The sequence below is a fragment of the Solibacillus sp. FSL H8-0538 genome (genome assembly GCF_038003525.1).
Taxonomy (GTDB): domain Bacteria; phylum Bacillota; class Bacilli; order Bacillales_A; family Planococcaceae; genus JBBOPI01.
In genome coordinates, this window is sequence record NZ_JBBOPI010000001.1 from 3,133,358 (window position 1) to 3,180,000 (window position 46,643).

Genomic DNA, 46,643 nt, shown 5'->3' on the forward strand with positions numbered 1-46,643 from the left:
TAAATACTCCGTAACCGTTTTTCCTAATTGAACCGCCAAAGCATCTCTACGTTTTGGGATAAGTCCTGGTGTAAATGGCAATTGCCACTTGCCTATATATACCGGATTGTACGGACGAAACAACATTTTTACGGCTAAATGATTCGTTGATGCCCCGAGAAATGCACCTACGAAAGCCATGAATATAATTGATGTAAGTAAATTCATACGTATCCTCTCATTCTTATTAAATTATTCCACCATTATAACAGATGGGGTTTCTTGTAAGTAACTTTTGACACCCATTGCAGAAATAGTGACCTATCAAGTACGATATCAGGGGGAGGGAAGTTTCATGATTCAACATTTTAGTTTTAAACCAATATTTGAAAACATCCAAATACCAGGTTGGACGATCTCATTTTTTTATAAACAACAGCGCTATAATGCCGAGTACAAAAAAGATGGCAGCATTGTATTTATCGGTGCCACTCCTGCAACAGACGATTTAACTGCTGTAGAAAAACTGGTTCATGAGTTAATGCTATTCCACGTTTATGAGTAATAAATTAAAGAAGACACTACTTTTTGGCGAATCGGTGTCTTCTTTTATTTTCAGATTAATAAAATAATTTAATAGAGGGTCATTTCCAAAATATATACTTTACTTTAAAAGAAAGTATACTACTTTATAAGCACATGGAACGGAAAGCTTCCGCCTGGAGTGGAATGTGCTGTCAAGTACAGATTTTGGTGTAGAGCCTTAATAGAATTAGCTATTTTATAAAAATGAAATACATAATTTGTTTTTTTTTACGAAATATTTTATTATTATGTTATCTAATAATTTTTTCTAGGAGGTGTACTCTTTACTTATCTCGCTCATTTGCGCCGTAAGTAAAGAAAGTATTTGGACGTAGATATAGGAGAGTTAACCATTAAGCTGGCAGCATTTGCTGTCTTGATTGCCGCTACGGCATTTTTCGTTGCAACTGAGTTTGCAATAGTAAAAGTAAGAACAACTCGTATTGATCAATTAGTTGCTGAAGGTAATAATAAAGCAATTAAAGCAAAAAAAGTATTATCAAATCTGGATGAATATTTATCAGCCTGCCAATTAGGTATTACAATTACTGCCCTTGGTCTTGGTTGGTTGGGTGAGCCGACATTTGCGCTTATTCTTCATCCACTATTTGAACTTATGGGCTTAACTGGTCAAGTAACATCGATTCTTTCATTCATTGTTGCATTCTCACTCGTGACGTTTTTACACGTTGTCGTAGGGGAATTAGCACCGAAAACTCTAGCTATTCAAAAAGCAGAGGAAGTAACTTTAGCCTTATCTGGACCACTGTTATTATTCCATACCATAATGTACCCGTTCATTCGAACTTTAAACGGCTCTGCACGTGCATTATCTGGTCTATTCGGTTTGAAAATGGTTTCTGAATCTGAAGTAGCTCACTCTGAAGAAGAGCTTCGCATGATTTTATCGGACAGCTTTAAAGGTGGAGAAATTAACCACTCAGAATACGAATACGTAAATAGTATTTTCGAATTCTCTGACCGTATTGCGAAGGAGATTATGGTACCTCGAACTGAAATTACTAGCATCGAAAAAGATCAAACAATTCGCGAAGTATTTGAGTTAATGGGTGTTGAACAATATACTCGTTACCCAATTACTGATGGTGATAAAGACCACGTCATTGGCCTTGTTAATATGAAACATTTATTAACAGCATTCATTAAAGATTCAGCAAATGGTGATAAACCCGTTGTGGATTATATGCAGCCAATCATTCGTGTTATAGAAACTATTCCAATTAGCGACCTGTTACTGAAAATCCAACATGAGCGCATTCATATGGCAATCTTAATGGATGAGTACGGCGGTACATCTGGTTTAGTTACAATCGAGGACATTATCGAGGAAATCGTTGGTGATATCCAAGACGAGTTCGACGAAGATGAAATCCCAGAAGTGCAAGAAATCGCAGAAGACCATTATATTCTTGATGCAAAAATGTTATTACAAGAAGTCAATGATATCTTAGGTATTCAAATTGAAGATGAAGATATTGATACAATCGGTGGCTGGTTCATGACACAGCACTTTGATGCTATTGAAGGCGATTCGATTGAAGAACAGGGCTATAAGTTCATGATTAAAGAGCTTGATGGTCACCATATTCTATATTTGGAAGTATCGAAACTTGAAGAAGCAGCAACACAAATAGAAGAACAATAATTTTGGACAACCAAAACGACTCTCCGGCTGCGGAGGGTCGTTTTATCATGTCCAGAACTTTTGCTAGGGGGAAACACTTTGGAGCTTTATACAAATTTACGCGCAGGTGAAAAAGGGGCCTGGCTTTCAATTGGCACCTATATCTTTTTGAGTGCCATGAAGTTAACAGTTGGCTATATTGGTATGTCCTCCGCTTTAAAGGCAGATGGTTTAAATAATACGACGGACATTATTGCGTCTGTTGCCGTTCTAGTCGGACTTAAAATTTCTCAAAAGCCACCAGACTCCAATCATCCATATGGCCATTTACGTGCAGAAACTGTCGCTTCACTAGTTGCCTCATTCATTATGATGGTCGTTGGTTTACAAGTAATATCGGCAACTGTTCAAAGCCTATTTCATCCGACACACGAAACCCCGTCACTGCTTACTGCATTAGTTGCATTATTTAGTGCCGTAATTATGTACGGCGTGTACCGTTATAATTTAGCGCTTGCTAATAAAATTAAAAGCACAGCCGTGAAAGCAGCGGCGTATGATAACCGTTCAGATGCGCTCGTTAGTATTGGCGCCGCTATCGGGATCTTTGGGGCCATTTTCGGCATGCCGATTATTGATAAAATTACAGCACTTATCGTAGGAATCATTATTATTAATACAGCTATCGGGATTTTCTGGGAAGCAGTGCAAACATTAACGGATGCATTTGATATCGATGAAGCTGAAACATTATGGAAGCTTATTCAAAATGTTGAGGAAGTGATTGATTTAATTGACTTAAAAGGGCGCTCTCATGGTAATATGAGCTTTATTGATGTGACCGTTACAGTGAATCCAAATTTAAACGTACGTGAAAGCCATGACATTACGGAGAAAATTGAAGCTACAGTGAAGCACTTTAATCCGTACTGTATGGTGCTTGTTCACATAGAGCCACATGAACATAATTACGCGGTGGAAGATGATTATCATTTTTAGAACAAAAGCGCTAAAGCGCCTGCTCAGCCCCGACAGCTGCTTGCGAGCCCGAAGCGAAAGTAAACGCTCCTCCACTTTCGCCCGAGGGATCGAAGCGACCTCGAGGGGCTGGCGCTTTAGCCTAGACGTTGCATTTACTTTCTTTGAATGTTATCCACATGGCGAAATTTTATAATTTCCTTAACAAATACAAAACGGACTATCGCAACCAGTTTATACTGGTTACGATAGTCCGTTTCTTTATTTCCCGCTACCTTCTGTCAAACCATGCTTTACTGCATATAGTGCAGCTTGTGTACGGTCCTGTACTTGTAACTTCGTAAAAATGTTCGAAATATGCGTTTTCACTGTTTTTTCAGTGACGAATAGAGAGGAAGCAATTTCTCGGTTACTTTTCCCTTTTGTAAGCTCTGCTAACACATCCTGCTCTCGCGGAGTTAATGCATTTTGAATATGCGGTTTATTTTCTTCCTCGCGCAAACCTTCTTCTAACTGCGTTGTTGCTTCTGGATGGATCGTATTTTCACCCCGCATAATTTGACGAATCGATTCCACTAAATCATCCGGCTCGATGTCTTTTAGCTGATAACCAGACGCCCCTGCTTCAATCGCTGGTAAGACATGATCCTTATCTGAAAAGCTTGTGAGCATTAAAATAAAAACTTCCGGCCACTGTTCTTTAATGCGTTTCGTTGCCTGGATGCCGTCCAGTTCTGGCATCACTAAATCCATTAGTACAATATCCGGCTTCAAGCTACGTACTAAATCAATCGCTTCAAGCCCATTTTTCGCCTCTCCAACAACTTCTATATCTTTTTGCGTTTTCAAAAAAAATAATAACCCGCGCCTTACAACATGATGATCATCAGCAATTAGTACTCGAATCATTGATATTCCCCCTAATACGGTAAACGAATTAATAATTCCGTTCCTTTTCCAATTTCACTAACCCAATCAACTGAGCCACCAATTGCATGTGCCCTGTCCTTAATGGATTGAATGCCCATTGATGGGATTGTGTTATGTGCATCGACAACAAAGCCGCGCCCCTCATCCTTCACAACGAGTAGCACATCTGTCGCCGTTACATTAATATAAAGTGCTGCATCCGTTACACCGGCATGCCGACGAATATTATTCAGCGCTTCTTGTGTAATTCGAAATAATGTCTCCTCGACGCGAGATGGGAACTGAATGACACCTGCGACATTAACGGTTAATTTTAGACCAAGCATTTCCGCATACACTTTAATAGCTTCAATGAGTCCGCTTTCTAAACCTTTTGGACGTAGCTGCCATATCAGCGCGCGCATTTCTGTTAACGCCTCCTGTGTCAGCTGCTGAATTTCCTTGAACGTTTCTTTTGTTTCCTGTTGATCACTCATTTCAATGCCAGCTCGAGCTGTTAATGTTACGGAAAAAAGTAGCTGGTTTACCGAGTCATGAAGATCTCGTGCTAAGCGATTGCGTTCCTGAACGAGTGCGATTTCCTGCTGCTCATTCGTTAAATAAATCCGCTTAATTGCTGAGCCCATCTGGAATGCGACAGATTCTAATAAATTTAGCTCCTCATCTGTAAAACGAATCGTATTTTTCGAGGCAACGTTTAGTAAACCAAAACGTTCCTGGCCAGATTGCAATGGGACAGTTGCATGATGTGTAATGTCTTCGTGGTCGCCTACATTTGCTTCAATTGCACTCTCAATACGCTGACACTCTATTATATTCGACGCTTTTTTCAGCTCTTCATTGCGGTAGCGCGAAATACACCAGCACCCACCTCTCTTTAAGTGTTCACAGCTATTATAGGCGAGCGCTTCCGGTAAATTTTGCTGAACAACAAGTTCTGATTTTCCCTTCTTATCAATAAAGAAAATCCACCCTGTTTCAAACTTAGTACCACTTAAAAACTTGGACAGTGCGCCGTTCAACATAGGAATCATTTCTGTCTCTTCGTTTAGTAATTCCGCAATTTCTTTTAAGATTGCAATATTGGAATGGTCTTTTGCTGCCATCATTACACCCCGTTTACTTGCTTTTTCCCATCATATCATTGATCAGCCATGTAACGCATCGCCATATTGCTCATACTTTTGAAGGAGTTGTCCTAAATATAGTACATCATGCAAAAGGTGTTTATTTTTATGCAAATCTATGCAAATAACATGCAAAAAATTGCAATAATTTTGTGTATAATTATGGAGAATATATGTAATTACTGGGGGGATATATATATGTTACAATCCGATTCACTAAATGCACAAACACTTGCTTATAAAACAATTCGCGAACAAATTTTAGCAGGCGAGTTAGTTGGGGGGGAGAAGCTTACTGAAGAGCGTTTAGCTGAACAAATCGGTGTTAGTCGCACTCCAATTCGAGAGGCTATTCGCCGGCTTGAGCAGGAAGGTTTAATTCAAAATAAACGTGTTTTGAAGCCCACAAAGGCCGATTTGATTCACCTTTATGAAATGCAAACGTTAATTGAATGTTATGCAGTTCGGTATGCTTCACATAATATTCTTGATGAGCAAATAGCCCTGTTGAAAAATCGCCTAGCAACAGCTCGTAAAGGGACCCTTGAGGAAATGGTCAACGTCAGCATGGATTTCCACGAAACAATTGTAGCTGCAAGTAAAAACCCTTTAATGATTGCTGAAATAGATAAAATAAGATCCATTATTTACATGTTCAGTAGTGCAATGAAGGTAGGTAAGCGCCCGCTATTAATTGACGAGCTGGAGCAGATTATAAAAGCAATAGCTGTAGGCAATGTCGAGTTAGCAAGTAAACTATTACGTAAGCATTTAGAAGCAAATCTTAATTTCACGCTGAATTTAAAGAGCGATTATTAACACCAGTCAAAACGACAAGAAGATGTGACCTTTTGTCAGTCACATCTTCTTGTTATTTCAAATAATCTACACGGTACACATCATGGCGGCGATCCTTTAAATGCTTTACCGTACCGTCTTGGCGCTTACGACGTAGTATTTCTAAATCTACATCGCCAATCAGCACCATTTCTACATTCGCATTCGTCTCTCCTACAATGCCATCCCGAGCAAATTCAAAGTCACTTGGCGCAAAAATTCCAGACTGGGCATATTGAATATCCATATTTTCCGTTTCTGGTAAATTACCAACCGTACCAGAGATTACCGTATAAATTTGATTTTCAATTGCGCGCGCTTGTGCACAGTAGCGTACACGCAAGTAACCATGACGATCTTCCGTACAAAACGGCGTAAAAATAATATTAGCCCCCATATCCGTAGCAATGCGTGCCAGTTCCGGAAACTCCATATCATAACAAATTTGAATCGCAATTTTGCCGCAGTCTGTTTCAAATACTTCCACCTTGCTACCGCTACTTATCCCCCACCACTTCCGTTCATTTGGCGTAATATGCACCTTATACTGCTTTTCAATTGTCCCATCTCTTCTGAACAAATAGGCAATATTATAAATTTCTTCGTCTTCCTCTTCAACGAAATGAGAGCCACCAATAATGTTAACATTATAACGGACCGCCAAATTCGTAAATAATTCAATATATTGTGGCGTAAAAGTTGTCAGCTTCCTCACCGCTTGCGAAGGGGACTTTTCATGTAAAAATGACATGAGCTGCGTTGTAAAAATTTCTGGAAACACCACAAAATCTGAAGCCGCATCAGAGCCAACATCAACAAAATACTCGCATTGCTTAGCAAAGTCCTCAAAGCAGGAAATTTTTCGCATCATATATTGCACGACACAAATGCGTACCGGATAGCTCGTTTTAAAATGACGTTTTGATAATGGTGTATAATCAACATTATTCCATTCCATCAGTGTTGCATATTTACCTGAAGCTACATCGTCCGATAAATAATTCGGATTAATGCGCATTAAAATAAAGTCATTCATTATTTGAAATGTTAACACAGGGTCATAAATTTTATGTCGGCTTACCGCATCGACATATTCACGCGGTGCCATTTCATCTGCATGAATATGATAATTCGGAATACGTCCACCGATAATAATTGACTTTAAATTTAAGGTACGCGCTAAATCTTTACGCGCCTCGTACAGTCTTTGTCCCACCTTCATGCGGCGATAATTTGGGTGTACCATTACTTCAATACCATATAAATTGTAACCGTCTGGATTATGATTCGTAATAAAGCCGTTATCCGTAATATCATTCCACGTATGACGATCATCATATTCATCAAAATTAATACGCAAACTCGAGCAGGAGCCAATAACAACACCTTCAAACTCCGCCACCATCTGCCCTTCTGGAAAAATCGATAAATGACTATACAGATGAGCTCGCTCCCACGGAACCATCCCTGGAAACGATATACGCTGAATTTCTAAAATCGCTTCAATATCTTCAATGGCCATATTACGGATCATCATTCTTTTCTCAAACTGTGATATATCTAGAGATTCTGTCATAACATTTTCCCCTTCCAATTCCCTTAAAATAGTTACCCATTACTATACCCAATAAACGAAATAATTTACTTCTATTTCTATTAGAACTATAATTAAGAATGTAAAAATTTATTTAGTAGGAGTACTTCAATGACAAAAAAACTTGAGAATAGCTTACTAATGATGTGGGTCGTTGCGCTTGTTGCGACACTTGGATCATTATACTTTTCAGAAGTGCGTGGGTACGAGCCATGTGAGTTGTGTTGGTATCAACGTATTCTAATGTACCCGCTCGTAATTATTACAACAGTTGCATACATTCAAAAAAATGCGCGTATCGCTGTACTAACCGCAGTATTTGCCTGCATCGGCGGTAGTATTTCTCTTTATCATTATGGTATTCAAAAGCTCGACTTTTTATCCGAATCAGCCCCAGCATGTGGACGTGTTCCATGTACAGGAATGTATATTAACTGGGCGGGCTTTATTACGATTCCATTTTTAGCGCTTACTGCATTTATCTTGATTGCTGCTATTAGCTTTTACATGTTAAAGGTATTAAAGGAGGAAAAATAAGTTGAAGAAGCTTGCTATATTTGGAGGCATTATCGTTGTTTTATTTGCTGTTATTATCGTTTTGACAAATATGTCAAATGAAGATAAATTAGCTGATAATCCTTACGGCACAAAAGATTTAAAGCAATCTACAATTGATTTATTAACAGATGAAAATTATCAAAACATTATTTTACCTGAGCCTTTACAAGAAAAAATTGATTCAGGCGAGCCGGTATTAGCCTATTTATTCAGTCCGGAATGCTCTCATTGTAAAAACTTGACACCAAAATTAATGCCAATTGCTGAAAAACTTGATTTACAAATCGATCAATTGAACGTACTTGAGTTTGATCAGGCTTGGACAACTTATAGTTTGGAAGCAACACCCACATTAATTTATTTTGATAAGGGCGAAGAAGTAAATCGTTTAGTTGGCGATGCACCAGAGGAAACAATTCATCAATTTTTCAATGAAGTTGTATTAAAAAAATAAGTAATAGGGAATCGTGTTCTAATACGAGCACGATTTTTTTTTGGAGGAAAATAGATGTTTCAATATGAAATTGTACAAGATGGCTTAACGGTCGAGGATTTACTACGCAACAAATGGCGTTTAGGAAAGAAAATTGTGCACGAGCTGCGCATGGCAAAGGCAGTCACAGTAAACGGCGAGCCTGTATTATGGAAAGACCCTTTGGCAAAGGGGACAAAGCTACAATTTTCATTCGAAGTACCGGCTTCAAGCTACAAGCCAACTAATGCTTGCACAGTTGAGATTAAATACGAAGACGAGCATTGCTTAATCGTTTCTAAACCAAAAGGCATGTCCACGCATCCAAATGACGAATGGGACAGCAATACGTGCATGAATCATGTGATGGCCTATATTCAAGCAAACGGTGGGCATTACGCGGAGCATGTACACCGTTTAGATCAAGGAACTAAAGGCTTACTCCTTGTAGCGAAGCACCCGATTGCAAAATCAATTTTTGACCGTATGATCGAAGAAAAAACGATTATTCGTACTTATGCAGCTGAAGTTCAAGGAAATCTACGTACGGACAGCGGTACAGTGAACGCAGCTATTGGGAAAGACCGTCACCACTCTACACGCCGCGTTGTGTCACCCACTGGACAACACGCCGTAACTCATTATGAAGTTGTTAACCGCTATAAAGGAACTTGTGTCGTGCATTTAGTGCTTGAAACAGGCCGTACACACCAAATCCGTGTACACATGGCATATTTAGGTCACCCAATTGTTGGCGATACGATGTATGATGCGCGTGAAACAGCTAGCGGCGATTACGAGCTACACGCAATTCAATTAGAATTTAACCACCCGTTTTTAAATGAAACGACTGTTGTAAAAGATATTTAAGAAAGTGCTGTCTCGCTCCAATGTAAGATAAGGTCTTTTATTACGTATTTTTTCAAAATAATTACTAAAATAGCCCCGTTAAGCAAATACTGCTAACGGGGCTTGTTCGTTTTATTCGTTAAAACCTTTATCCGGATCTGTGCCTGTACGGTGGAAGGTGTTTAGAGCAGTAATGGCTGCTACTTCATCTACCGCTAAGCCAAAGTTAAATACAGCTAAATTTTCTGCAATACGTTCTGGTGTGACAGATTTCGGAATCGCAATATTTCCAATTTCTAGCTACCAGCGTAACACCTACTGCTTCATCATACGAAATACGCCGTAACCGATGCGTGGCATTTCTACACCATTTGCAAGTGTAATTGTTTTAGAAATTGTCATATTGTCAAACTCCCTTTTAACTGTTTAACCACTAGTATACTAACTATTCCAAAAAAATTCGATATCCGAATTAAAAATCAAAGTGGAAGTTGTCGGGATTTGCACCGATACGTTCGTTGCGATTTAATTCATTTATTTGCTGCATCTCTAAACCACTTAATTCGAAGTCAAAAATAGTGATATTTTCTTCGATACGCTTCGGTGTGACAGATTTTGGTATGATAATAATATCATTTTGTAAATGCCAACGAAGTGCAATTTGTGCTGGTGATTTACCATGTACGTGTCCAATTGCCGATAAGGTTGGATCTGCCAGTACATTACCTCTTCCTAGTGGTGACCATGCTGTAACCGCAATATTATGCTCGGTACAGAAGGCACGTAAAGACTCTTGAGATAAGTACGGATGCAGTTCTACTTGGTTTACCATTGGTGCTGTATTTGCTTTAGATAAAATAGATTGAAGATGGTGTTCATGATGATTTGATACACCTGTTACGCGAATTAGCTTTTCATCATATAAACGTTCAATCGCACGGTATGTATCTTCAAATTTTTCTACTACCGGCCAGTGTGTTAAATATAAATCGATATAATCCATGTTTAGTTTCTTTAAAGACGTCTCGAAAGCCCGCAATGTATTGTCATAACCTTGATCACTATTCCAAACTTTAGTTGTCACAAAAATATCTTCACGTGCTACGCCAGAGTGACGAATCGCTTCGCCAACTTCAACTTCATTATCATATAGAGATGCAGTATCAATCGCACGGTAGCCTACCTCAATCGCCTTTGTAATCGCGAAGATAGCTTCCTCGCGCTCCGTCATTTTGTAAACACCTAGCCCTACAAGTGGCATTTCTACGCCGTTTGCTAAAGTTCTTGTGAATTGTAAATTCATCGTAGTCACTCCTTGAGTTTGAATATTTTAATTATACGCGTAATTTAAACTTCTTTATATATCAAAAAAAACGCCTGATATAGTTGCAAAAGGGATTTGAAACGAATATTATATAAAACGTTCTTAAAAACGTTCGTGTTTTAGAAAGAGGGAATTTTTATGTTTCGTTTGAAAGAAAACAATACAACAGTAAAAACTGAAATGCTAGCTGGGCTGACAACATTTTTAACAATGGCTTATATTATTGTTGTGAACCCGATAATTTTATCAGACGCTGGTGTACCTATAGATCAAGTATTCATGGCGACAATTATTTCCGCTGTTATTGGGACAGCTTGGATGGCACTGTGCGCAAACTACCCAATCGCCGTTGCACCGGGAATGGGATTGAATGCGTATTTCACGTATACAGTTGTCCTGGCATCAAATGGGCAAATTGATTATGTAACCGCGTTTTCAGCCGTATTTGTTGCTGGGATTATTTTTGTTATTTTAAGTTTAACTCCGTTCCGTGAAAAGCTTATTACTGCTATTCCAGAAAATTTAAAGCTAGCGATTACAGCTGGTATTGGACTTTTCATTGCCTTTATCGGACTTCGTATGTCTGGTTTAGTTGTAGCAAATGATTCAAACCTAGTTGGTCTTGGGGATTTAACCTCAGCTCCAGTATTATTGACGTTATTTGGACTTGCTGTAACGGTTGTACTAATGGCTCGCAATGCAAAGGGCGCACTATTTATAGGTATGATCGCGACGTCAATTATCGGAATTTTGACAGGTCAGTTGCACATCGAAAAAATCATTGCAATGCCACATTTACCTGAAGGCATTTTAGTTTGGAATCCAATCGAAGCATTTAGCAATGTCATTGAATTTGGACTGTACGGTGTTGTGTTCTCGTTCATTTTAGTTACGTTATTTGATACGACAGGAACGATGATCGGTGTTGCCAAACAGGCCGGTTTAATGAAGAACAATAAATTACCGCGTGCACGTCATGCTCTACTCGCTGACTCGGTTGCAACTACAGTTGGTTCGATGTTCGGGACTAGTCCAACAACAGCTTATTTAGAGTCTGGCGCAGGTGTTGCTGCTGGTGGGCGTACAGGTCTTACTTCGTTAACAGTAGCTGGTTTATTTATTGTCGCATCATTTTTCGGTCCGCTTGTCGCATCTCTATCTAATGTTTCAGCGATTACATCTCCTGCACTAATTATTGTAGGGAGTTTAATGATTGGTGCTGTGAAACATATTGAGTGGGATAAATTTGAGGAAGCATTTCCAGCATTTTTAGTTGTGTTAACGATGCCACTTACATCAAGTATTTCAACAGGTATTGCTCTGGGCTTTATTTCTTATCCTTTATTGAAAATCGTTAAAGGACAAGCCCGCGAAATTCATCCGCTAATGTATGTGTTTGGAGTACTCTTTATTATTCAGCTGGTATTCATGCCACATTAATTAGAAATGCGAGTTGAGCGTAACTATGCTCAAACTCGCATTTTTTTGTTCCTGCTTTGCTTCACTTTCCTCGTCAAAAATAAATTTTACAAATTATTGAAAAGTTAGTTCGCAAATGTTTCTTAAATCTCGTATAATTCATTTAACAGAATATTCTTAAACTATCACGATAATTAAAGTTGGCTACATCACTTTGTCACGGGTTCTATTTTCACATTAGAGGAGCTGGTTGTTATGATGGATACACCTTTATTGTTAACAGGTTTTTTGAACCGAGCAGAACGTTATTTCCCCGAAAAGCTCATCATATCTAGAACGAGCGCAACGAAAACGCATCGTATTCCTTATAAAGATTATGTAAAACGTACACGCCGATTAGCAGATGCATTAACAAAGCTTGGAATGACACGTGGGACGAAGGTTGCTTCTTTTGCTTGGAACCACCACCGTCACTTAGAAGCTTATTTTGCGGTTCCTTGTAGTGGTGCTATTCTTCATATGGTTAATATTCGTCTCGCACCGGAGCATATTATTTATGTTATTAATCATGCTGAGGACGAAATTTTACTTATCGACGGAGATTTATTCCCACTCGTTGAAAAAGCTCTTCCATATTTAAAATCGATAAAGCATATTATTGTCATGCATGATGGGTTTGAAGTCCCTGAATCGAGCTTTGCCAATGTCTATTCCTATGAGCAACTACTGGCTGAAGCATCGGAGGATTTTGTATTCCCGGATGATTTAGATGAAAATACGCCTGCTGGAATGTGCTATACAAGTGCGACAACAGGCATGCCAAAAGGTGTTGTCTATACACATCGTAGTTTAGTACTGCATAGCTTAACGCTCGGCCTAAAGGATACACTTGGACTGAGTGAGGCAGATGTGATTATGCCAGTTGTACCAATGTTCCACGTAAATGCATGGGGTATGCCGTTTGCTGCAGTGAACTTTGGAATGACACAAGTAATGCCAGGTCCTATGTTTACCCCTAGTCTGCTACTCGATCTCATTGAACAGGAAAAAGTAACTATAACGGCTGGTGTACCAACAATTTGGCTGGGTGTCCTTGCCGAGCAGGAGTCCAACCCGCGTGAACTTTCATCATTACGTTCAGTTGTATGTGGGGGCTCTGCTTCACCAAAAGGATTAATCCGTGCCTTTGAAGAAAAGCTTGGGATACCATTTATTGTCGGCTATGGGATGACTGAGACTTCACCAATCGTGAGTCTATCAAACTTCACTACTTGGATGGAAGATTGGGATTATGAGGACAAGCTAGAACTTCGTGCAACACAAGGCTTAACCGTACCACTAATTGAAACAGACGTTGTCAATGAAAATGGTTCAGTTCCTTGGGACGGACAAACAATGGGTGAACTCCGTATTCGTGGGCCATGGATTGCAAAAGAATATTATAAAGATGAGCGTACAGCGGAAGCTTTCCAAGATGGTTGGCTTTACACTGGCGATATCGCAGTTCTGACAAAAGAAGGCTACATTAAAATTACAGACCGTACAAAGGATTTAATTAAATCTGGTGGGGAGTGGATTTCCTCTGTAGATTTAGAAAATGGCCTCATGACGCATCCCGCAGTATTTGAAGCTGCGGTTATTGCGATGCCACATCCGAAATGGCAGGAACGTCCACTTGCTTGTGTCGTTTTAAAAGCAGGGGCAACTGCAACGAAGGATGAACTCATTGCCTCATTAGAAGCCGATTTTGCGAAATGGTGGCTACCAGATGATGTTGTATTTTTAAACGAAATTCCTAAAACATCGGTAGGAAAATTTTTAAAGGCCAAATTACGTGAAGAATTAAAGGATTATCAAGTAAGCACGCCTAATTAACTGAAAGACACATCTCCCCCAACATGAGGGAGAAATAATATTCTATCATGTGGTTACGAAAGCTTCTCTTTTTTAACCACATAACAAAAGCCGTAATCGCCAACAAATCGATTACGGCTTTTCTTTATTGCATAGTATTTCTACTTTAGATGACGATCAAAGAATGTGACCATCGCATTGTAAAACTCGATTCGGTTTTCTTCGTTGGCAAATCCATGACCTTCATTTTCTTTTAGCATATATTCCACATCAACACCTCTTGCTCTTAAGGCTTCAACAATCTGATCAGATTCTGTTTTGTTGACACGTGGATCATTTACACCTTGTGCGACAAAAAGAGGTGTCTTAATTTTATCGACATGGAAAACTGGTGATACAGCCGTTAGTAGCTCTTTATCTTTTTCTGGATGTCCGACTCTCTCATAGAACATATTGAGCGAAGATTCCCAGTATGGTGGGATCGTTTCTAATAAAGTAAAGATATTCGAAACGCCAACATAATCAACAGCCGCTGCATATAAATCTGGTGTAAACGTAATACCAGCTAATGTTGCGTAGCCACCAAACGATGCCCCGTAAATACCGATTCGTTCAGGATCCGCAATTCCTTGATCAATTGCCCACTGAACACCATCTGTAATATCATCCTGGATTTTTAATCCCCATTGCTTATTTCCTGCCTCAAGGAATTCCTTACCATAGCCAGTTGAAGATCTGAAATTAACTTGTAGTACGGCATAGCCACGATTAGCAAGTAGCTGAACTTCTGGGTTGAATCCCCACATATCGCGTGCCCATGGTCCCCCATGTGGAACCACAATTAAAGGTAAATTTTTTGATGTTTTATTATTCGGAACAGTTAAGTACCCATTAATTGTAAGGCCATCACGACTTTTGTAAGAAATCGAATTCATATCAGCCAATTTATTTGGATCTAACCAAGAACTTAACTCCGCTAATTCAGTCATTGTATCTGTTTCTGAATCATAATAATAATACTTTCCGAAAACTTTATCGCTCGAAATACTAACTATAAACTTCGTCATTTCTTTATTGTAATCGTTAATGCCAAATTCACTTTCACTTACACCTAGCTTGTCTTTGATTTTATTAAAGATCTTCTCAAATTCTTTATCTAAAAATACATAATGAGCTTTATCAGTTACATATGCCCCAAAGAGTAATCTATCTTTACTAGAGCTGTATAGAGCACCTGATATATCAACATTCGGATTGGATAAAATAACTTCTTCATTAGCTTTTAAATCAAATTTAACAAGTTCCACTTTATCGCGATTTTTATTAGATAACGCATAAATGGATTGGTTATCTTTTGAGAAGGCAATTGGAGATACTGTATCTCCTGCTTCCAACATAATAAATGGCTTAAATGCTTCATCTTCTGAATCTCGGTATAAAATGGTACCCACTACCCCATCAGATTCGATTGCCATTCTAATTTGTCCATTACTATCGGCAAGCCAGCCTTGAATATTCCCAGGATTTTTAGCGACAAGCGTTGTTTCACCCGTCTTCACATTCAACTTATAAACATCAAAAGCTGTTGAATCTTCTTTATTCATCATGATTAAGATTTCATTTTCTACACCTTGTAGATAGTCAATCGGATATGCTACAACGTTAGGATATGGCGTTAAATCTTTCTCCTTCCCCCCTTTAAAAGAAGAAGAATAAATATGGTAATTTTCATCCCCACCATTATCTTTTAAGTATAGTATATTATCATCTTTCCAAAAGAATCCTGCAATATCTCGATCTTTAGAGCTTGTCACTCTCACAGGTTCATTGTCACTATTCATCTCTTTAACAAAAACATTTGAACGGCTTTCCCATGATGAAGCGTATGAAATATAATTCCCATCAGGAGAAAGTTGGTAACCAAAGTTTCCAGGGTTTTTCATAAAATCTTCTACTGAGATTTCTTGAACCCCTTTGTCATTAATGGCTTTATTTTTAACGTCCTTATAATTATTAAAAATTAATTCCAAATCTTTAGGAGTTATTCTTTTATCTTTAGAAATGTCTTTAAAAAGACCAAGATTATTAGCGGATTTCTTGTAATCTGCTAAACTTTTTTCTGCTTTTTCAACTCCGAGAGCTCTAATTAAAACTCGTGCAATTTCTTCTTGGGTAATATTCGCTTTGAGATTTTTCAATTCTCCTTTATTTACCCAATTATCGACTACTTCAGCTCTCATTACTTCTGAGCCATGCTGGTATGTTAGAGCTGTTACTGCATGTTCGAGAAAAGCTTCTACTGTAACTCGTACATTTTGATTAATAGCTGCTAAATCAACCTCTTTGTTCGCTGGCGTAGATGTGTTATTAGCAAAAGTTGAAAGCGGTAGAGATACAAAGAGACCTAGCACTAAAATAGATGATAACAATCTTTTTAACATACTTATACATCTCCTTCCTTTTTTTACAATATTAAGGATAACATACAGAGGTGATAAACGGTTTATATTATCAAAAAAATTCAGTTTTTTAAGGTCTCTCTAAAGGGAAATTAGGAAGCCTCAACAACAAAAAGAAAGAGCCACAAATGAGGAAATCCCTAATTTGTGGCTCTTTTTCATTAATTTTTGTCTTTGTCATCGAATTGCCGCGGATCTGGAATGCGGTCATCCTCTACTAGTTGTTGATCATCTCTCATATTTTCCATTTGCTTTCCGAGGAGTTTTACTTCTTCCATTGAATTGGCCATATTCCCATTTACAATCTTTCTTGATTCATCGTCCATCACAATACCTCCTTTTCAGCTATTATTCCCTTTTTGGATTTTTTAGATCATTTACCTCATAATTTTGTATAGGCAACTGATTTCAGATAAGCTATACTTGGAAGTGAGTTTTATTAAACATGAGGAGGGTACTTCCATGAAATTAATTTTAATTCTTGGTGTTTGTGTCTCTTTCTTAACTGCAATCTTCACTGCTGGTTATGAAGGCAAACCTGTCTCTAAAGAAAGCTAATTTTCGTTAGCTTTTTAGAAAGACGCATCTCGTCCGAAAATATGGAGAGATGATGTCCTTTATGATGTGGTTAAGAAAATTATACTTTCTAACCACTAAACGAAAGACAACCGTGAGATTTCACAGTTGTCTTTTTTTGTTTGACTTTTTACCATTCAGCATTTATATTAGTTACATATAGTAAGTTAATTATTAAAAATAAACATCTGTTAAAGGGGATTATTTAACATGACTACACCTTTTCATAAAAAACCAAATATGTACACTTCACATGTTCAATTAAAAGTTTCCGATTTAACACGTTCCCTTGAATACTACACAACAATTATTGGCTTTGAAGTGCTCAAGCAAACTGAAGATACAGCTTATTTAACATTTGATGGTAAAAATAGTCTTTTATCATTAGTAGAAGTAGCAAATGTACAACCATTACGTGGTGGTTACACTGGTCTTTACCACTTTGCATTACTTCTTCCCTCTCGCAAGGATTTAGGCAACATCGTTCAGCATTTCGTTGAATTAAATGTACGTGTCGGCGCATCAGATCATGATGTCAGTGAAGCACTTTATTTAAATGATCCGGATGGTAACGGCATTGAAATTTACGTTGACCGTGACGCATCAGAATGGACTTGGAATAGCGAAGGTTATGTACACATGACTACAGAGCATTTAAACTTTCAACCAATCCTAGCTGAAGCAGATGGTAAATGGGGCGGATTACCAATAGGCACGGTAATGGGACATATCCATTTATCAATTTCTGATATTGCCGCTACAGAAAAATTTTATACTGCGGTATTAGATTATGAAGTTGTCACTCGCTACGGCGCACAAGCTTTATTCATCTCTACAGGTAAATACCATCACCACCTTGGCTTAAACACTTGGCATAGTGGTGGCGGTGTACCAGCTCCTGCCAATACAGTAGGGTTAAAATCGTATACAGTCGTTTTAGAGGATGCTGCATATGCTGAAAAAGTGAAAGCTAACTTACAAACAGCTGGCTATACAGTTGAACACTTTGAAGAAGCACCCGCTTATGGTGGTACTCAATTATTCTCAGTTGTTGACCCAAATGGCATCCGCATTGTCTTTACAGCAGAGGGCGAATAGTCTAGTTGAAGAAAGGTATTCAAAATTAATTTTTTGAATACCTTTTTATATTTGTGTGAAACTTTTTGGAAATATTAACGTATACATTATTATCAAATAGTTGGAGGGATTAGGATGTCTCTATTTAACAAAATTTTAGCAAGTGTCGGTATTGGCGCAGCTACAGTGGATACAAAATTACAAAAGTCTACATACACTGCTGGCGATACAGTAAGTGGTATCGTAGAAATTATTGGTGGCAACACAGAACAGCAAATTGATGCCATTTACTTAACACTTTATACGAATTATATTAAGGAAGTAAATGACACAAAGGTAACTGAGCAAGCGGCTATTTCAAAAATTCAAGTGAATGAAACACTTACCATCAAAGCAAATGAAAAACGTGAAATTCCATTTTCCTTTACATTACCATTTGATGTCCCAGTTACAGCCGGTCAATCACGTGTTTGGATTCATACAGGGCTCGATATTAAAAATGCGATTGATCCAAACGATAAGGATTTTATCGACATTCAGCCAACACCGCTAGCTAATAGTGTGTTAAGTGCCGTACAAAACCTTGGTTTCCGTTTACGTAAAGTGGATTGCGAAATAGCGCCTGCTTATTTACGTCGCCAAACACCGATTGTACAAGAATTTGAATTTTCACCAACAAACCAAACGTTTCGCCGTCGTTTAGACGAGCTTGAACTTATCTTTGTCTCGCAAACAGCTAATTCAGCTGAAATTTTAATGCAAATAGACCGTCGTGCTCGTGGTCTTGGTAGTTTTCTATCAGAAGCACTTGATATGGATGAAAGTCACGTGCGTTTATCCCTTCATGCTAACGATAATATTCCATCAAAAATTGCAGAAGCAATTGAGCGTTATATGTAATAGATAAATCGCCCAAATGAAAGAGGCATCTCCCACAAATATTGCGGAGATGCCTTTTCATTATTTTAATCCAGGGTAATTCTGTTGTCTCAACACTTCATAAATTACGATTGCTGCGGTATTCGATAAATTCAATGAACGGATATGGTCACTTTGCGGAATGCGTAAACACATATCTTTTCGTTCATATGCAAAATCCTTAGGTAAGCCCGTTGTTTCACGGCCGAACACGAAATAAATATCACGTGTTGTGTCACTAAAATCATGTGTTGTGTAAGGCTCATCGCTATACGTTTCGATTAAATACACATCCCCACCTTCAGCATAGGCGATGAAATCTTCTAATGAATCGTGATACACCACATTCACATGCTCCCAGTAATCAAGACCCGCACGCTTTAGCATTTTATCGTCCGTTGAAAAGCCAAGTGGACGAATTAAATGAAGTGATGTATTTGTTCCTGCGCAAGTACGTGCAATATTTCCCGTATTCGCAGGGATTTCTGGTTGGTATAAAACAATATGATTTGGCAAAACAATGACCCTTCTCTCTTAAATAGTTAACAGCGCAAGCCCTTTATCAATTTCAGCAAGCACTTCCGTGTCCTGCTCGCGCGCCTTTGCATCAAGCAGTACTTCCTCAACACCCACACCGCCAATTTTCCCAAGTGCCCACGCAGCCGTCCCACGAATTACCGGACGTTCATCACGCTGCAAAAGCTCAATTAATTCTGGCACAGCTGTGACTTCCTTAAAATGTGCAAGTGCTAAAATGGCATTTCGCTGTATCGGTTTCTTGCCGCGCCATGATCCGGAAACATGGCCAAATTTCGCTTTGAATTCTTTATTTGAAATTTTGAGTAATGGCTGTAATAGCGGCTTCGCCAACTCTGGATCAGGCTTGAATTCATCATGAATCCAATTTAGCTTCCCTTTATTTTTCGGACACACGGTTTGGCACGTATCACAGCCGTACAAGCGGTTGCCAATTTTCCCACGAAACTCTTCCGGCAAAAAGCCCTTTGTTTGTGTTAGAAAGGCAATGCAACGCTGTGAATTCAGTTGACCCGGTCCAACAATGGCACCCGTCGGACAAACATCAATACAAAGTGTACAATCCCCACATTCATCCTCCATCGGGGTATCCGGTGCAAATGGGATGTTCGTCATTAGCTCGCCTAAATACACATACGATCCGAACTCGGGCGTAATAATCGAGCAGTTTTTGCCGCTCCAGCCAATACCTGCACGTTCAGCAACAGCACGGTCGACAAGCTCTCCCGTATCAACCATTGACTTCATGTTCACACCCGGTACGCGCTCCGTTAGCCAAGCTTCCAGTAACTGCAGACGTTCACGAACGGCGGTATGATAATCCACACCCCAGGACGCACGGCAAAAAATACCGCGACGCTCGCCCTTCTTTCCTTGTGGCGCATCCTGCATGCGCGACGGATAGGCAATTGCAATCGCTACTATGCTTTCCGCATCTTTAAGTAAGCGAAGCGGCTCTGTTCGCAGCTCAACATCAGACTCCTCAAAGCCAGACTGGAAACCGAGCTCCTGCTGGCGGCGCAAACGATTTTTCAGCTCATGAAACGGGGCAGCTATTGTGAAGCCAATTTTATCTACGCCTATGGACTTTGCATATTCAATTAAATCGGCCTGTAGCTGTTGGACATTCATGTCACTCTCTCCTTACAAATGGTACAATACTAAGAAAAGTGCTGGAGCGCTCCAAACCTGAGTCATCGAAACGACCTCGGAGGTGTGGCGTTTAAGCCTAGACATTTCTTAAGTGATTATACTTTTCCAAAATAAAAACAGTAGGTGATCTATATGAACATTTCATTAAATGCTTCACTTTCTATGGTAAACGACCAACTTAAAATCGGCATTATCCATTATACCAAAATTGTTGTCTCACAATCTCCTCAAATGATTAAAGGCCGTACACAGCTATATCAGGAAAACTTATTCCTGGAAATGCAGGAGCAACCTGTAACTGAACGCCTAGGCATTCAAGAGTGGCGTAAAGTATGGAAAGCATTCGGCGCTGATCCAAATCGTTATCGTCATTCTGCAGAAAGTTTAATGCGCCGCATCGCCAAGCAGAACTATTTAACACCGTTTCATTCAGCTGTTGATTTAAATAATTTCTTTTCACTGCAATATGAAATTCCAATTGGCATTTATGATATGGCTAAGCTGAAGGGGGATATTAACATTGCGTTAGGTGACAAGATAACTGGGTACGAGGGTTTAAACGGCCGCTATAATTCATTAGAAAATATTCTTTATACAGAAGACGCTGAGGGTCCCTTTGGCAGTCCGTTCGTTGATTCTGCACGTACAGCTGTAACCGAGGAAACAACGGAGGCACTACATATTTTCTATTTACGTCCTTCACTTTCTGAAGGTGAATGCTCGGAACTTTTGGAATCATCCGGTAAAATGTTTACGCAAGTTAGTGGCGGCGATTTTACATTCGCACTTCTTACAACTTCAAATCCGACCATCACTTTAAGTTGAGCATCACTTTAGTAAAAACAATACAAAGAGGGAGAATCGCTTCTCCCTCTTCTCAAAATTATTGTACTCCCGGTAATATACGAAGTACCTTCTCATTGGCATCTAAAATAGCATCAACGCCAAGTGGAATACCGATATTTGGTTCACAGTGACCGATTTTAAAGCCGGCTACAGCCGGTTTATTAAACGGTCTAATATAATCAGCAATTAGACTTACAACATCTTCCTCCGTTTCACCATTACCAAGCTTCGTAAAGCTACCAATGATAAAGCCTGCCGCCTGCTCTAGTTTTCGTGCTAATCGTAGTTGATTGAGCATGCTATCGATACGTTCAATGGATTCACCCACATCCTCCATTAATAACAGCTTGCCACGCACATCAATTTCAAACTTCGTCCCGAGTGTCCCGGTAAAACGGTTTAAATTTCCACCCGTTATCTCGCCGCGCGCAACACCTTCATGAATCGTTTGAAGCGGTGCAATCATTTCACTATACTGAATTTCCATTGGGTTAAAGAGCTGCTGGTACATCTTTTTTGATAGTTCATCTAAAGGCGCATCACCACCCGAAAGCATTGGCCCATGGAACGTAACTAAGTCTGAGAATTCATTGACCGCTGTATGTAAGTATGTCACATCTGAAAAGCCCCAAATAATTTTTGGATTTTCCTCTAATAAGGCATAATCAATTTGATCTGCAATACGTCCAAGCCCGTAGCCACCACGCACACAAAAGATTCCCTTCACCTCTGAATCACGAACCATTTCATGTAAATCGGCTACGCGTTCGGCATCCGTACCTGCTAGATAGCCATCAAACGGTGCAATCGTATTTCCTAATTTATAACGTAAGCCGAGCTCCTGGAAAATTTTAAGTCTGTCGCCGAGCTGTTCCATATTAACTGGGCTACTTAGTGCCACAACACCCACTGTATCCCCTTGTTGTATTCGATTTGGACGGATCTTCATAGCTAATCGCCCTCCTTCTATTAGTGTTGATATTGTATCATACAGCTTTTCTCGAATGTGCATTGCAAAACAAAACTTTATACCCCTATAATTAATTAAACATTCAAATAATAAAGGAGTTAGTCATATGAAATTCCCTCCGCAGCTTCTGCTCATACTCGCCACGATCTTATGGGGTGGAAACTTTGTTATTGGACGTGCTGTTGCTGGCGATATTCCGCCAATAACACTCGCGTTCCTGCGCTGGTGCACAGCATTTATTGTCTTTTTACCAATTGTTTATAGACGCACGAAAAAAGAATGGTCAATGCTTAAAGCTCACTGGCCAATTGTAGTTATTTTAGCGTTAACAGGGGTGGCTTGCTTTAATACTCTCGTTTACATCGGCGTGCACTATACAACATCCATTAATGCGTCACTAATGAATTCATCCACGCCAATTATTATTTACATACTATCGTTCATTTTCTTGAAAGAACATTTAACAAAGTTCCAACTTCTTGGCACAGGACTATCTTTACTAGGGGTATTATTCATTATTTCAGGTGGCTCTATTGAAAGTATTGTTGCCTTTACATTTAATAAGGGGGATTTGGTCGTTTTAATGGCAGTGTTTTGTTGGAGCGTTTATTCCCTTCTTATTAAACAGTTTGCAGGACGTCTACCAGGCTATTCAACATTCCTTGTCACGATAGCAATTGGAGCAATTATGCTAGTACCATTTACCGTTTATGAGCTGTTGAAAACAACAACGACGATTTACTGGTCGTTTTCTACGATTAGCGCCATTTTATATGTTGGCATTATCGCATCAATTGTCGCCTTTCTTAGTTGGAATAGCGGGGTTGTATCACTCGGAGCAAATAAAGCGAGTATTTATCTAAATTTCATTCCTCTATTTGCATCTATTTTTGCTGTCATCTTCCTTGGAGAAGACGTTTTGCCAGCACAAATTATTGGTGGCCTAGCTATTGTAGGCGGCGTATTACTAACGAATAAAAAATAAGAGGCGCGCATTGTGCACACCTCTTATTTTAATGGTTACGAAATTATACCTTTCTTAACCAAATAATAAAGAACATCATCTTGTCCTATTCTTGGGAGAATTGTGTGTTTCTAATGTCCGTAAAAATAACTGTTACATCGGAATGCATATGGAGTGCACTTGCTGGGAAATCCTCTGAAATATCACCACTTCGTAATCGGTCATATGCTTCCTGCTTAGATGCACCTGAGATTAATACTACAATTTTTTTTGCTTGTACTATCGTTTGAATGCCCATTGTAATCGCATGCGTTGGCACATCTTTTGGTTGCTCAAAATAAATTTGATTTGCCTCGCGTGTTGACGATGTAAGTTCCACAATATGTGTTGTCGATGTGAATGATGTACTAGGCTCATTAAAGCCAATATGACCGTTGACACCGATTCCTAATAGTTGTAAGTCAATTCCTCCTGCTTCCTGTATAAGCGCCTCATACGCCTCAGCAGAAGCGTTTAAATCGGTTACATTGCCATTTGGAATATTAATATTATTACTCTGCATATTTACATGTTGAAAAAGCTGTTCATCCATATAGTAATGGTAGCTTCCTTTATTAGTAACTGGAACACCAACATATTCATCTAAATTAAATGTGACTGCCTGTTCAAACGTTATTTTACCGTCATTGTAGTTGCGAACAAGCTCCTCATATAATCCTTCTGGTGTCCCGCCTGTTGCTAATCCTAATACTGAAGCTGGTTTTTCTTGTAGCTGCTGAATAAACAACTCAGCACCTAACCTGCTCATGTCATTATAACTTTTTGCCTCAATCCATTTAAACGAATTCATCTGAAAACCACCTTCACATCAATACTTTCACTACTAATTATTATATAGTATACCTAAATTTAAAGTGGTGGAAGTAATAATAATTTTTCATCCGTAAAAAAATTTCGCCATGTAAATGTGACCACTGAAATAGTAGATTTGTCACGAAAAACGTGATACAAATTTACGTTTCTATCGGATAACTCTCAATGATAACAAGATTTATACTAGATAAAACCGAATTTCTTCACTTTTCAAGTGCCCTCCAGTAAATGACTGTATTCGTAAATTATTATTTGAAATGCTGAATGCTTTATTGTAAGTTTACGGCATTGATGCTTAAATCTTATAGATATTATTAAATTCATAGCTTGTTACTACTTGATGTTATACTAGTTTATTTACTTCAAGTGTAATAGCTGCTAAATGCTGAAAGGTTTAGATGATTGCTATAGATGTAAGTTTTGATAAAAAAAAGAGCTTTAGCTGATTTAGCTAAAGCTCTTTCTATTGAGACACTAATTCTGATACCGGTAACCAGGGTCGAACTGGTACTCCCGAGGGAACGCGATTTTGAGTCGCGCATCGAGACGTAACCATGCCCGTAATGCAACCGTTCTAATATAGCGCACATTATACGTTTTCACACGCAAACGACCGTTTTTCTTTGTACTTAGTGTACGATATAGGTGACGGAAAGTAAAGATGAAACTATGCTAATTTTACGATTACTTCTATTACGATACGTTGCTCATTATTTGATTTTTGAATTGTTGTAGCCGGAATAATTAACGAACAACCCTTGTCTACATGCGGTGTTTCTCCTTGTTTTAGCCGTTTAATTACAATGGGTATAACATCTCGCGGTTTCTTTCCACTCTTTATTTCACTTAATAACCATTCCATTTGAATCTTATCATTCCCTTTGTAAAACGCACCAATCGAGTCTTTCGGAGCGAACTCCGGTACTACATTACGAATATCCCTTGCATAATTACGAATTGTAGCTTCTTCTATATCGTATTTTTTAGATAAATCTCCTGTTCGCATTAGATACCTCCATTGATTTAATTATCAACGTTAATTGAACGTCCCTTATAAGAATATCCGTAATTATTCGTCATTAAACGTCATTCAGATAAACTCACACGCACAACTACCCTACTTTGCGAATGTCAATGCGTTAGAATTGTATCTGACAGTACGCTAACCCTGCGAATTTTAAAATTATTGCGCTAATTTTTACCCTTGAGATACGAAAATAATATTCGCGGTTGCCGATTGTCAGACGGACGGATATTCGGACGGTGGCGTTGGGGTCAGCGAATCGCAGGCGAAAAGAAAACGACCGATGTTAGTCGATCGCCATTGCCTCGTATTCTTTTACGAGTTTATAGAACGTTGTTTTCGTTAAGTTAAGTTTATTGAACGTTTCAACCGCCGTTTGTTCGCCTGTTTTCCATCTTCCATACTCGCCTACAAATGCCGTACGTTCCGTTGGCTCTAGTGTATCAAATGACTTTCGCGGGCGTCCTAGATGTTGGCCGCGCTTTTGTGCTGCGTCTATACCTTCACGTTGTCTCTTACGAATACGTTCGCGTTCATCTTCTGCAATCCACGATAACACTTGCAATACGAGGTCAGCTACGAACGTCCCGACGCTGTCTTTATGCTTCGTTGTATCTAGTAATGGCATATCGAGAACTACTATGTCAGCGTCAATTAGCTTCGTTATATCCTTCCATTCGTCTAGTATCTCGTCCTTATTACGCCCTAGTCGGTCTAATGAATGGACGTACAGAATATCGCCTTTACGGAGTACCCGCTTCATAATCTGATACTGTTCGCGATTGAAGTCCTTACCGCTCGCCTTATCCACGTATAAGTCACGCTCACTCACGCCTGCTTCTGTCAATTTGTCTACCTGGCGAGCCTCATTCTGCTCCTTCGTTGATACACGCGCGTAACCGATTTTACGATATTCCATATTAACGCCCCATTCCGTGTTAGTTGTTACGTTAACTATATCGCAAGCGTTCGTAAAGGTCAAAACAAAACGTTGAACGTTCCTAAATTAAATTAACACCATTAAGAACGCTAAGAACGTTGTTAAATAACACCGTTCGAAATGTTCGCAAACGTGTACGATTACGAACGCTCATTCACGACTCTAAACGGCGTTAAATCGCATGGATATGTCAAATATAGCGTCACATGAACCCTGGAGATATACGAGACCCGTCTCCGCCAGCCCCGCCCACCCGCTGATTTCGTGATTATTCGTGACCATGCGGACATAAAAAAAGACGGACACTCCCGAAGGAATGCCCGTTAGTTTTGCGTTATTTAGTTCCCGCCACGTAGGCGCTCGATCTCTGCTTTAATACGGTCAACATCGTGTGCGTCCGTTTCCTTCGGCGTTGATACAACCTCACGCTTATCGACTAGTTTTCCGATTAGCTTGTAGTACAATTCTAGCGCCTTAATGCTCGCCATGCCGTTATTTGATGTACCGTTTACCAGGCGCATCAATTGAGCGTCGGCAGCTGCGCGAGCGCTATCTAATTTCGTATCACTAACCGCCGCAAGGTACTGAACAAAGTCTGAATTTTGGCGCCAGTGATATAGCGTACTCGTATCAATCCCGACTTGCTCCGCAATTTCCGCATAGGTCGCTTTCTCGCCTTTTGGTGCGTATTCTTTCTCGAGTAAAAGTTCGCCTGCTCGTAATTGACCTGGCGTTAACTTCGCCTTTAAGGCGTCTAGTGTAGGTTTGTTTGTCATCGTTAGTTACCTCCGATAAATTCGTTGTAGTAGGGTTCGTACGGTTTATTGACCGCCCCGATAATGAAAAAAGCGCTAGTATACGGATTGCCTGCCGCTACTTGCCCGATTGCCTGCTTTAAGCTATGCGCGATCATAAAGTTAGTGGTCGCTAAGACTGTCTCATGACACTGGCTGACGGAATCAAACGCCTCAATCCATTCGCGAATCTTTGGTGATTCCTCAATGTGGTACGGCTTACCGGTCTGCGCGAGAATGTCAGCATATGCCAATAAGAAGGCGCGGGCCTCGCTGAAATGGCGCTCATATACTTCTAATGCCTCGTAATCACATGAAGGCGGTGCTGGCTCGTAATCATCACCGAGCAATCCGTCTAGATGACGTAATTCCGCCCTTAGTTGTTTATTCGTTCTAAATTCCACACGCTTTCCCTCCAATATAAAAGGGCAAACGCAAATAGCGCCTGCCTCTCGTTTAATTTAATCGCCATAGAATTTAACAACGTCCAGGATATAGAACATCATCGCTTCTTCCATCTCTATGCAGATAACGCGATCACCTTCGCGCAGCTCGTCTTGATACTCGACTTCAACGTTAACCATTTCAAACTCGTTTTGTACGTCGGACATTTCCACTCGCGTAATATCATGCGTATGTGGTCCCATTCCTGCAGGTGTCATCGTCTCATTGACGTTAGAGCTGGCAAAGCGAATATTCGTCGGAAATTCTCCGCCAAAGTATTCATCTGTGCATTTACGCATTGTCATTACACGTTTATGGCGTGTTAGATTGCGTGGCACATAAAAGAAATCTTTATCGAGTGTACGTCCGTCTTTATCAAGTGTAATTTCAAAATCGGGGAAGCCTTTTTTGACTGTTCCGACTAATAAATCGAGCGGCTTACTATACCCAACACGGCGAATAAGCTCGAGTAACTTTGATCCGCCATCGCCTTCAATTGGCAAACCTCTCATTGGATTAGATATATTGCATACCTCCTGTCGATAATAAAACGTATAATTCGTCTGCTATTTTTTTAATATCCGTTTCCTCACGAACTTTAATAGCACCATTCATATTTAGAACAACACTACGAGGGCCGCCACTACCGCCATTTCCACTAGCTGACGTATTATTTACCGTCGAATAATTATTTGTAACGCCTGTTTGCGCTTGGCCATATGATAATCCGCCAACTACACTGTCATAATTATCGGCATCATGGCGGGTAAGAACTCGCTCTCCTACGTGCAGCTGGTAAAGCCCCTCGGTGCCGATACGCGTAGCGCCGTTATAGTGCGAGCCTTTTACGTCCGGCATTACTTTATTTACGAGGTTAATGGCGCCTGAACCTAGTTTGCTGACAATGTCCGGAATCTTGACGTTTTTAACTGCGCCGATAAAATCGCTCACTTTTTCCGCAGCATATTGAATGTAACCTCCGATTGTTTGGAATACCGCTCCCACCTTATCAAGTACCGGCATTACATATTCGAGCGCTCCCACTAATCCCGACGATATATAATCAACAAACGGCATTAGAATTGTGTCCCACATTAGCTTGATGATTTGCCCGAGTACACCGATTCCTGCACCAAAAAGCGATAGGATAGGTCCTGCAATTGACCACATAACGCTAAGGAGCTTAGTTGTAAACATGAATGACGGTGCGATTACGTTATTAAAAATAATCCCTACTACGTCGCCTAGAATTTGTATAGCGTTCCATAATAGCGAAAGAACCGGTCCTGCAATTGACCACAAAGTCGTTAGGATCGTTGTTATCGTGCTTACCGTACTAGTAAATCCGGCACTTAGCATCGCAAAAGTAGGCTGTAACTCTACGACTTTATTAGCAATGTAGTCCTTCACCGTACTAAACGTAGTTTTAATTTTATCCGCAAGACCTAGCGCTAACCCTACTGCACCCTGGTCGCGGTCCAATATTCCGGTAAATAGTCCGCCCGACATCGCTTGCTTAAACGTAGTGATGAAATCGCCTACTTTACCGATTGTGCTAGTAATCTTTCCTGCTACGGATAGTGCTGCGGCTACTGCGTCCTTGTCACGGTCTAAAATGCCGGTAAACACTCCGCTCGTTAACTTCTCATTTAACGTCTTAAAGAAGTCTTGTAGCGGTTGTGTCGCTTGATTTACTGCATTAAGTCCGCCACCGATTGCGCTAAAGAGTGATTTAGCGACTCCTACGGTTCCTGCGACCGTCCCACGGAATCCATCGCTATTTTCGTATAGATACTTGAAGCCTGCTCCTACCGCTAAAATACCGCCGGCCAGTAACCCGATAGGGCTTACTAAAAATCCGAGGGTTGCGGTGATTAATCCGAATCCTTTTGTTGCTGCAACGATACCTGCAACGGTAGCTGCGAACATGCCGATCGGTTTAAGGATTGATAAAATCGTTTCTCGCATGTTCCATACTTTTTTAGTAAAGTCGATTACCGTTTTTAGTCCAGTACCTACTGCATCGCCGACTGACTTCGCTAATTTACTCGTATCTAACTTACCTAGCGCATCATTTAGATTGAATAAGACGTCACCGAGTACGGTGTTTGGCTCTGCACCCAACTGGCGCATAAATGTTGCTACACGCTCATTTAGCGAGTTCCATTGCCCTAGCGAAGTTTTACCCATCTGATTCACTACATCGTTGGTAATGTTCATCTTAGCGAGCATACTGTCTAACTCGTTAAGCTGTTTATCGAACGATAACCCTTTAATTTGGTGTAAAAATTTCTTTGGAATGTTGAATCGTTCTGCCATCGAAACTATATCAGAACTCGCTAACTCTTTAAGTGCAAAAACTGCTCCATCGACACCGGCCTCGGGTGACAATACGTTCAACTTCTCAATTGTTTTCCAACTCTGCTCCAACGTACCCAAGTCTTTGGTTAATGCCAGTAATCCTTTACTTCCACTAACCATGTCTGCGCTATTTAAAAGTGGGCTGTCTATAGAAATTTTGTCTATAACCCCCATATACGATTTGTATAGCGCATCGTCATCAATCATCGCTTTCAAAGTAACGCTTGCTTGTTCATACTTAGCTGCACCGCCAACGGTCGAAGAAAAGAGTTTCTGCGCGCCTTGTACTCCGAGATATGCTCCGGCCAGTCCCGTTAAAGTACCTCGTAAGCTTTGTAGCGCTGAATTTTGTGTATACGCACTAGCTGCCATGCGCGAGGATGCGGAACTATATCGATTTATCTGCGTAATGTTGTTTATAACTGCGCTACTATTGTTATTTACCGTGCTTGTATTACGATTAACAACGGTTGAGACATTATTTACGGTATTGTTATACGTTCGATATGCGTTATTCACGCGATTAACATTATTCGTAGTTTGACCCATTACATTTCCGTTGTTTCTAAGAGCCGTACCCATGCGCTGTGAAGCGGATGATACTTCTTTCATCGCTCTTTCTAACTTGTTAACTTCCTGCGTAATTTTGCGTATGGTTGCGCTCGCTCTATCTTGAACGCTAAATACTGCTTTTAAATCGTAAGCCATCGGCTCTCACCCTTTCTTATTTCAAATAAAAAAGCGCCTGCAATTAAGCAAGCGCCAAGTTTTGCCCATCGTTTTCCAGGCGACGAACGTTTGGAGGTTTCAACTATCATGCCAACTTAATCAAAATTACCGTTGGTGTCCGCATAATACGGACATATTAAATAGCACCGGCGAGTAGTTAAACCCGCTAGTGCATGCGTTACTTATGCGTTATAAACCTCGGATGGCCGCCGTTGAGATTGCTGGTGCGTGAGATACTTTCGGTTTGTTGCGTTCAAGCTGAATCAACGCTTGTCGCTCGATAAATTTAGCTTTCAACGCTACATACTCCTGCGCCTTTTCTTTTCCTCGCGATTCTGCGTCGTTAAATAACCTAGATAAAGCCCCTGCGTCTGCACGATATCGACTTACGTCGACCGATGAAACGTCGAACTCGCCTGCTTTCTCGATTACTTTCTCGTCACCTTTAAAAATTAGTGTACCGTCCCCACTTATCTGAAAAACCATTGCCATATAAATCGTCTCCATTCGTTTTTAGTTTTTAATTATTGCGGAAAAGAAGGCGCTTATTGCTGCGCCGATTCCGTTGTTTCCTCTTGCCCCGGTGTTTCTAAATATTTCTCGGGATCGTTTAGTTTATCTGCGTCTAATCGTACTGCTCGGAAAATGGAGTCAGTAATTGCTGTACCTGCTAAGAAAATAGGCGTTGTTTCTGCATTTTCAAAATACGCTAACGTCTGATTTGCTACCTCAATCTCAGGCGTTAATGTTTTCTTCTCAATACGTTCTAATAATTTCCCTAGCGACAAACGGTGTTCTGACGTACCATTCGAGGCTAATATGCTACCTGCGATTGCAGGAAATTCATTTTTAATCTGCTGCGCGAAATATGGTTCGTTTCCGTAACGCTGAATGAACGCGTCAACTGCTTTAATAGAAGAACCAACGTTTAATCCGATCAATGCTTTCGCTTTAACGTCGGCTAGTTCTTGGGAGAACAATTTTACGAAAGCCGCATCCTTCGGCGCTTCGAAATCGGTTGTCTTAATTTGCAACGCAATATCGCGCGCTTGCTGTGCATATGCAAGATAGTCTTTTCTCATTTGAGCAGCGTTCGCTAATGCTTGCTTTTTGTATTCAGCCTTCATCGCGTCAATACGTTTCGCTTTTGCACCAGGCGTCCATTCTTCATTACGTCGGATTCTATCTTCTTCCTCGCGAATAATCGCCTTTAATTCTGACGCTAATTTAACAGTTTGGTTTGATTTGATCTCGTACGCACCTGTTGCTAGTTCCTGCATTTTCTCGATTAATTTTGTCATTTTGTTTAATCCCCTTTGTTTTTAATAGTTTTATAATTTGTTCTAACTCCGAAATTTCAAGCGGTAGCGAATCGCATTATTTAACCTCCGTCGTTAATTCGAACGCTTCATCTGCAAAGCCTTGTTTCCATGCTTCGATTTCGCTTGGCGTAGGCTCACGATTTAATAAACGACTAGCAAATTGCTTAACAAATTCATGCCACAAGTCATCTGTAAAACGTTCACTAGACTGATAGAAGTCGTAAACATGTAAACGCCCTTTTGACGTATTACAACCGCGATGACAAGCAACGATATTGTCGTCAATGTTGTGCCCTGCGTTTCCGCCAACATGGTAAACATGGTCCATTACAAGTTCATTAGCGTCGCCATTGATACGATTTCCTTCCTCACCACAATAGACGCAATGTGTGGCTGACATCATGCGTTGAACAATTTCGTCAGTGTAGTATGTTGGCCTATTTGATCGGTAACTGTGCTTACGCTCTCGTTCACGTTGATAGGCCCCGCTCTCGTACCTGTGCTTACAACGGCAAGATTTGCAACGATTTGTATGACCATCTTTATTACGCTTTTGTGCTTCAAATTGACTTAGTGGCTTCTCTATATGACAGTGCCTACATACTTTTTTACTTTCTAGTGTCTGTTTTTCCATATCTCTCAATCTCTCCCTCAATCGTTTTAATAGTTTGCAGTATTTCATCGCGTACCTTTACGCCCGCCGATTGGACTTCTGCCAAAGCATTTAGATACAAAATTAATAGCCTTAGCCGCTCATTCACTCGCTCACCTCCTCAAAAACGCTTTACTTTTGACAAGATTCATGTTATTATTTATTATGGATAAGTTTAGTTAATTTTCTTGATTTGTCCGCAAAAATAAATAAACCTTCGTCAAACTCAATTTTTTGCACTATCTTAGCCCGAGTTAATAAACTCATAGTTCGCGCGCCACTCTCGATATTAGAGATTGTGCTGTAACCTACTCCGACCATCTTAGCGAAATCCTTTTGTGACACACCTAAAGTCCCTCTTAATTCCTTTAACTGTTCACCGGTCATACTGTTATCCTCCTTTTACTATCGTTTACTCACATGTTACCCAAAAATAAATACGGGCTATTGCCCCTTATACTTCTATATGGACATCCAATACAGTAACTATGCACTTTCTCGTTGTTTTTTCGAACGTATTTTCGCATTTTCTACTTCACAATGTGACTGTGTTGATCGTTTCCATTCACACGTTACTTTGTCCTGTACTCTGCCATGCTGCAAGTCGCAAACATAACGTCTATTATCGTGAGCGTAGAATACTTCGCCACATTCAATGCACTCTCGCACCCTTTTAACGTCAAGGCGTCTAATACGGCGCAAAGCATCGTCGTAATCGTATCCATCGTTAGCATACAAGCGTGCATATCCTTTAGCTTTCGACTTCTCCCGAAGTAGCACCCGCTTAAATTTCCGAATATCCATCGGGGACACTCCGTCTGCATCGCTTTCAATTACTCGCTCACCTACGGCTGATTGTTGCTGAACAACGCTAAACTCCGACATATCATACGCTGACATGGTCGTCTGTTTCGGTAGTCTGTATTTACGCAAATGATCGAAATCCTCTGCGGAATCACGGTCACTTTCATCTTGCGAATAAATGCCGACAAGTCGTTTTCTGTCTTTCGCGTTGTCACGTAGTACCTTATCGACTCCATGTACCGGATAATCTTCGTGCTTTTCTTCTGCCGCTTTAATTCTCATGATAAAATCCGCTAATACTTCTGCTATCGTATAGCCTCGACTGAAATCTTTTAATCGCGTCGCTGGATGACGTAAGAACGGCTTATCAACTTTAATTTCTGTAGCATCTGCCCACAACGCATTAAACACCCTTGCCATGTCATTGCGATACTTAGTAGTAACCTTATCGTTTGTATAGTGCTTGTACCACACGTCGTAAATTGCGAGTTGTACTTTCGCTTCCGCACGTGAAATCTGATACATACTAGACATGCGTTTTTCGTCTAGTTCTTGTTTCGTTTCGTTGGTTGTAGCCATTAAATCGTCCCCTTTTGTGGTTTTGGTTTTATCGTTAGGTTTAAAGTGTCCCTTTTTGAACTTAATAACTATATATATTAGGAGTATTGGGAGTAGCGCTAACACCGACTCCAACGTCCCGTAAACTCCTTACGCGTTACTACTCGTCGCAGTTCTCTCTCCGACAATAGCAAGTAGGAAACGTCGACTAATGATTGAGCGTCTGTAACCTCGATTCCTTGCTCGTTTGCACACGGCTTTTCAATTAATATTCGATACCGGTTCGGCTTATAAAACGCGTGACCACTTTCCCGACTTTTAGCCTTATCCAGTTCACCTTTGCGGGCATATTCGATAAATCGGACCTCTACTAGCTTTTTTATCGCCCTATTTACTGTATCTCGCGCATTTGTACCGACCATTCGCATAGCGGTAGACATCGTTAAATAGAACGTTTCTCCGTATCGCTTGGACGTTACTAGCATCGCATAGGCTAGCTGTTTCTGTCGGAATGTTCCGACACTCAATACCGCAAGTATCTCCGATTTATAAATGGTGACGGTCTTATCTGCGTTACCTAGCTTGTAATCGTTGCCGAACGCTAGCTTAACGATACGGCGCGCTTCTTTCTCCCACATTTCCGGCTTGCTACCTTCGCTGAAATAATCGGCTGGCGTTGCGTGTAATACGCCTAAAATTAAATCGATAGCGTCGTCTTGCTCGTAACCTTGCGTATTGCAAAACGCTGCGAGTAATACCGTTGTTTCATGGCGAGTGTTACTTCCGAGCAAACGGCCGGCTTTCAAAATATCCGTTACTTTCGAAAATGCCTGCGATTCCGTGACGACTGTAATATCGACGTTTGTCCGCTCTCTTACCTGGTCGAACTCGGCTAGCTGCTCGGGCGTAATTTCGATTAATGCGTCAAGAATAATCGCGTGATCCATCGGTTCAACTTCATTAAGATAGTCGAACGATTCAATCAGCTCTAGCGTCACGTTATCTACGAACCAACAACGAGAGTCCGTCTTTTGGTGTATGCCCAGCGGAATCTTAACCGCCTGTGTGTACGTTGGACGAAATTCGACGTTATTACTTTCTAAATCCGCAACAGCTAATACCGCATGATAAAACGATTTGGAATCCGTTAGCTTAATCGCTTTATCGAAAAATAAATCAACGTGATAGCCTTTGTTTCCGCTGAATGATACGTGTATATCTTTACGCGATATATGAAACTCGTTTTCTAGCGCATCGATAATTTTATAAGTAGCCCAACGCGCCATATCGCGGTTATCTGCGTAATCAATATCGAATGTAATGAACTTATTGACTGTATTAGCGTTAAAAATTCCGTAAGTGTTTACACCTTCCAGGTGACGAGTAAGCATGTAATCATTCAAGGCCCAAACGGTAGGCGACTTGTCTTTATTGAGCGTGCTATATCCGAGCGCAGTTTGGATAATATATTTTCTGCGAGTTGATACGTAAAGTTCGTTCAATTTTGCGATAGTGTCGTTCGGTTTCTGTCGTTTCAATATTCATCGCCCCTTACTTGATAATTCCGCTAGTTTACGGTCAAATTGTTCGTCACGTTTGAAAATGAATACGATGTTTCCTGCGCGTTTGCTCGATGTGTCTACGTCAATTAGTTGGCAACCCCTATTTAACAATGCTCGGGCTATTCGTAAGGATAAAATACATTTAGTGTCTGTCATTTAATCTACCTCCTAAAGTGTCCCTTTTTGAACTTAATAACTATTTATATTAAGGAGAAGCTATTGGTAGTGAGAGAAAGGCTGTGTGTATAGCTTGCTGCTGATGAGACGGATTTCAGTTTCACGCGCCCACCTTACCTCCTATAAAATCACCGTCAATAATTTTACAATCAATCGTTACAATCCCTTTCCGTGCGTCTATTTCAGCCTGTATAATTCCCATCCGTGCTTGCACACTCTTAAATTGCGTCTCCAACGCATCGACCGTTGTCTGCTCTGCACTCGCTATTGCCGTCTCCATAAAGCCCTGTGTCGCTGTAAATGTGTCGAAATAACGATTAACAGTTTGTAATGATCGCGTTAAATCGTACATAGGAGATTCTTCTTGCGAACGAACTACCTTCTCTAATTTTTCGAGGTGTGCGATTCTTTCATATGTGTGCGCCAGTGACTGCTCCATCTGACGACTGTCTGCAACCATTTCTTCATACTTGCGCTGCATTTCTTCGGGAATGACTTCGATAATTTCCGGCTCCTGTTCCAACGCTTGTTCCAATTGACTAATTGCTATCCGCTCACTCTTTTGAGCTGATTCGACCTGTCCTTCAAGAGCGTATGTCTGTTCTAGTAATTCGGTAACATCGGACTCACTTTTCGCTAGACGCTTCTTTAAGTCATCCAATTCGCGCGAGGTCATTTCGTCTATTGTCTTTGTTTGGCCGCCCGGCAAAGTATGAGACTTCTCAATTACTTCCGCAATATCGCCAACTGTGCTAGAAATCTGCGCAAGTGTCAGCAATTTAGTAAGCGACTGACCCGACAGCGCTGACGCATGTTCACTCAATTCCGTATAAACCTGGATGAAACGTTGTGCTTGGCGTGGCTCAATATCCATCGACTGTAGCCATTCCGTCCATTTGCCCGATTCAATGACGCTTTCCTTTACATGCTTCAAGTGCTTACCTATCTCGAAGATTGCTTCGCCAGCCTTACGCATGTTCTTTCGGATTGCGGCCTCATTCGAACATAAGTCTAATGGTAGCTTTTCGATTTTTTCAGTTGATGTAAGTTGCATATAAAACTCTCCCTTTGCTGATTATTTGCTGTATCTCACGCCGATACTCGACGGAATTACCTTCCTACTATTAATTACTGATTTTCATTCCCAAATTGGGACATTTTCAAAAAACTCTGTCCTACTCTATCTCCCCCGTAAAATCGGAAAAAGCGGACACTCCTTATAGGTACAGTTATCGTCCTATTCATATATACCCGATTTAATTGCGTCATTTTTAATCCCTTTACTGACCAATGCGCCGAAATTTCGGATTTTGAGACAAATTTACGAAAAAACTTTCAGTTACTATACATAACGAACTTGAACCTCAATTTTTGTAACACTATTGCACAGCTATTTCTTAGAGAACTTTTCCCTACTGACTTATATACATAAATTTTCAGTTTCGCACACTTTTGCACAGCCACCTTATGACGAAATTGTGACATTATAGGCAACTGCAAAATAATCGACTACTTCTCCTTCTACTTATCTAATATAGAAAAATTTTATGGTCGGCGCACTTTCACGAAAATAAATTGCGGAAGCATTACGAATTTGGTCGTACGATAGTCGATTACTTGCATATCATCTCCTCCTTACTCTACATTGGGGAGTAAAGTACCCTCCCGAGCAACGAAATTTCGTAATTAATTTAAAATATGTCAATATACCTACGAACTATATCGTAAAATGTACGCGTGTAATTCCGTTTGATTTAGCGCCACAATCCCTTCCATGATAAACACGTCACCTTCGGTAGTAGAACGCCTGTGAGCGCCCTCTAGCAAGGCAAAACGATGTGCAGTACGTTTGTTTCTTCGATAAATAAAAAGCTAGGCGTTGGCGCACCTAGCTTTTAATGACCATTGTTGGCGCAATGATCCTTCGTATTCGTTTGCTAAAGTAAGTTGGCGCTGACTCTAGCGTATGTTTGGCGAATCGACTCGATGGTGCGAGTGAGTTCACTTATAGTTCTCCCAAATATACCGCCCGGTGATTAATTAGAAGCCGTTATTACTTCCTCTAAAGTAAGCGTCATCTTAAAATCTCTTCTCCAGCGGTTGCTTACCTTTTTACGATTGCTTACCGACGTATCAATTTCCCCGACTACATTACGTAGTGGATTTAAAACAGCATCTAATCGCGCCATTTCATCCTTCACTACTCTACGTTTTTTTAGTACGTCATGTAATTGCGCAACATAGCTTAAAGCGTATTCTCCCGATGGATCAATTCCCTCTAAGTCGTGATACATTCTACTAATATACTTATCCAAACGAGACAGTTCCCTAGTCAGTACGCCTCGTTGGTTATTTAATTCCGACAATAATCCGTTAAACTTTGAGTGATATTCACACATATCTTTTCCCCCTAACGTTTTCAGATGTGGTATAAAAATTTCGTATTACGAAGCTAAACGATCAACTTTCGCCAATACCATAAGTAGTTGCTCCGCTGTGTAGTCGATGAGATTCCCTATGATACTTGCTAATTCTGCCGTATAAACTAGATTGATATCCCGGTCATTAATCATTAACGTAGCCTCACATTCATCTTCGCAGACAATCAGCTGCACACCTGGCAGTAATTCCGTCGTTACCATCGTTACTGAATATCCATCGTCATCTAAAATTACATGCTCAATCGTTTGATTCATCTGTAAAACCCCCTAATTAGTTAATTGATACGAATATGAACATACCTATTGCTAAGCAAAGCGCTGTCGCTACGTAATACCAATGTCTAAGTTTCGCATCTTCTCCGTTTGGTCCAAAGAAGAACGCGTCAATCTTTTTTACTGTGTGTACCGTCTGTTGCGTCAGCAAGCGAATATAACCTTTAGTAAGTTCGCGATCAATGTCCTGCTTTCGCATTGGCACAGGTGCTGCTGTTCTACATTTCATGTCGGCTCACCCCTATCACTCATTAATTATTCCTTAAATTCATATTAAATGAATAATATGACTAAGTCAATATAAAACATGAATTTAATTCATAAATTATGATATATTATAAAAAACTACATAAAAAGGATGAACCGATATGAATATTACAAAGAAGATTAAAATGTTATTAGTAGAAAGAGATATGACAGCAACACAATTAGCAGAGAAAATAGATACTACTCAATCTAATTTATCTAAGAAGATGAAGAACGGAAGTTATACAGTGGCTGATTTAGAGAAGATTGCCGAAGTATTAGGCTTAGAATTAATTGTACAATTTAAAGAAAAATAAAAAATAAAGCGTAAGGCATCGTAGCCTACGCTTTTTTCTTTTGCTTTTTCTTTTCTAATGGTACGCCAATTTTACGTGCATGTTCGATTATCTTGCGTGCTTCTTCTGTAGCGCGTTCCTTCTTAGACTTCTCCATTTATACACCTCTTTGCTATATTGCTATAACCGAAGTGTTACCAGTTCTTCAAATTCTATACATAAAGCCCCCACCGCAAGCGTATCTTAAAGCCATAACGTAATGACAGTGTCACAAACATAAATCTACATTGGGGGAGACCGATTGAAGGGTAGGGGACTAAAAAAGCCTCGAATTGATAAAAAACGCGATGTGCAGCCAACTATTTCAATATCGTTAAAAGACGTGATTTATCGAATCAGTTACATCATTGACAGGCCCGTTAAAACGATTTGTGAGGAGACTTGTATTCATGGTTTAATGTCAAAAAAAGTGCTCGACGAATTATCGCAGCACTTCAAAAGGAGCGTTCAATTTCAGAACACGATGTATATTGGACGGCTCGACAATCCATCGGTGCAACGCATGTCCATCATGACCGCTAAAGAAAGGATCGGCATACGTTTTAAAGCGTTTGACTATGAAAATATAAGCACCCTCGCCTTCGCACTTGGCGTAACACCTTCACGCGCAACTGCATTGCTACTCGAAGCCAGTATTAAAGATAACGACTTTATCAACGCATACCTGGAAAAACACCTCGCCTATACACTTGACGACAATCGCATGAAAGAACTCCGTAAAGTTATCCGCTACCTCAATATCAACAATCCATATGACGAAAAAATCTCATGGCTCGCCCTTCTGACGTATATATTCAACGAAGTAAAAGACAGCGCTGTTTCTGTGCATGATACGTTGGTCGATTATCTGAACAAATGGCGGGATTAGGTTAACCGTTTTCCCAATTTGACATGCGTCAGAATTACGCATACTTCCCGTACAAAAACATCTGACATTTTCGTCTGACACGTGTCAGTTAACGGCTTAAACGCGACTAGTTGTTTTCTGACATGCGTCAGTTTCTCCGATGTTTGCTGACAGTTATACCGTCAGTTGCATCGTATTTCACATAAAATCACGTATATTCTTCGATTTTTATGTACTTTACGCTTGACGTAATTTAGGGCTTACCACATCATGAAGCCGAGGGAAAGTAGAGCGGTTTGGCGCTGAAAATGATTGCCTACGTCTATGAATCATAAAATAGAATCATAGACATAGACAACCATTCACATATTTCATGAATCCTCGGTCAAGCGTCGCGTATTCGTATGCCCCTGTTTAAATGTGAACTTTCGTTCGATACGTCTACTATTCACTTCTGCCCCAATAGTTAAGCGAAACTACGATTTGTCGTAGAGTGCTTTGTGTGACGTATCTTGCTATGCCGTAGCATATCAGACCTTCCACCCTGACCGATTATGTGCGTCAACCACATTCACACTCAACGAGAAACAAGGAACTCGCGTATAGAGTGCTAGACGTTTGTTTGCGGCGGGAACGTCATAACCGGTCAAGGTTAGTTTTACAACGTATTACTAGGTTTCCACGTTGCAACTACCGGAAAAATAGGCACACTTAAATAAGCCATACGATTGAATTTTTTTCGCAATAGCTGTACAATAGCAGTATTGGTGTATACACGCTATCGATTTCCGGTAGTTGTATTCAGTTAAGGTCGGATGTTAGCGCATCCGGCTTTTTCTATTTTTAAAGATTATTTAACGGACTAAATTCTCGGTGCTTATCGTGAACTTCCGTTGAAAATAGATTTACGTAGGTTTTGACCATTTCCATCGTCGAGTGTCCGAGTATTTTCTGTAACTCGAATATGCCAGCACCGTTCATTACGCTCATTTTGGCGAACGTATGGCGTAGGGTATGAGGTGAACAACGAACGCCTTTAATGTCCGCTAGATTGCCGTACTTTCCTACGATTTTCTGTAAGGTGCTACGTGTCATTGCCGTTCCATCTAACGTGACAAATAACGCATCAGTCTCCGCTGTCCCTCTTAACCGTAAATACCGTCTAATTTGCTCTTTCATCTTCGCTTGAATCGGTACATAGCGATGATAATGGTTCTTTGTATTCCGTATAAAAATTAATCCCTCCGACAACTTAACGTCCTCAACTAAAATTCCCGTTGCTTCATTGAGCCGGATTCCCGTTTCTAATAGTAGTAATAAAAACGTGTAATCGCGCTGCCCTGTAAACGTACGCTTATCAGTTGCGTTAAGTAGTGCGTGTAATTGCTTAACCGTAAATGTTTCAATATTGTTTTTACGGTCTTTGAGTAACGAAATTTTCGCTATCTCACCGTCAGCTAAATACTTGTTATCAACGAGCCAATTAAAAAATGCTCTTACCGCACGTAGCCGTGAATTTATCGTAGTAGTTTTACGATTGTCCGCCTGCATGTCCACCACGAACGTATCAATATCCTTACGTGTAATATCGTGGATAAGCAGCGAGTGATCGCGCATTTCTAAATACCGTCTAAAACTATTTAATTCTTTGCGGTAGAATATTAACGTAAATTCTCGTAATCCCCTTCGTTCAGCATCTTTTAAGAACGCTTTAAACGCCTCATCAAACGATGTAACCTGCTTAGATACCGAGCGACTCACCGTATCGAGTTCGCGCCCGTTCAACTCGTTATTACGCCTAGACATAGAAAAAGACCGCCTTTCTATTGGTTAATAGAAAAACGGTCCATGCTCGCTAATGCAAACGACTAATTTTACGCACATTATACGCAAAAAAAGACGCTTCACATACGTGTGAAACGCCTTTGTAACGCTGTTTTTAGATACCGGTAACCAGGGTCGAACTGGTACTCCCGAGGGAACGCGATTTTGAGTCGCGCGCGTCTGCCAATTCCGCCATACCGGCATAGATATTACACATAAAATTGGAGCGGAAGACGAGGTTCGAACTCGCGACCCCCACCTTGGCAAGGTGGTGTTCTACCACTGAACTACTTCCGCACTGATCGTAAAAATGGGTATAAAAAAAACCGGCTATACCGATTTAAGTAATGGAGGCGGCAACCGGATTTGAACCGGTGGTAGAGGTGTTGCAGACCTGTGCCTTACCACTTGGCTATGCCGCCTTGAAATTGGAGCGGAAGACGAGGTTCGAACTCGCGACCCCCACCTTGGCAAGGTGGTGTTCTACCACTGAACTACTTCCGCTTAATAAAATAAAATGGCTGGGGAACCTGGATTCGAACCAGGGCATGACGGAATCAAAATCCGTTGCCTTACCGCTTGGCTATACCCCAACATGTTATAAAAATTAACTATTGAAATTTAATGGGGCGACTGATGGGAATCGAACCCACGAATGCCTGAACCACAATCAGGTGCGTTAACCACTTCGCCACAACCGCCATGATGTTAAATATGTTACCTTATAAAAATTTAAATAGAAAAAATGGGGCGACTGATGGGAATCGAACCCACGAATGCCTGAACCACAATCAGGTGCGTTAACCACTTCGCCACAACCGCCACTATTAATATTTAAATTGGCAGGGGCAGTAGGAATCGAACCCACATCAAAGGTTTTGGAGACCTCTATTCTACCGTTAAACTATGCCCCTGTAAAAATGGTGGAGGGGGACGGATTCGAACCGCCGAACCCTAAGGAGCGGATTTACAGTCCGCCGCGTTTAGCCACTTCGCTACCCCTCCAGGAAAATCATTAAAAATGGTGCCGGCGAAAGGAGTCGAACCCTCGACCTACTGATTACAAGTCAGTTGCTCTACCAACTGAGCTACACCGGCATTTTAAAAAATATGGTGGGTCAGGACGGAATCGAACCGCCGACACTTAGAGCTTCAATCTAATGCTCTACCAACTGAGCTACTGACCCATATTTTTTATGTATCTTATTTAAAAGATGGCGGTCCCGACCGGGATCGAACCGGCGATCTCCTGCGTGACAGGCAGGCATGTTAACCGCTACACCACGGGACCATTTTGGTTGCGGGGGCCGGATTTGAACCGACGACCTTCGGGTTATGAGCCCGACGAGCTACCACTGCTCCACCCCGCGACAATACTATTTAATGTTTGTAAATAAATTAGATGGTGGAGGATGACGGGCTCGAACCGCCGACCCCCTGCTTGTAAGGCAGGTGCTCTCCCAGCTGAGCTAATCCTCCATCTGGTTAGTTAAATATAATAAATGGTGACCCGTACGGGATTCGAACCCGTGTTACCGCCGTGAAAGGGCGGTGTCTTAACCGCTTGACCAACGGGCCATTTAAGTAATCTCTTGTTGTTTAAATTTGGCTGGCGGAGAGTAAGGGATTTGAACCCTTGAGGCAGTGTTAACCGCCTACACGATTTCCAATCGTGCTCCTTCGGCCGCTCGGACAACTCTCCAAGATTCGAAAGAATGGCTCCGAAGGTAGGACTCGAACCTACGACCGTCCGGTTAACAGCCGGATGCTCTACCACTGAGCTACTTCGGAATAATTAAATTGTAAGCCTAGCAACGTCCTACTCTCACAGGGGGAAGCCCCCAACTACCATCGGCGCTAAAGAGCTTAACTTCCGTGTTCGGTATGGGAACGGGTGTGACCTCTTTGCCATCATCACTAGACTTTTTTTGAAAGACAATAATTATTATATCACATCTGAAGAATTTTTCAAGTGTTTTTTAATATATTTTTGTAATTTCATCAAGAAATTATTCTTTCAAAACTGGATAAACGGTTCATTGAATGCAATTCATAATGTAATAATGTGGTTAAGTCCTCGATCGATTAGTATTCGTCAGCTCCATGTGTCGCCACACTTCCACCTCGAACCTATCTACCTCATCGTCTTTGAGGGATCTTACTTACTTGCGTAATGGGAAATCTCATCTTGAGGGGGGCTTCATGCTTAGATGCTTTCAGCACTTATCCCGTCCATACATAGCTACCCAGCGATGCCTTTGGCAAGACAACTGGTACACCAGCGGTATGTCCATCCCGGTCCTCTCGTACTAAGGACAGCTCCTCTCAAATTTCCTACGCCCACGACGGATAGGGACCGAACTGTCTCACGACGTTCTGAACCCAGCTCGCGTACCGCTTTAATGGGCGAACAGCCCAACCCTTGGGACCGACTACAGCCCCAGGATGCGATGAGCCGACATCGAGGTGCCAAACCTCCCCGTCGATGTGGACTCTTGGGGGAGATAAGCCTGTTATCCCCGGGGTAGCTTTTATCCGTTGAGCGATGGCCCTTCCATGCGGAACCACCGGATCACTAAGCCCGTCTTTCGACCCTGCTCGACTTGTAGGTCTCGCAGTCAAGCTCCCTTATGCCTTTACACTCTACGAATGATTTCCAACCATTCTGAGGGAACCTTTGGGCGCCTCCGTTACTCTTTAGGAGGCGACCGCCCCAGTCAAACTGTCCGCCTGACACTGTCTCCTACCCCGCTAAGGGGCATGGGTTAGAAGTTCAATACAACCAGGGTAGTATCCCACCGACGCCTCCTCCGAAGCTGGCGCTCCGGGATCTCTGGCTCCTACCTATCCTGTACAAGTTGTACCAAAATTCAATATCAGGCTACAGTAAAGCTCCACGGGGTCTTTCCGTCCTGTCGCGGGTAACCTGCATCTTCACAGGTACTATAATTTCACCGAGTCTCTCGTTGAGACAGTGCCCAGATCGTTACGCCTTTCGTGCGGGTCGGAACTTACCCGACAAGGAATTTCGCTACCTTAGGACCGTTATAGTTACGGCCGCCGTTTACTGGGGCTTCAATTCGCAGCTTCGCTTGCGCTAACCACTCCTCTTAACCTTCCAGCACCGGGCAGGCGTCAGCCCCTATACGTCACCTTACGGTTTTGCAGAGACCTGTGTTTTTGCTAAACAGTCGCCTGGGCCTATTCACTGCGGCTCTCATGCGCTTTAACACGCTCAAGAGCACCCCTTCTCCCGAAGTTACGGGGTCATTTTGCCGAGTTCCTTAACGAGAGTTCTCTCGCACACCTTAGGATTCTCTCCTCGACTACCTGTGTCGGTTTGCGGTACGGGCACCTCTCACCTCGATAGAGGCTTTTCTTGGCAGTGTGAAATCAGGAACTTCGTCCATACGGACTCGCCATCACAGCTCAATGTTAAAGTATGCGGATTTGCCTACATACACACCTTACTGCTTGGACGCGCACAACCAACGGCGCGCTTACCCTATCCTACTGCGTCCCCCCATTTCTCAAACGGTGAGGAGGTGGTACAGGAATATCAACCTGTTGTCCATCGCCTACGCCTATCGGCCTCGGCTTAGGTCCCGACTAACCCTGAGCGGACGAGCCTTCCTCAGGAAACCTTAGTCATACGGTGGACGGGATTCTCACCCGTCTTTCGCTACTCATACCGGCATTCTCACTTCTAAGCGCTCCACCAGTCCTTCCGGTCTGACTTCAGCGCACTTAGAACGCTCTCCTACCACGCATACTCAAAGTATGCATCCACAGCTTCGGTGAATCGTTTAGCCCCGATACATTTTCGGCGCAGCGTCACTCGACCAGTGAGCTATTACGCACTCTTTAAATGATGGCTGCTTCTAAGCCAACATCCTGGTTGTCTAAGCAACGCCACATCCTTTTCCACTTAACGATTACTTTGGGACCTTAGCTGGTGGTCTGGGCTGTTTCCCTTTTGACTACGGATCTTATCACTCGCAGTCTGACTCCCGTGTATAAATATCTGGCATTCGGAGTTTGTCTGAATTCGGTAAAGCGAGATGCCCCCCTAGTCCAAACAGTGCTCTACCTCCAGTATTCTCAATCACGAGGCTAGCCCTAAAGCTATTTCGGAGAGAACCAGCTATCTCCAGGTTCGATTGGAATTTCTCCGCTACCCACACCTCATCCCCGCACTTTTCAACGTGCGTGGGTTCGGGCCTCCAGTAAGTGTTACCTCACCTTCACCCTGGACATGGGTAGATCACCTGGTTTCGGGTCTACGACCACGTACTAATTCGCCCTATTCAGACTCGCTTTCGCTGCGGCTCCGTCTTATCAACTTAACCTCGCACGTAATCGTAACTCGCCGGTTCATTCTACAAAAGGCACGCTATCACCCATTAACGGGCTCTAACTACTTGTAGGCACACGGTTTCAGGATCTATTTCACTCCCCTTCCGGGGTGCTTTTCACCTTTCCCTCACGGTACTGGTTCACTATCGGTCACTAGGTAGTATTTAGCCTTGGGAGATGGTCCTCCCGGATTCCGACGGAATTTCACGTGTTCCGCCGTACTCAGGATACATTCAAGAGGGAATGAACTTTTGACTACAGGGCTATTACCTGCTATGGCAGACCTTTCCAAGTCGCTTCGTCTAGCTCATTCTTTTGTAACTCCGTATAGAATGTCCTACAACCCCAAAGAGCAAGCTCTTTGGTTTGGGCTATTCCCGTTTCGCTCGCCGCTACTCAGGGAATCGAAT

45 protein-coding genes, 17 tRNA genes and 2 rRNA genes (2 of these 64 running past the window's edge) are annotated in these 46,643 nt (G+C 41.2%); 15 read left to right on the plus strand and 49 right to left on the minus strand.

The window, feature by feature from the left end; translation table 11 throughout:
- Positions 1-207, minus strand: the beginning of a protein-coding gene (locus MHH87_RS15005) for a DUF445 domain-containing protein (RefSeq protein WP_340750054.1). Its footprint begins 936 nt before the window's first position; the window shows 207 of its 1,143 coding nt (coding positions 1-207); the start codon lies at positions 205-207; its stop codon lies off the left edge, out of view.
- Between the two features lie 127 nt (positions 208-334).
- Between MHH87_RS15005 and MHH87_RS15010 the strand changes: the two genes are divergently transcribed.
- From MHH87_RS15010 to MHH87_RS15020, 3 genes are all read left to right on the plus strand, one after another.
- On the plus strand, positions 335-544 hold the full coding sequence (locus MHH87_RS15010; protein ID WP_340750055.1) for a YheE family protein: 210 nt from the start codon (positions 335-337) through the stop codon (positions 542-544).
- Positions 545-922: 378 nt separating this feature from the next.
- Positions 923-2,230, plus strand: coding sequence for a hemolysin family protein (locus MHH87_RS15015; RefSeq protein WP_340751019.1), 1,308 nt, complete (start codon positions 923-925; stop codon positions 2,228-2,230).
- A gap of 78 nt (positions 2,231-2,308) precedes the next feature.
- Complete coding sequence (locus MHH87_RS15020; protein ID WP_340750056.1) at positions 2,309-3,208, plus strand: cation diffusion facilitator family transporter; 900 nt, start codon at positions 2,309-2,311, stop codon at positions 3,206-3,208.
- 240 nt (positions 3,209-3,448) lie between these two features.
- Here the strand turns inward: MHH87_RS15020 and MHH87_RS15025 are convergent, their stop codons facing one another.
- Both MHH87_RS15025 and MHH87_RS15030 read right to left on the minus strand, forming a co-directional pair.
- Positions 3,449-4,096 carry a response regulator transcription factor gene (locus MHH87_RS15025; RefSeq protein ID WP_340750057.1) on the minus strand — a complete coding sequence of 216 codons (648 nt, stop codon included), beginning with the start codon at positions 4,094-4,096 and terminating at the stop codon, positions 3,449-3,451.
- Positions 4,097-4,107: 11 nt separating this feature from the next.
- Positions 4,108-5,223, minus strand: coding sequence for a GAF domain-containing sensor histidine kinase (locus tag MHH87_RS15030; protein ID WP_340750058.1), 1,116 nt, complete (start codon positions 5,221-5,223; stop codon positions 4,108-4,110).
- Between the two features lie 219 nt (positions 5,224-5,442).
- Between MHH87_RS15030 and MHH87_RS15035 the strand changes: the two genes are divergently transcribed.
- Complete coding sequence (locus MHH87_RS15035) at positions 5,443-6,063, plus strand: GntR family transcriptional regulator (RefSeq protein WP_340750059.1); 621 nt, start codon at positions 5,443-5,445, stop codon at positions 6,061-6,063.
- A 52-nt stretch (positions 6,064-6,115) separates the two neighbouring features.
- On the opposite strand, the gene MHH87_RS15040 is transcribed toward MHH87_RS15035, so the two are convergent.
- Positions 6,116-7,657: a GNAT family N-acetyltransferase gene (locus tag MHH87_RS15040; protein ID WP_340750060.1), complete on the minus strand. Its 1,542-nt coding sequence runs from the start codon at positions 7,655-7,657 to the stop codon at positions 6,116-6,118.
- Between the two features lie 129 nt (positions 7,658-7,786).
- Between MHH87_RS15040 and MHH87_RS15045 the strand changes: the two genes are divergently transcribed.
- The 3 genes from MHH87_RS15045 to MHH87_RS15055 are packed head-to-tail and all read left to right on the plus strand — an operon-like array spanning position 7,787 to position 9,575.
- Positions 7,787-8,212 (plus strand): disulfide oxidoreductase, encoded by a 426-nt coding sequence (locus MHH87_RS15045; RefSeq protein ID WP_340750061.1) that lies wholly within the window; start codon positions 7,787-7,789, stop codon positions 8,210-8,212.
- Position 8,213: 1 nt separating this feature from the next.
- Positions 8,214-8,687, plus strand: a complete 474-nt coding sequence (locus MHH87_RS15050; protein ID WP_340750062.1) for a thioredoxin family protein — start codon at positions 8,214-8,216, stop codon at positions 8,685-8,687.
- 54 nt (positions 8,688-8,741) lie between these two features.
- Positions 8,742-9,575 (plus strand): RluA family pseudouridine synthase, encoded by an 834-nt coding sequence (locus MHH87_RS15055; RefSeq protein ID WP_340750063.1) that lies wholly within the window; start codon positions 8,742-8,744, stop codon positions 9,573-9,575.
- Positions 9,576-10,026: 451 nt separating this feature from the next.
- On the opposite strand, the gene MHH87_RS15060 is transcribed toward MHH87_RS15055, so the two are convergent.
- Entirely contained in the window at positions 10,027-10,857 is an 831-nt protein-coding gene (locus tag MHH87_RS15060) for an aldo/keto reductase (protein ID WP_340750064.1), read from the minus strand.
- Positions 10,858-11,016: 159 nt separating this feature from the next.
- On the opposite strand from MHH87_RS15060, the gene MHH87_RS15065 reads away from it, so the two are divergent.
- Positions 11,017-12,318, plus strand: a complete 1,302-nt coding sequence (locus MHH87_RS15065; RefSeq protein ID WP_340750065.1) for an NCS2 family permease — start codon at positions 11,017-11,019, stop codon at positions 12,316-12,318.
- Between the two features lie 234 nt (positions 12,319-12,552).
- Positions 12,553-14,172 carry a long-chain fatty acid--CoA ligase gene (locus MHH87_RS15070; protein ID WP_340750066.1) on the plus strand — a complete coding sequence of 540 codons (1,620 nt, stop codon included), beginning with the start codon at positions 12,553-12,555 and terminating at the stop codon, positions 14,170-14,172.
- Between the two features lie 140 nt (positions 14,173-14,312).
- Here MHH87_RS15070 and MHH87_RS15075 read toward each other — a convergent pair whose 3' ends face one another.
- Positions 14,313-16,592: a S9 family peptidase gene (locus tag MHH87_RS15075; protein WP_340750067.1), complete on the minus strand. Its 2,280-nt coding sequence runs from the start codon at positions 16,590-16,592 to the stop codon at positions 14,313-14,315.
- 179 nt (positions 16,593-16,771) lie between these two features.
- Positions 16,772-16,936, minus strand: a complete 165-nt coding sequence (locus MHH87_RS15080; RefSeq protein WP_340750068.1) for a multidrug ABC transporter ATPase — start codon at positions 16,934-16,936, stop codon at positions 16,772-16,774.
- Between the two features lie 460 nt (positions 16,937-17,396).
- On the opposite strand from MHH87_RS15080, the gene MHH87_RS15085 reads away from it, so the two are divergent.
- Positions 17,397-18,284: a VOC family protein gene (locus MHH87_RS15085; RefSeq protein WP_340750069.1), complete on the plus strand. Its 888-nt coding sequence runs from the start codon at positions 17,397-17,399 to the stop codon at positions 18,282-18,284.
- Positions 18,285-18,398: 114 nt separating this feature from the next.
- The gene (locus MHH87_RS15090; RefSeq protein ID WP_340750070.1) at positions 18,399-19,163 is read left to right on the plus strand and encodes a sporulation protein; all 765 of its coding nucleotides are present in this window, start codon (positions 18,399-18,401) and stop codon (positions 19,161-19,163) included.
- A gap of 60 nt (positions 19,164-19,223) precedes the next feature.
- Here the strand turns inward: MHH87_RS15090 and trmL are convergent, their stop codons facing one another.
- Together trmL and queG are read right to left on the minus strand one after the other, a co-directional pair.
- Positions 19,224-19,697, minus strand: a complete 474-nt coding sequence (gene trmL, locus MHH87_RS15095; RefSeq protein WP_340750071.1) for a tRNA (uridine(34)/cytosine(34)/5-carboxymethylaminomethyluridine(34)-2'-O)-methyltransferase TrmL — start codon at positions 19,695-19,697, stop codon at positions 19,224-19,226.
- An 18-nt stretch (positions 19,698-19,715) separates the two neighbouring features.
- Positions 19,716-20,849: a tRNA epoxyqueuosine(34) reductase QueG gene (gene queG / locus MHH87_RS15100; protein ID WP_340750072.1), complete on the minus strand. Its 1,134-nt coding sequence runs from the start codon at positions 20,847-20,849 to the stop codon at positions 19,716-19,718.
- Positions 20,850-21,002: 153 nt separating this feature from the next.
- On the opposite strand from queG, the gene MHH87_RS15105 reads away from it, so the two are divergent.
- Entirely contained in the window at positions 21,003-21,695 is a 693-nt protein-coding gene (locus MHH87_RS15105) for a B3/B4 domain-containing protein (protein ID WP_340750073.1), read from the plus strand.
- 58 nt (positions 21,696-21,753) lie between these two features.
- Here MHH87_RS15105 and MHH87_RS15110 read toward each other — a convergent pair whose 3' ends face one another.
- On the minus strand, positions 21,754-22,665 hold the full coding sequence (locus MHH87_RS15110) for a S66 peptidase family protein (RefSeq protein WP_340750074.1): 912 nt from the start codon (positions 22,663-22,665) through the stop codon (positions 21,754-21,756).
- 127 nt (positions 22,666-22,792) lie between these two features.
- On the opposite strand from MHH87_RS15110, the gene MHH87_RS15115 reads away from it, so the two are divergent.
- Positions 22,793-23,671: a DMT family transporter gene (locus MHH87_RS15115; RefSeq protein WP_340750075.1), complete on the plus strand. Its 879-nt coding sequence runs from the start codon at positions 22,793-22,795 to the stop codon at positions 23,669-23,671.
- An 85-nt stretch (positions 23,672-23,756) separates the two neighbouring features.
- Here MHH87_RS15115 and nagB read toward each other — a convergent pair whose 3' ends face one another.
- The 19 genes from nagB to MHH87_RS15210 all read right to left on the minus strand — a co-directional run bounded on the left by nagB (position 23,757) and on the right by MHH87_RS15210 (position 38,833).
- Positions 23,757-24,500, minus strand: coding sequence for a glucosamine-6-phosphate deaminase (gene nagB / locus MHH87_RS15120; protein ID WP_340750076.1), 744 nt, complete (start codon positions 24,498-24,500; stop codon positions 23,757-23,759).
- Between the two features lie 690 nt (positions 24,501-25,190).
- Positions 25,191-25,529, minus strand: coding sequence for a hypothetical protein (locus tag MHH87_RS15125; RefSeq protein ID WP_340750077.1), 339 nt, complete (start codon positions 25,527-25,529; stop codon positions 25,191-25,193).
- Between the two features lie 304 nt (positions 25,530-25,833).
- Positions 25,834-26,466 carry a recombinase family protein gene (locus MHH87_RS15130; protein ID WP_340750078.1) on the minus strand — a complete coding sequence of 211 codons (633 nt, stop codon included), beginning with the start codon at positions 26,464-26,466 and terminating at the stop codon, positions 25,834-25,836.
- 359 nt (positions 26,467-26,825) lie between these two features.
- A complete protein-coding gene (locus MHH87_RS15135) occupies positions 26,826-27,263 on the minus strand; it encodes a phBC6A51 family helix-turn-helix protein (protein ID WP_340750079.1) in 438 nt (145 codons plus the stop codon).
- A gap of 2 nt (positions 27,264-27,265) precedes the next feature.
- Positions 27,266-27,685, minus strand: a complete 420-nt coding sequence (locus MHH87_RS15140; RefSeq protein ID WP_340750080.1) for a hypothetical protein — start codon at positions 27,683-27,685, stop codon at positions 27,266-27,268.
- A gap of 57 nt (positions 27,686-27,742) precedes the next feature.
- Entirely contained in the window at positions 27,743-28,228 is a 486-nt protein-coding gene (locus MHH87_RS15145) for a DUF2577 family protein (RefSeq protein WP_340750081.1), read from the minus strand.
- Positions 28,229-28,241: 13 nt separating this feature from the next.
- A complete protein-coding gene (locus tag MHH87_RS15150) occupies positions 28,242-30,794 on the minus strand; it encodes a phage tail protein (protein ID WP_340750082.1) in 2,553 nt (850 codons plus the stop codon).
- A gap of 210 nt (positions 30,795-31,004) precedes the next feature.
- Entirely contained in the window at positions 31,005-31,307 is a 303-nt protein-coding gene (locus MHH87_RS15155; RefSeq protein ID WP_340750083.1) for a hypothetical protein, read from the minus strand.
- Between the two features lie 53 nt (positions 31,308-31,360).
- On the minus strand, positions 31,361-32,116 hold the full coding sequence (locus MHH87_RS15160; RefSeq protein WP_340750084.1) for a hypothetical protein: 756 nt from the start codon (positions 32,114-32,116) through the stop codon (positions 31,361-31,363).
- Between the two features lie 76 nt (positions 32,117-32,192).
- Positions 32,193-32,771: an HNH endonuclease gene (locus MHH87_RS15165; protein ID WP_340750085.1), complete on the minus strand. Its 579-nt coding sequence runs from the start codon at positions 32,769-32,771 to the stop codon at positions 32,193-32,195.
- The gene (locus MHH87_RS15170; protein ID WP_340750086.1) at positions 32,746-32,898 is read right to left on the minus strand and encodes a hypothetical protein; all 153 of its coding nucleotides are present in this window, start codon (positions 32,896-32,898) and stop codon (positions 32,746-32,748) included. Before MHH87_RS15170 ends, MHH87_RS15165 begins: the two co-directional genes overlap by 26 nt.
- A 47-nt stretch (positions 32,899-32,945) precedes the next feature.
- The gene (locus MHH87_RS15175; protein WP_340750087.1) at positions 32,946-33,176 is read right to left on the minus strand and encodes a helix-turn-helix transcriptional regulator; all 231 of its coding nucleotides are present in this window, start codon (positions 33,174-33,176) and stop codon (positions 32,946-32,948) included.
- Between the two features lie 99 nt (positions 33,177-33,275).
- On the minus strand, positions 33,276-34,172 hold the full coding sequence (locus MHH87_RS15180; protein WP_340750088.1) for a hypothetical protein: 897 nt from the start codon (positions 34,170-34,172) through the stop codon (positions 33,276-33,278).
- A gap of 98 nt (positions 34,173-34,270) precedes the next feature.
- The gene (locus MHH87_RS15185; protein WP_340750089.1) at positions 34,271-35,689 is read right to left on the minus strand and encodes a TOTE conflict system archaeo-eukaryotic primase domain-containing protein; all 1,419 of its coding nucleotides are present in this window, start codon (positions 35,687-35,689) and stop codon (positions 34,271-34,273) included.
- Positions 35,690-35,692: 3 nt separating this feature from the next.
- Positions 35,693-35,869 (minus strand): hypothetical protein, encoded by a 177-nt coding sequence (locus MHH87_RS15190; RefSeq protein WP_340750090.1) that lies wholly within the window; start codon positions 35,867-35,869, stop codon positions 35,693-35,695.
- A gap of 121 nt (positions 35,870-35,990) precedes the next feature.
- Positions 35,991-36,944, minus strand: a complete 954-nt coding sequence (locus tag MHH87_RS15195; protein WP_340750091.1) for a DUF3102 domain-containing protein — start codon at positions 36,942-36,944, stop codon at positions 35,991-35,993.
- 982 nt (positions 36,945-37,926) lie between these two features.
- Positions 37,927-38,289, minus strand: coding sequence for a hypothetical protein (locus tag MHH87_RS15200; protein WP_340750092.1), 363 nt, complete (start codon positions 38,287-38,289; stop codon positions 37,927-37,929).
- A 45-nt stretch (positions 38,290-38,334) separates the two neighbouring features.
- Positions 38,335-38,586: a hypothetical protein gene (locus MHH87_RS15205; RefSeq protein ID WP_340750093.1), complete on the minus strand. Its 252-nt coding sequence runs from the start codon at positions 38,584-38,586 to the stop codon at positions 38,335-38,337.
- Positions 38,587-38,602: 16 nt separating this feature from the next.
- The gene (locus tag MHH87_RS15210) at positions 38,603-38,833 is read right to left on the minus strand and encodes a hypothetical protein (RefSeq protein WP_340750094.1); all 231 of its coding nucleotides are present in this window, start codon (positions 38,831-38,833) and stop codon (positions 38,603-38,605) included.
- 139 nt (positions 38,834-38,972) lie between these two features.
- On the opposite strand from MHH87_RS15210, the gene MHH87_RS15215 reads away from it, so the two are divergent.
- Positions 38,973-39,167, plus strand: a complete 195-nt coding sequence (locus MHH87_RS15215; protein WP_340750095.1) for a helix-turn-helix domain-containing protein — start codon at positions 38,973-38,975, stop codon at positions 39,165-39,167.
- A 280-nt stretch (positions 39,168-39,447) separates the two neighbouring features.
- Positions 39,448-40,074 carry a hypothetical protein gene (locus MHH87_RS15220; RefSeq protein WP_340750096.1) on the plus strand — a complete coding sequence of 209 codons (627 nt, stop codon included), beginning with the start codon at positions 39,448-39,450 and terminating at the stop codon, positions 40,072-40,074.
- A gap of 822 nt (positions 40,075-40,896) precedes the next feature.
- On the opposite strand, the gene MHH87_RS15225 is transcribed toward MHH87_RS15220, so the two are convergent.
- From MHH87_RS15225 to MHH87_RS15320, 20 genes are all read right to left on the minus strand, one after another.
- Positions 40,897-41,859, minus strand: coding sequence for a tyrosine-type recombinase/integrase (locus MHH87_RS15225; protein ID WP_340750097.1), 963 nt, complete (start codon positions 41,857-41,859; stop codon positions 40,897-40,899).
- 138 nt (positions 41,860-41,997) lie between these two features.
- Positions 41,998-42,079: transfer RNA gene (locus MHH87_RS15230), tRNA-Leu, on the minus strand.
- 20 nt (positions 42,080-42,099) lie between these two features.
- Positions 42,100-42,174, minus strand: a tRNA-Gly gene (locus MHH87_RS15235).
- Positions 42,175-42,225: 51 nt separating this feature from the next.
- Positions 42,226-42,299: transfer RNA gene (locus tag MHH87_RS15240), tRNA-Cys, on the minus strand.
- Positions 42,300-42,306: 7 nt separating this feature from the next.
- Positions 42,307-42,381 (minus strand) — tRNA-Gly (locus MHH87_RS15245).
- Positions 42,382-42,395: 14 nt separating this feature from the next.
- Positions 42,396-42,470, minus strand: a tRNA-Gln gene (locus tag MHH87_RS15250).
- Between the two features lie 32 nt (positions 42,471-42,502).
- Positions 42,503-42,578: transfer RNA gene (locus tag MHH87_RS15255), tRNA-His, on the minus strand.
- Between the two features lie 45 nt (positions 42,579-42,623).
- Positions 42,624-42,699: transfer RNA gene (locus MHH87_RS15260), tRNA-His, on the minus strand.
- Between the two features lie 18 nt (positions 42,700-42,717).
- A tRNA-Trp gene (locus tag MHH87_RS15265) sits at positions 42,718-42,791 on the minus strand.
- A gap of 7 nt (positions 42,792-42,798) precedes the next feature.
- Positions 42,799-42,882 (minus strand) — tRNA-Tyr (locus MHH87_RS15270).
- A gap of 17 nt (positions 42,883-42,899) precedes the next feature.
- A tRNA-Thr gene (locus tag MHH87_RS15275) sits at positions 42,900-42,975 on the minus strand.
- 13 nt (positions 42,976-42,988) lie between these two features.
- Positions 42,989-43,064 (minus strand) — tRNA-Phe (locus tag MHH87_RS15280).
- A 28-nt stretch (positions 43,065-43,092) separates the two neighbouring features.
- Positions 43,093-43,168: transfer RNA gene (locus MHH87_RS15285), tRNA-Asp, on the minus strand.
- A gap of 4 nt (positions 43,169-43,172) precedes the next feature.
- Positions 43,173-43,247: transfer RNA gene (locus tag MHH87_RS15290), tRNA-Met, on the minus strand.
- 33 nt (positions 43,248-43,280) lie between these two features.
- Positions 43,281-43,356: transfer RNA gene (locus MHH87_RS15295), tRNA-Val, on the minus strand.
- A gap of 24 nt (positions 43,357-43,380) precedes the next feature.
- Positions 43,381-43,455 (minus strand) — tRNA-Glu (locus MHH87_RS15300).
- 32 nt (positions 43,456-43,487) lie between these two features.
- Positions 43,488-43,579, minus strand: a tRNA-Ser gene (locus MHH87_RS15305).
- Between the two features lie 14 nt (positions 43,580-43,593).
- Positions 43,594-43,668, minus strand: a tRNA-Asn gene (locus tag MHH87_RS15310).
- Positions 43,669-43,683: 15 nt separating this feature from the next.
- Positions 43,684-43,799 (minus strand): 5S ribosomal RNA (rrf, locus tag MHH87_RS15315).
- A 143-nt stretch (positions 43,800-43,942) separates the two neighbouring features.
- Positions 43,943-46,643, minus strand: a 23S ribosomal RNA gene (locus MHH87_RS15320); it runs 229 nt beyond the window's last position.

Excerpts from the sequence above, each read along its gene's own strand:
- MHH87_RS15010 (WP_340750055.1), top strand. The coding sequence starts at position 335 with ATGATTCAACATTTTAGTTTTAAACCAATATTTGAAAACATCCAAATA.
- MHH87_RS15025 (WP_340750057.1), bottom strand. The coding sequence starts at position 4,096 with ATGATTCGAGTACTAATTGCTGATGATCATCATGTTGTAAGGCGCGGG.
- MHH87_RS15030 (WP_340750058.1), bottom strand. The coding sequence starts at position 5,223 with ATGGCAGCAAAAGACCATTCCAATATTGCAATCTTAAAAGAAATTGCG.
- MHH87_RS15035 (WP_340750059.1), top strand. The coding sequence starts at position 5,443 with ATGTTACAATCCGATTCACTAAATGCACAAACACTTGCTTATAAAACA.
- MHH87_RS15040 (WP_340750060.1), bottom strand. The coding sequence starts at position 7,657 with ATGACAGAATCTCTAGATATATCACAGTTTGAGAAAAGAATGATGATC.
- MHH87_RS15045 (WP_340750061.1), top strand. The coding sequence starts at position 7,787 with ATGACAAAAAAACTTGAGAATAGCTTACTAATGATGTGGGTCGTTGCG.
- MHH87_RS15055 (WP_340750063.1), top strand. The coding sequence starts at position 8,742 with ATGTTTCAATATGAAATTGTACAAGATGGCTTAACGGTCGAGGATTTA.
- MHH87_RS15060 (WP_340750064.1), bottom strand. The coding sequence starts at position 10,857 with ATGAATTTACAATTCACAAGAACTTTAGCAAACGGCGTAGAAATGCCA.
- MHH87_RS15065 (WP_340750065.1), top strand. The coding sequence starts at position 11,017 with ATGTTTCGTTTGAAAGAAAACAATACAACAGTAAAAACTGAAATGCTA.
- MHH87_RS15070 (WP_340750066.1), top strand. The coding sequence starts at position 12,553 with ATGATGGATACACCTTTATTGTTAACAGGTTTTTTGAACCGAGCAGAA.
- MHH87_RS15075 (WP_340750067.1), bottom strand. The coding sequence starts at position 16,592 with ATGTTAAAAAGATTGTTATCATCTATTTTAGTGCTAGGTCTCTTTGTA.
- MHH87_RS15080 (WP_340750068.1), bottom strand. The coding sequence starts at position 16,936 with ATGGACGATGAATCAAGAAAGATTGTAAATGGGAATATGGCCAATTCA.
- MHH87_RS15085 (WP_340750069.1), top strand. The coding sequence starts at position 17,397 with ATGACTACACCTTTTCATAAAAAACCAAATATGTACACTTCACATGTT.
- MHH87_RS15090 (WP_340750070.1), top strand. The coding sequence starts at position 18,399 with ATGTCTCTATTTAACAAAATTTTAGCAAGTGTCGGTATTGGCGCAGCT.
- queG (WP_340750072.1), bottom strand. The coding sequence starts at position 20,849 with ATGAATGTCCAACAGCTACAGGCCGATTTAATTGAATATGCAAAGTCC.
- MHH87_RS15105 (WP_340750073.1), top strand. The coding sequence starts at position 21,003 with ATGAACATTTCATTAAATGCTTCACTTTCTATGGTAAACGACCAACTT.
- MHH87_RS15110 (WP_340750074.1), bottom strand. The coding sequence starts at position 22,665 with ATGAAGATCCGTCCAAATCGAATACAACAAGGGGATACAGTGGGTGTT.
- MHH87_RS15115 (WP_340750075.1), top strand. The coding sequence starts at position 22,793 with ATGAAATTCCCTCCGCAGCTTCTGCTCATACTCGCCACGATCTTATGG.
- nagB (WP_340750076.1), bottom strand. The coding sequence starts at position 24,500 with ATGAATTCGTTTAAATGGATTGAGGCAAAAAGTTATAATGACATGAGC.
- MHH87_RS15125 (WP_340750077.1), bottom strand. The coding sequence starts at position 25,529 with ATGCGAACAGGAGATTTATCTAAAAAATACGATATAGAAGAAGCTACA.
- MHH87_RS15130 (WP_340750078.1), bottom strand. The coding sequence starts at position 26,466 with ATGGAATATCGTAAAATCGGTTACGCGCGTGTATCAACGAAGGAGCAG.
- MHH87_RS15135 (WP_340750079.1), bottom strand. The coding sequence starts at position 27,263 with ATGACAAACAAACCTACACTAGACGCCTTAAAGGCGAAGTTAACGCCA.
- MHH87_RS15150 (WP_340750082.1), bottom strand. The coding sequence starts at position 30,794 with ATGGCTTACGATTTAAAAGCAGTATTTAGCGTTCAAGATAGAGCGAGC.
- MHH87_RS15155 (WP_340750083.1), bottom strand. The coding sequence starts at position 31,307 with ATGGCAATGGTTTTTCAGATAAGTGGGGACGGTACACTAATTTTTAAA.
- MHH87_RS15160 (WP_340750084.1), bottom strand. The coding sequence starts at position 32,116 with ATGACAAAATTAATCGAGAAAATGCAGGAACTAGCAACAGGTGCGTAC.
- MHH87_RS15165 (WP_340750085.1), bottom strand. The coding sequence starts at position 32,771 with ATGGAAAAACAGACACTAGAAAGTAAAAAAGTATGTAGGCACTGTCAT.
- MHH87_RS15175 (WP_340750087.1), bottom strand. The coding sequence starts at position 33,176 with ATGACCGGTGAACAGTTAAAGGAATTAAGAGGGACTTTAGGTGTGTCA.
- MHH87_RS15180 (WP_340750088.1), bottom strand. The coding sequence starts at position 34,172 with ATGGCTACAACCAACGAAACGAAACAAGAACTAGACGAAAAACGCATG.
- MHH87_RS15190 (WP_340750090.1), bottom strand. The coding sequence starts at position 35,869 with ATGACAGACACTAAATGTATTTTATCCTTACGAATAGCCCGAGCATTG.
- MHH87_RS15195 (WP_340750091.1), bottom strand. The coding sequence starts at position 36,944 with ATGCAACTTACATCAACTGAAAAAATCGAAAAGCTACCATTAGACTTA.
- MHH87_RS15200 (WP_340750092.1), bottom strand. The coding sequence starts at position 38,289 with ATGTGTGAATATCACTCAAAGTTTAACGGATTATTGTCGGAATTAAAT.
- MHH87_RS15205 (WP_340750093.1), bottom strand. The coding sequence starts at position 38,586 with ATGAATCAAACGATTGAGCATGTAATTTTAGATGACGATGGATATTCA.
- MHH87_RS15210 (WP_340750094.1), bottom strand. The coding sequence starts at position 38,833 with ATGAAATGTAGAACAGCAGCACCTGTGCCAATGCGAAAGCAGGACATT.
- MHH87_RS15215 (WP_340750095.1), top strand. The coding sequence starts at position 38,973 with ATGAATATTACAAAGAAGATTAAAATGTTATTAGTAGAAAGAGATATG.
- MHH87_RS15225 (WP_340750097.1), bottom strand. The coding sequence starts at position 41,859 with ATGTCTAGGCGTAATAACGAGTTGAACGGGCGCGAACTCGATACGGTG.